Source organism: Tistrella sp. (assembly GCF_002684955.1).
Taxonomy (GTDB): Bacteria; Pseudomonadota; Alphaproteobacteria; order Tistrellales; family Tistrellaceae; genus Tistrella; species Tistrella mobilis.
The window spans coordinates 1-47,184 of sequence record NZ_NYWI01000016.1 but is presented as its reverse complement, the minus strand read 5'-3'; the positions used below and the strand labels follow the sequence as shown (position 1 = coordinate 47,184).

43 protein-coding genes, 1 tRNA gene and 2 pseudogenes are annotated in these 47,184 nt (G+C 67.3%); 21 read left to right on the top strand and 25 right to left on the bottom strand.

Annotation, left to right across the window (positions count from 1 at the left end; all coding sequences use genetic code 11):
* Positions 1–380: 380 nt before the first annotated feature.
* Positions 381–470, bottom strand: a tRNA-Ser gene (locus CMO28_RS04190).
* Positions 471–1,368: 898 nt separating this feature from the next.
* On the opposite strand from CMO28_RS04190, the gene CMO28_RS04185 reads away from it, so the two are divergent.
* The 9 genes from CMO28_RS04185 to CMO28_RS04145 all read left to right on the top strand — a co-directional run bounded on the left by CMO28_RS04185 (position 1,369) and on the right by CMO28_RS04145 (position 10,519).
* Complete coding sequence (locus CMO28_RS04185; RefSeq protein WP_082828754.1) at positions 1,369–2,520, top strand: lytic murein transglycosylase; 1,152 nt, start codon at positions 1,369–1,371, stop codon at positions 2,518–2,520.
* Between the two features lie 119 nt (positions 2,521–2,639).
* Positions 2,640–3,617: a septal ring lytic transglycosylase RlpA family protein gene (locus CMO28_RS04180; RefSeq protein ID WP_296710072.1), complete on the top strand. Its 978-nt coding sequence runs from the start codon at positions 2,640–2,642 to the stop codon at positions 3,615–3,617.
* Between the two features lie 73 nt (positions 3,618–3,690).
* Entirely contained in the window at positions 3,691–4,929 is a 1,239-nt protein-coding gene (locus CMO28_RS04175; RefSeq protein WP_296710065.1) for a D-alanyl-D-alanine carboxypeptidase family protein, read from the top strand.
* Positions 4,930–4,943: 14 nt separating this feature from the next.
* Positions 4,944–5,618, top strand: a complete 675-nt coding sequence (gene tmk, locus CMO28_RS04170) for a dTMP kinase (RefSeq protein ID WP_296710081.1) — start codon at positions 4,944–4,946, stop codon at positions 5,616–5,618.
* A complete protein-coding gene (locus CMO28_RS04165; protein ID WP_296710061.1) occupies positions 5,615–6,742 on the top strand; it encodes a DNA polymerase III subunit delta' in 1,128 nt (375 codons plus the stop codon). The genes tmk and CMO28_RS04165 overlap by 4 nt, the downstream gene beginning before the upstream one ends.
* A gap of 85 nt (positions 6,743–6,827) precedes the next feature.
* The gene (metG, locus tag CMO28_RS04160; RefSeq protein ID WP_296710055.1) at positions 6,828–8,378 is read left to right on the top strand and encodes a methionine--tRNA ligase; all 1,551 of its coding nucleotides are present in this window, start codon (positions 6,828–6,830) and stop codon (positions 8,376–8,378) included.
* Positions 8,379–8,433: 55 nt separating this feature from the next.
* Positions 8,434–9,240 carry a TatD family hydrolase gene (locus CMO28_RS04155; RefSeq protein ID WP_296710051.1) on the top strand — a complete coding sequence of 269 codons (807 nt, stop codon included), beginning with the start codon at positions 8,434–8,436 and terminating at the stop codon, positions 9,238–9,240.
* 8 nt (positions 9,241–9,248) lie between these two features.
* Positions 9,249–10,085 carry an MBL fold metallo-hydrolase gene (locus CMO28_RS04150; protein ID WP_296710048.1) on the top strand — a complete coding sequence of 279 codons (837 nt, stop codon included), beginning with the start codon at positions 9,249–9,251 and terminating at the stop codon, positions 10,083–10,085.
* Between the two features lie 8 nt (positions 10,086–10,093).
* A complete protein-coding gene (locus CMO28_RS04145; protein ID WP_296710042.1) occupies positions 10,094–10,519 on the top strand; it encodes a hypothetical protein in 426 nt (141 codons plus the stop codon).
* Positions 10,520–10,521: 2 nt separating this feature from the next.
* Here CMO28_RS04145 and CMO28_RS04140 read toward each other — a convergent pair whose 3' ends face one another.
* Together CMO28_RS04140 and CMO28_RS04135 are read right to left on the bottom strand one after the other, a co-directional pair.
* Positions 10,522–11,115 (bottom strand): TetR/AcrR family transcriptional regulator, encoded by a 594-nt coding sequence (locus CMO28_RS04140; RefSeq protein WP_296710036.1) that lies wholly within the window; start codon positions 11,113–11,115, stop codon positions 10,522–10,524.
* A gap of 61 nt (positions 11,116–11,176) precedes the next feature.
* Complete coding sequence (locus tag CMO28_RS04135; protein ID WP_296710033.1) at positions 11,177–12,364, bottom strand: MFS transporter; 1,188 nt, start codon at positions 12,362–12,364, stop codon at positions 11,177–11,179.
* A gap of 192 nt (positions 12,365–12,556) precedes the next feature.
* Between CMO28_RS04135 and CMO28_RS04130 the strand changes: the two genes are divergently transcribed.
* The 5 genes from CMO28_RS04130 (at position 12,557) to CMO28_RS04110 (ending at position 15,843) form a co-directional block, all read left to right on the top strand.
* Complete coding sequence (locus CMO28_RS04130; RefSeq protein ID WP_296710030.1) at positions 12,557–12,898, top strand: YkvA family protein; 342 nt, start codon at positions 12,557–12,559, stop codon at positions 12,896–12,898.
* Positions 12,899–12,969: 71 nt separating this feature from the next.
* Positions 12,970–13,530 carry a sigma-70 family RNA polymerase sigma factor gene (locus CMO28_RS04125; RefSeq protein ID WP_062767701.1) on the top strand — a complete coding sequence of 187 codons (561 nt, stop codon included), beginning with the start codon at positions 12,970–12,972 and terminating at the stop codon, positions 13,528–13,530.
* A complete protein-coding gene (locus tag CMO28_RS04120) occupies positions 13,514–14,284 on the top strand; it encodes an anti-sigma factor family protein (protein ID WP_014745204.1) in 771 nt (256 codons plus the stop codon). Before CMO28_RS04125 ends, CMO28_RS04120 begins: the two co-directional genes overlap by 17 nt.
* 91 nt (positions 14,285–14,375) lie before the next feature.
* Positions 14,376–15,092: a Bax inhibitor-1/YccA family protein gene (locus CMO28_RS04115; protein ID WP_014745205.1), complete on the top strand. Its 717-nt coding sequence runs from the start codon at positions 14,376–14,378 to the stop codon at positions 15,090–15,092.
* A 148-nt stretch (positions 15,093–15,240) separates the two neighbouring features.
* Positions 15,241–15,843, top strand: a complete 603-nt coding sequence (locus CMO28_RS04110) for a DUF2076 domain-containing protein (protein WP_296710022.1) — start codon at positions 15,241–15,243, stop codon at positions 15,841–15,843.
* A 282-nt stretch (positions 15,844–16,125) separates the two neighbouring features.
* Here CMO28_RS04110 and CMO28_RS04105 read toward each other — a convergent pair whose 3' ends face one another.
* On the bottom strand, positions 16,126–16,905 hold the full coding sequence (locus CMO28_RS04105) for a GNAT family N-acetyltransferase (RefSeq protein WP_296710019.1): 780 nt from the start codon (positions 16,903–16,905) through the stop codon (positions 16,126–16,128).
* 277 nt (positions 16,906–17,182) lie between these two features.
* On the opposite strand from CMO28_RS04105, the gene CMO28_RS04100 reads away from it, so the two are divergent.
* From CMO28_RS04100 to CMO28_RS04090, 3 genes are all read left to right on the top strand, one after another.
* The gene (locus tag CMO28_RS04100) at positions 17,183–18,205 is read left to right on the top strand and encodes an LLM class flavin-dependent oxidoreductase (protein WP_062767709.1); all 1,023 of its coding nucleotides are present in this window, start codon (positions 17,183–17,185) and stop codon (positions 18,203–18,205) included.
* 159 nt (positions 18,206–18,364) lie between these two features.
* Positions 18,365–19,288: a nucleoside triphosphate pyrophosphohydrolase gene (gene mazG, locus CMO28_RS04095; RefSeq protein ID WP_296710014.1), complete on the top strand. Its 924-nt coding sequence runs from the start codon at positions 18,365–18,367 to the stop codon at positions 19,286–19,288.
* Positions 19,288–20,043, top strand: a complete 756-nt coding sequence (locus tag CMO28_RS04090; protein ID WP_296710010.1) for an SDR family oxidoreductase — start codon at positions 19,288–19,290, stop codon at positions 20,041–20,043. Before mazG ends, CMO28_RS04090 begins: the two co-directional genes overlap by 1 nt.
* A 196-nt stretch (positions 20,044–20,239) precedes the next feature.
* Here CMO28_RS04090 and groL read toward each other — a convergent pair whose 3' ends face one another.
* From groL to dusB, 11 genes are all read right to left on the bottom strand, one after another.
* A complete protein-coding gene (gene groL, locus CMO28_RS04085; protein WP_014745213.1) occupies positions 20,240–21,886 on the bottom strand; it encodes a chaperonin GroEL in 1,647 nt (548 codons plus the stop codon).
* Between the two features lie 118 nt (positions 21,887–22,004).
* The gene (groES, locus tag CMO28_RS04080; RefSeq protein ID WP_014745214.1) at positions 22,005–22,295 is read right to left on the bottom strand and encodes a co-chaperone GroES; all 291 of its coding nucleotides are present in this window, start codon (positions 22,293–22,295) and stop codon (positions 22,005–22,007) included.
* 143 nt (positions 22,296–22,438) lie between these two features.
* Positions 22,439–23,806, bottom strand: a complete 1,368-nt coding sequence (gene hflX, locus CMO28_RS04075) for a GTPase HflX (protein ID WP_296710003.1) — start codon at positions 23,804–23,806, stop codon at positions 22,439–22,441.
* A gap of 184 nt (positions 23,807–23,990) precedes the next feature.
* On the bottom strand, positions 23,991–24,260 hold the full coding sequence (gene hfq / locus CMO28_RS04070) for an RNA chaperone Hfq (RefSeq protein ID WP_041604880.1): 270 nt from the start codon (positions 24,258–24,260) through the stop codon (positions 23,991–23,993).
* A gap of 174 nt (positions 24,261–24,434) precedes the next feature.
* Positions 24,435–25,151 carry an HAD family hydrolase gene (locus tag CMO28_RS04065; protein WP_296709996.1) on the bottom strand — a complete coding sequence of 239 codons (717 nt, stop codon included), beginning with the start codon at positions 25,149–25,151 and terminating at the stop codon, positions 24,435–24,437.
* A gap of 25 nt (positions 25,152–25,176) precedes the next feature.
* Positions 25,177–26,553 (bottom strand): Trk system potassium transporter TrkA, encoded by a 1,377-nt coding sequence (gene trkA / locus CMO28_RS04060; protein ID WP_014745218.1) that lies wholly within the window; start codon positions 26,551–26,553, stop codon positions 25,177–25,179.
* Between the two features lie 33 nt (positions 26,554–26,586).
* Positions 26,587–27,972, bottom strand: a complete 1,386-nt coding sequence (locus tag CMO28_RS04055) for a sigma-54-dependent transcriptional regulator (RefSeq protein WP_296709991.1) — start codon at positions 27,970–27,972, stop codon at positions 26,587–26,589.
* 4 nt (positions 27,973–27,976) lie between these two features.
* Positions 27,977–30,424 (bottom strand): sensor histidine kinase NtrY-like, encoded by a 2,448-nt coding sequence (locus CMO28_RS04050; RefSeq protein WP_296709988.1) that lies wholly within the window; start codon positions 30,422–30,424, stop codon positions 27,977–27,979.
* On the bottom strand, positions 30,421–31,905 hold the full coding sequence (gene ntrC / locus CMO28_RS04045; protein WP_014745221.1) for a nitrogen regulation protein NR(I): 1,485 nt from the start codon (positions 31,903–31,905) through the stop codon (positions 30,421–30,423). The genes CMO28_RS04050 and ntrC overlap by 4 nt, the downstream gene beginning before the upstream one ends.
* 16 nt (positions 31,906–31,921) lie before the next feature.
* The gene (locus tag CMO28_RS04040; protein WP_296709983.1) at positions 31,922–33,217 is read right to left on the bottom strand and encodes a two-component system sensor histidine kinase NtrB; all 1,296 of its coding nucleotides are present in this window, start codon (positions 33,215–33,217) and stop codon (positions 31,922–31,924) included.
* Positions 33,214–34,212, bottom strand: a complete 999-nt coding sequence (dusB, locus tag CMO28_RS04035; RefSeq protein ID WP_296709980.1) for a tRNA dihydrouridine synthase DusB — start codon at positions 34,210–34,212, stop codon at positions 33,214–33,216. Before dusB ends, CMO28_RS04040 begins: the two co-directional genes overlap by 4 nt.
* A gap of 187 nt (positions 34,213–34,399) precedes the next feature.
* On the opposite strand from dusB, the gene CMO28_RS04030 reads away from it, so the two are divergent.
* From CMO28_RS04030 to CMO28_RS04020, 3 genes are read left to right on the top strand one after another with little or no spacing between them, the layout of a single operon-like run.
* Positions 34,400–35,659 (top strand): bifunctional 2-C-methyl-D-erythritol 4-phosphate cytidylyltransferase/2-C-methyl-D-erythritol 2,4-cyclodiphosphate synthase, encoded by a 1,260-nt coding sequence (locus CMO28_RS04030; protein ID WP_296709978.1) that lies wholly within the window; start codon positions 34,400–34,402, stop codon positions 35,657–35,659.
* Positions 35,656–36,177, top strand: a complete 522-nt coding sequence (locus CMO28_RS04025; RefSeq protein WP_296709975.1) for a phosphatidylglycerophosphatase A — start codon at positions 35,656–35,658, stop codon at positions 36,175–36,177. The genes CMO28_RS04030 and CMO28_RS04025 overlap by 4 nt, the downstream gene beginning before the upstream one ends.
* Before the next feature lie 22 nt (positions 36,178–36,199).
* A complete protein-coding gene (locus CMO28_RS04020; RefSeq protein ID WP_296709972.1) occupies positions 36,200–36,691 on the top strand; it encodes a CinA family protein in 492 nt (163 codons plus the stop codon).
* A gap of 26 nt (positions 36,692–36,717) precedes the next feature.
* On the opposite strand, the gene CMO28_RS04015 is transcribed toward CMO28_RS04020, so the two are convergent.
* From CMO28_RS04015 to CMO28_RS03970, 10 genes and pseudogenes are all read right to left on the bottom strand, one after another.
* Positions 36,718–37,692, bottom strand: a complete 975-nt coding sequence (locus tag CMO28_RS04015) for a sigma-70 family RNA polymerase sigma factor (protein ID WP_296709969.1) — start codon at positions 37,690–37,692, stop codon at positions 36,718–36,720.
* On the bottom strand, positions 37,689–38,153 hold the full coding sequence (locus CMO28_RS04010; RefSeq protein WP_296709966.1) for a GyrI-like domain-containing protein: 465 nt from the start codon (positions 38,151–38,153) through the stop codon (positions 37,689–37,691). Before CMO28_RS04010 ends, CMO28_RS04015 begins: the two co-directional genes overlap by 4 nt.
* Positions 38,154–38,293: 140 nt before the next feature.
* The gene (locus CMO28_RS04005; protein ID WP_014745229.1) at positions 38,294–38,794 is read right to left on the bottom strand and encodes a type II toxin-antitoxin system RatA family toxin; all 501 of its coding nucleotides are present in this window, start codon (positions 38,792–38,794) and stop codon (positions 38,294–38,296) included.
* Positions 38,795–38,903: 109 nt separating this feature from the next.
* Entirely contained in the window at positions 38,904–39,860 is a 957-nt protein-coding gene (lipA, locus tag CMO28_RS04000) for a lipoyl synthase (RefSeq protein WP_062767731.1), read from the bottom strand.
* Between the two features lie 134 nt (positions 39,861–39,994).
* On the bottom strand, positions 39,995–41,374 hold the full coding sequence (lpdA, locus tag CMO28_RS03995; RefSeq protein ID WP_041605769.1) for a dihydrolipoyl dehydrogenase: 1,380 nt from the start codon (positions 41,372–41,374) through the stop codon (positions 39,995–39,997).
* Between the two features lie 225 nt (positions 41,375–41,599).
* Positions 41,600–41,800 (bottom strand): annotated as a pseudogene (locus CMO28_RS29885) (biotin/lipoyl-containing protein); the annotation flags it as partial.
* Positions 41,801–41,876: 76 nt separating this feature from the next.
* Positions 41,877–43,280 carry a pyruvate dehydrogenase complex dihydrolipoamide acetyltransferase gene (locus tag CMO28_RS03985; protein ID WP_296709954.1) on the bottom strand — a complete coding sequence of 468 codons (1,404 nt, stop codon included), beginning with the start codon at positions 43,278–43,280 and terminating at the stop codon, positions 41,877–41,879.
* A gap of 41 nt (positions 43,281–43,321) precedes the next feature.
* Positions 43,322–44,317, bottom strand: a pseudogene (locus CMO28_RS03980) (pyruvate dehydrogenase complex E1 component subunit beta); the annotation flags it as partial.
* 87 nt (positions 44,318–44,404) lie between these two features.
* Entirely contained in the window at positions 44,405–45,427 is a 1,023-nt protein-coding gene (gene pdhA, locus CMO28_RS03975) for a pyruvate dehydrogenase (acetyl-transferring) E1 component subunit alpha (RefSeq protein WP_062764896.1), read from the bottom strand.
* 153 nt (positions 45,428–45,580) lie between these two features.
* Positions 45,581–46,480 carry a LysR family transcriptional regulator gene (locus CMO28_RS03970; protein ID WP_296709944.1) on the bottom strand — a complete coding sequence of 300 codons (900 nt, stop codon included), beginning with the start codon at positions 46,478–46,480 and terminating at the stop codon, positions 45,581–45,583.
* 158 nt (positions 46,481–46,638) lie between these two features.
* On the opposite strand from CMO28_RS03970, the gene CMO28_RS03965 reads away from it, so the two are divergent.
* Positions 46,639–47,091: an HIT family protein gene (locus CMO28_RS03965; RefSeq protein ID WP_296709942.1), complete on the top strand. Its 453-nt coding sequence runs from the start codon at positions 46,639–46,641 to the stop codon at positions 47,089–47,091.
* The last annotated feature ends 93 nt before the right edge of the window (positions 47,092–47,184 follow it).

Below are 47,184 nucleotides of genomic sequence, written 5' to 3'. Positions count from 1 at the left end.
CGGATGGCTCTGGCATTTCTCCGCCTCGCCATGATCCGGATCATGATGCGGAGAATCGCAAGGAGCCGGAAACCATAGATAACTTCTCGGACGGACTCTAAGATGCGTGGCCGCTCACCCGAAAAAATCGGAGTCCGCGCAGACGCTACGAACCAATCCTGATGAGCAAAGGCGCAACAGTAAGGGCAGCTGAATGCGGGCAGGCCGAGAGACGGCGGGACATTGTTCATCGGCTGTTTCCTGATACGAAAATGCCGCTACGAACGTAATCGTCGCGATCCGTATCCTAATCAATGCTCATGATTTTTTGCAGGGGGCCGCTTCAATCGATGCGACCTCGCTATAACCTGATAGACGTAGAACCGATTGATCGGCGGTCATGGCGGATGGGGTGGGATTCGAACCCACGGTGGGCATGACCCCACGCCGGTTTTCAAGACCGGTGCCTTAAACCGCTCGGCCACCCATCCGGTTCGACATGGGTAGCAGAAGGCGAGGGGGGCGGCAAGACGTGCGAACGCAGGCCCCGGTGCGAAAACGCCGGGCCTGTGCGGTCCATGACGGGCTGGTGGGGCGGAGAGAGCGCCGGCGGCGTCGGGGCGGGGTGGACGGGAAAGTCCCCCGGGACCCGACGCCGCCGGGCCCGACAGTCGGACGGGGCGAGCCGCGCGCCTGCTCCTGAGGTACCCTGCCGCCTCTGCGGGGGTGTTGCGGCTCTCCTCCGGTGCGCGGTCCGTCGCGGTCCCGTCGGGATCATGGCACGCCGTGGGGTCTGCCAACCGCTGCCATGGTCCGTCTTACCGGCCTCTGGCGGGTCGGCGGCCGCACGGCGCGTCCCTCGGGCGGGTGCCGCCGTCGCCGCGGGCGGGGAGCAGCCGCACGCGCGTGTGCCGCTTGCAACTCCGACCGTTCATGCGGGCGGCCCGACGTCACATGGTGGAGGATCACTCCAGGCACATAACCGCACGCCCGCTTTTGCGTGCAGGACGCCTAATCAACCTCCGGCGGGGATGTCACGGGTCCGAGAGCGGGGACCGTCACCCTGTCGTGAACGGCTGCCGACCTCGCCCGGCCTTTATGCGGCGGCCCCGTCTCTGGGGCGTCCCGGCCTCGGGGTTTCGTCCTGCTTCCTGTAGGTTAGGGATGGGATCGGTTTTCACCGCCGGCAAGCCCGGCGGGTGATTTTTCGCCCGATTTTTTTCACGGCATTTTAACCATACCGGCAGTGTGGCCCGAAGCGGGGGGCCTGCGTAAATTCGAGCATGCGGGGCCCTGGCCGGGCTTGCCGCACGCGGAAGACGTGTGGCACAACCGGATGCGACAGGACGCCCCTGACCCTCCTCCCCAGAGAGCATTCCGGAGATCGGCATGATCCGCGACACCGGCCTTCCCACGACCGACCACCGCCCCGCGATCCGTCCGGAAAGGCGGGTGGCACGGCTGATGGCCGCGACCGGCCTGGCCATGGTGCTGGCCGCCTGCGGCGGCGGACGTGGCGCGGAAGAGGCGGTCGCCTCGGTCCAGCCCCAGGCAGTGGCACCGCAGCCGCCAGCCCAGCCCGCCGCCCCGGTGCCGGTCTCGCTGGCCCATGCCCGCACCGTCAGCCCGGCCGACCCGGCCTTCGATGCCTGGGTTCAGGGGGTGAAGAAGGAAGCGCGCGCCCAGGGGATTTCGGAAGGCATTCTTGATGCCGCCTTCCGCGACGTCACCCCGATTCCGCGGGTGGTGGAACTCGACCGCTCGCAGCCGGAATCGACCATCACCTTCGAGCAGTATATGACCCGGGTGGTGCCGCAGCGGCGCATCGATCAGGGCCGGCGCCTGCGTGCCGAGTTCCAGGCCGATCTGGCCGATGTCGAGGCACGGTTCGGCGTGCCGTCCGAGGTGGTGGTGGCGCTCTGGGGCGTCGAGACCGATTACGGCCGGGTGACCGGCACCTATCCGGTCATCGCCTCGCTGGCGACGCTCGCCTATGAAGGGCGGCGAGCCAAGTTCTTCCGGGGCGAGCTGCTGCACGCGCTCAAGATCCTGGACGAGGGCCATATCTCGCCCGCCGAGATGCGCGGATCCTGGGCCGGCGCGATGGGCCAGAGCCAGTTCATGCCGTCGAGCTTCGTGTCCTATGCCGTCGATGGCGACGGCGATGGCCGCAAGGACATCTGGAACACCCGCAAGGACGTCTTTGCCTCGGCCGCCAACTATCTGTCGCGGCGCGGCTGGAACCCGGATTTCGGCTGGGGCGGGCCGGTGGAACTGCCCAAGGGCTTCGATCGCAGCCGCATCGGCCTCGACGGCGAGAGCCGGACGGCAGCCGCCTGGGCGGCGGCCGGCGTCACGGGCAAGGACGGGGCTGCGCTGCCGGTCACCGGCAATGTGCCGGCGAAGATCGTGCTGCCCGGCGGCCGCAACGGTCCCGCCTATCTCGCGACCGAGAATTACGAGGTCATCCTGCGCTGGAACCGCTCGCAGTACTTCGCGACTGCGGTGGGCACCCTTGCCGACCGGATTGCCGGCCGCTAACATCCGGTCCCGACGGCGTTTGAAATCACGGCGCCGGCGCCGCCCCGACAAGGGGCAGCCGGGTTCCGTATCGCTGACACACCACCCATCTCCGCCCCTCTCCGGGAGACGACACGTCCATGGCTCCACCCGTCGACGGCCGCGCCGCCCGCGCTTCCCGCCGCACGCTGATGCTCACGGGCGTGGCCCTTGCCGCGCTGGCGCTGGCCGCCTGCGCGGGGCGGCCGACCCAGCCGACATCGTCCGCCCCGGCTGTGGGGCAGGGCACGACGCCGTCCTCAAGCTCGGCCGCCCGGCCCAACCAGAAGATCGGCAAGCCCTATCAGGTGATGGGCCGCTGGTATTATCCGGCCGACGAGCCGGATTATCGGGCAGAGGGCGTTGCCTCCTGGTACGGGCCGACCTTCCACGGCAAGTACACGGCCAATGGCGAGGTCTATGACCAGAACGCGCTGACCGCCGCCCATACCACTTTGCCGCTGCCGTCGATCGTGCGGGTCACCAATCTCGAAAACGGCCGGGTGCTGATCGTGCGCGTCAACGACCGCGGCCCCTTCGTGGGTGACCGGGTCATCGATCTGTCCAAACGCTCGGCTCAGCTGCTGGGGGTGATCCAGAAGGGTACGGCCAGGGTGCGGCTTGAAAACGTTACCGAGGAATACGGGCTCGACTACCTGCCCGAGGCGGATGGCGTGATGCTGGCATCGCTCGGCGCCGAGGCGACCGCAACCCCGCCCGCCACCTCACCGCGCGGGCCCGTGGTCGCCACCGCGAGCATCGTGGAAGAACAGGTCGAGGCCGTGCCGGCGGGAGAGGTCTTCGCGACCCCGGTACCCCCGCCCGCCGGTACCCGCACGGCGCCGGGATCGGACCGCACCTATGTCCAGGTCGGCGCCTTCCGCGAACCCGAGAACGCGCGCGCGCTGGAGAACCGGCTGCTCGACTACGGCCACACGGTGATCGCACCGGCCGATGTCGACGGCCAGCGCTTCTATCGGGTCCGGATCGGCCCGTTCAAGGCCTCACGCGACGCGGAAAAGGTGGTGGCGCGGCTGAGCCGCGACGGCTACGGTCGCGGCTCGATCGTCACGGACTGACGGCGACGGGCCTTTGTCGCCCGCCTTCGCCGGTCCATCTTCAAGTCCTGAGCAGACGAGCTATCGAAAGAGCATGACGGTGATCGCACAGAGCTTGCGCAACGGCACGACGTTCCCCCGCCGCCGGCGCGACATCCGCGGCGTCACGGCACGGATGAGCGCCGGTATCGCCCTGCTGGCGTCGGTGCTGGCTTCCGGGACGGCGCTTGCCGCCGCCCCCCATTTCGAAAGCGCCGCCAAGCAGGCCATCCTGCTCGACGACACCACCGGTGCCGTGCTCTACGCCAAGAACGCCGACGAGCGCATGGCGCCGTCGTCGATGAGCAAGCTGATGACCGCCTACATCCTGTTCGAGCGCATCAAGGAAGGCCGGGTGTCGATGGACGACGCCTTCCCGGTCAGCGAACGTGCCTGGCGGATGGGCGGCTCCAAGATGTTCGTGGAGGTGAACACCCGGGTGAAGGTTCAGGACCTGATCCAGGGCATCATCGTCCAGTCCGGCAACGACGCCTGCGTCGTGGTGGCCGAAGGCCTGGCCGGCAGCGAAGAGGCCTTCGCACGGCTGATGAACGAAAAGGCCCGCGAGCTGGGCATGACCGGCAGCCACTTCATGAATGCCTCGGGCTGGCCCGATCCCGAGCATTATATGACGGCCCGCGACCTTTCGACGCTCGCCCGGCGGATCATCGACGACTTCCCCGAGTTCTATAAATTCTATTCCGAGACCGAATACACTTATAACGGCATCAAACAGGGCAACCGCAACCCGCTGCTGTACAAGGATATCGGCGTCGACGGCATGAAGACCGGCCACACCGAAGCCGGCGGCTACGGTCTGACCGCGTCGATGAAGCAGGGCGACCGGCGGCTGATCATGGTCGTAAACGGTCTCGGCAACGTCAACGAGCGCTCCAACGAGGGCGAGCGGCTGCTGTCCTGGGGCATGCGCGAATTCGAGAACCGCAAGCTGTTCTCCGCCGGCGAGGTGGTGGAGAGCGCCGAGGTCTGGCTGGGCGATCAGGGCACCGTGCCGCTGGTACCGGCGCGGGATCTGGTCGTCACCCTGCCGGTGGCCGATCGCGACAATCTGGCCGCCAAGGTGGTCTATGAGGGTCCGATCCAGGCACCGATCGCCCAGGGTCAGGAGATCGCGAAGCTGGTGGTCGACGTGCCCGGCGTCGAGCCGCTTTCGGTGCCGCTGGTCGCCGGCCAGAATGTGGCCGAGGCCGGGCCGGTCGGCCGGATCCTGGCTGCGATCTCGCACTTCGTCTCGGGCGCTGCCGGCGGCGGCGAACCCCAGACGCAGCAGTGACGGGCCCCGCAGTGATGGCGCGCGGCCGCTTCATTACCCTGGAAGGCGGGGAGGGGGGTGGCAAGTCCACCCAGCTTCGCCGCCTGGCGCGGCATCTGCGCGGGCAGGGGATCGATGTGGTCGAGACCCGCGAACCGGGAGGTGCGGCCGGCGCCGAGGCGATCCGGCCGCTGCTGACCCAGGGAGATGTCGCCCGCTGGGACGTGCTGTCGGAAACCCTGCTGCTCGCCGCCGCCCGGCGCAATCATGTCGAGCAGACCATCCGCCCGGCACTCGATGCCGGGCGCTGGGTGATTTCCGACCGCTTCATCGACAGCACCCGCGCCTATCAGGGCGGCGCCCGCGGGCTCGACCCCGCCGTCATCGCGACGCTTGAAGGCTGGGTGCTGGACGGGCTGATGCCGGATCTGACCGTGATCCTGGATCTTCCGCCCGAAACCGGCCTGGCCCGCGCCGGGCGGCGGATCGAAACCGCGGCGCCTGCGGCGCCCGGCGCCGGCGAAGACCGGTTCGAGCGCATGGGGATCGATTTCCATCAGGCGCTGCGACAGGCCTTTCTGGCCATCGCCGCAGCAGAGCCCACAAGATGCGCGGTCGTGGATGCCACCGCCGATATCGACGCGGTCGAGATCGCCATCCGCGAGGTGGTGGCCAGCCGCCTGGCCCCCGGCCGGGACGTGGGCCCATGAGCGAGGTTGTCTCGGGCCATCCGCGGTTCACGCCCCAACTGGTGGGGCACGAGGCTGCGGAGCGGGGCTTTCTGGAGGCCTGGAACGGCGGCCGGCTCGCCCATGCGTGGATGATCACCGGGCCGCGCGGGCTGGGCAAGGCGACGCTTGCCTATCGGATCGCCCGCTTCGTGCTGGCGACCACCGAGGATGCCGCCCGGGCCGCGACCGACGGGGCCGGGCTGTTCGGCGGCTCCCCGCTCTTCGATCCCGCGACACCGCCTGCAAGTCTCGACATCTCTGCCGAGCATCCGGCTGCCCGGCGGATCGCAGCCGGCAGCCATCCCGACCTGCTGGTGCTGGAACGCGGGGTGGACGACCGGGGCCGCCCGCGCACCGAGATCACCGTGGGCGAGGCCCGGGAACTTCGCCCGTTTCTGGGCCAGACATCGGCCGCCGGCGGCTGGCGGGTGGTGATCATCGATGCCGCCGACGAGATGAACCGCAATGCCGCCAATTCGGTGCTGAAGCTGCTGGAAGAACCGCCGGCGCAGGCGCTGATCCTGATGGTTGCCCATGCGCCCGGCCGGCTGCTGCCCACCATCCGCTCCCGCGCCCGACGGCTGGCGCTGGCGCCGCTCGACGATGCGCGGATGGAGCGCTTTCTGACCACGCGTCTGCCGGAACTTGCGCCGTCACGGCGCGCGGTCGCCCGGGTCATGGCGGAAGGCGCACCCGGCCGCGCCCTGACGCTTGCGCAGGGGCAGGGGCCCGAGCTGCTGGCTGCCCTGATCGCCTGCCTCGACACCGGCTGGCCGGTGCCGGACTGGAAGGCCCTGATTGCGCTGGGGGAGGCGGTGGGCCGGCCCGATGCGCTGGAGGCCTATGAGACCCTGGTCGAGGCCTGGGGCTGGTGGATGGCCCGATGGCTGCGCGCCCATGCACGCACGGGCGGGATCGGCGAGGAGGTGATCCCCGGAGAAGCGCGCCTGGCTGCGCGTCTGGCCGGGGCGCGTCCCCTTGAACAATGGGTCGAGCTGTGGGATAGGTTGAGCGCGCGGCTCCGCCAGGCGCTCTCCGCAAATCTCGACCGCAAGCAGGTGCTGATCACCGTCGTTGCCGAGTTCGCGGCGGCGAGCGGTTGACGACGCCGTACACGATGCCGAGATGAGACCGACCCGGCCCCGCGACCCCGTGAGCGGCCGGCCCTCCCCTGTCCGGAGACGCCCGATGTCCGCGGCCGACGCCTTCTACGTCACGACGCCGATCTATTACGTCAACGACAAGCCCCATATCGGGCACGCCTACACGACGATCTCGTGCGACGTGCTGGCCCGGTTCATGCGTCTGGACGGCAAGCGGGTGATGTTCCTGACCGGCACGGACGAACACGGCCAGAAGGTCGCCAAATCGGCCGAGCTGAAGGGGGTCGACCCGCAGGCTTTTACCGACGAGGTGTCTGAGCGCTTTCGCGAACTGACCGGTCTGCTGAACGTCAGCAATGACGATTTCATCCGCACCACCGAGCCCCGTCACCGCGAAGCCTGTCAGGCGCTATGGAAGACCCTGGTCGACAAGGGTGAGATCTATCTCGGCTCCTATGCCGGCTGGTATTCGGTCCGCGACGAAGCTTTCTATCAGGAAAGCGAACTGGTCAACGGCAAGGCCCCGACCGGCGCCGAGGTGGAGTGGGTGGAGGAGCCCAGCTACTTCTTCCGGCTTTCGGCCTGGGGCGAGAAGCTGCTGGCGCATTACGAGCGCAACCCCGACGCCATTCAGCCGGTCGGCCGGCGCAACGAGGTGCTGAGCTTCATCCGCAGCGGGCTCAACGACCTGTCCGTGTCGCGGACCACCTTCTCGTGGGGCGTGCCTGTGCCGGGCGATCCGGCCCATGTGATGTATGTCTGGATCGATGCGCTCACCAACTATCTGACCGCGATCGGCTATCCCGACACCTCGGACGAGCGTTTCAAGACCTTCTGGCCGACCGTGCATCATACCGTCGGCAAGGACATCGTCCGCTTCCACGCCGTCTACTGGCCGGCCTTCCTGATGGCTGCCGGCCTGACCCCGCCGCGCCGGGTGTTTGCCCATGGCTGGTGGACGATCGAAGGCGAGAAGATGTCCAAGAGCCTGGGCAACACGGTCGATCCGCACGACCTGGTGTCGACCTATGGCCTGGACCAGACCCGCTATTTCCTGCTCCGCGAAGTGCCCTTCGGCAATGACGGCGACTTCTCGCGCCAGGCGATGATCGGGCGGATCAACAACGATCTCGCCAATGATTTCGGCAATCTGGTGCAGCGCGTGCTGTCGATGGTGACCAAGAACTGCGCGGGCAAGGTGCCGAGCCCCGGCGTCGATGCCGCCATGCTCGCCCAGGAGCCGTTGATCGCCGAGGCTCACAACCTGATCAGCCGCGTGCGCCCGTTGGTGACCGCCCAGGCCTACAACAAGGCGCTGGAAGAAATCTGGGCCACCGTCGGCGCCGCCAACCGCTATATCGATCGCGAGGCGCCGTGGACGCTGCGCAAGACCGATCCGGATGCGATGAACCGGGTGCTCTATATCCTGATGGAGACCATCCGCCATCTGGCGATCGTGGTGCAGCCCTTCCTGCCGACCTCGGCAGCGCGCATCCTGGACTTCCTGAAGGTCGATGCCGCCGATCGCAGCTTCACGGCACTGGGCACCAAGCACGCTCTGGTGCCCGGCCGCGAGATCGGGGCGCCGCAGCCGATCTTCCCGCGCATCGACACGACTGCGAAGACTGAAGGCTGACGCATCCGCGAAGAGACGCGCAGCCGACCGATCATCCGGAACGAAGACGGGTCACATGCTGGTCGACAGCCACTGCCATCTCGATTTCCCCGATTTTGCCGAGGAACTCGATGCCGTACTCGACGCGGCCCGCGCCTCGGGCGTGATCGCCTTCCAGACCATCTCCACCCGGCTTTCCACTTACGAGCGGGTGCGGGCGGTGGCGGAAGCCCATGACGATGTCTGGTGCTCCGTCGGCATTCATCCGCACGAGGCCGGCCCCGAGGGGCCGGTCGCGGCGGAGACGCTGATCGGCCTGGCCGCCCCCGATGCCAAGGTGATCGGCATCGGCGAGACCGGCCTCGACTACTATTACGGCAAGAGCCCGCGCGAGGACCAGATCCGGACCTTCGAGGCCCATTGCGAGGCGGCCCGCGCCACCGGGCTGCCGGTGATCATCCACACCCGCGATGCCGACGACGACACCATCGACGTGCTGACCCGGCAGATGGGGAAGGGGGCCTTTCCGGGCCTGATCCACTGCTTCACCGGAACCGACCGCCTGGCGGATGCGGCACTCGAGATGGGGATGTCCATCTCCATCTCGGGCATCATCACCTTCCGCAATGCCGAAGACCTGCGCCAGACCGTGAAGCGCGTGCCGCTGGACCGTCTGCTTGTCGAAACAGACGCCCCCTATCTGGCGCCGGTGCCGAAGCGCGGCAAGCGCAACGAGCCGGCCTTCGTCGCCCATACCGCCGCCTTCCTGGCCGGGCTGAAGGAGGTGACGGCGGACGAGTTGGGAACGGTCACCACCGACAATTTCTACCGCCTGTTCTCCAAGGCGATCCGTCCTGCCGCGACGGGGGCCACCGGAGCGTGATGTCGCCGATGCCCCCGCACCCTGACCCGCGCACACCGCCCGCCCCCGGGCGGATCCGCGTGGTGGTGCTGGGGTCGGGCACGTCTGCGGGCGTGCCGGTGGTGGGCTGTGGCTGTCCGGTCTGCCTGTCGTCCGATCCGCGCGACCGCCGCCGTCGTGCCTCGATCATGGTCGAGACCGCGACCACCCGGATCGTGGTCGATACCGGGCCGGATTTCCGCGACCAGATGCTGACAGCGCGGGTCGACCGGCTGGACGCGGTGCTCTACACCCATGCTCATGCCGACCATATCCACGGCATTGACGATCTGCGGCCTTTCGCCTTTCGGACCGACCGGCCGACGCCGGTCTATGGCGACGATTTCACCATCGATCGGCTGTTCGACGGCTTTCGCTACGTCTTCCCGAACCCGGCCAAACCAAACCCGCTCTATCCGCCGACGGCCGAGGCCATGCGGATCGCGCAGGATGCCGTGTTCACGGTCGGCGATATCCGCATCCAGGCCTTCCCGCAGACCCATGGCCGGATCGCCAGCCTCGGCTTCCGCTTCGGACCGATCGCCTATTCGACCGATGTGAATGCGCTCGACGATGCCGCCTTCGATGTGCTGGCCGGCACCCGCCTCTGGATCGTCGACTGCCTGCGCGAACGGCCGCACATGACCCATTCCTGGCTGAGCCAGACCCTGGGCTGGATCGACCGGGTGGCGCCCGAGCGGGCATTGCTCACCCATATGAACCACGAAATGGGCCATGCAGCACTGGCAGCGAAACTGCCCGAAGGCATCGAGCCCGCCTTCGACGGCCTGGCGGTCGAGCTGGCCTACGAGACCGAGGAAGGGTGAGCAGCATCATGGATCCCCTGATCATCAAGACCATCTTCCTCGGCACGCTGCGGGATCCGATCCTCTGGATCCTGTGTGCCGTGCTGGGCTGGCAGACTGACCGGCCGCTCCACAAGCTGCTCTGGATGCTTGTGGCGGGCGGACTGTTCTTCGGCCTGTTCCGAGGGCTGGTCTATCGTTACGGCTTCGACGAGGCCCTCACCGGCGACACGTTCGGGATGGTCATCGCCTCGGCAACCCTGCTCACCATCGCCGGCGGCATAGCCGTGTTCGGGCTGCGCTCCGCCTGGCTGGCGCGAGGGAAGGCACGGGAGACGGCCCCGCAGGATACGGGCCGAAAGGGCGGAAGCCGGAAGGGCGGAACGAGGCCGGTCCAGACCGATGCGTCGCGCAGGCGCCACAATGACGACCGGGCCCGCAAGCGGCGGAGCTGATCTCAGTCAGCGGTCAGCGCCGTGCGAAGCCCCGCCTCGATATAGGCATAGGCGCGCTCCCTGAAGCTCGCGCCGTCGGCACCAAGCCGCAGAAAGTCCGAGATCACGACCTCGGCAAGACCGTGAACCTGGGTCCAGACCATCAGGGCCAGAAAGCCGATCCGATCCGCCTCGCAAACTCCGGCCATCTGCGCCCGACGGCGCACTTCCGCAAGCAATGGGGCGAAGGCGGCTTCCGACGCGGCCGCAAGCGCTGCATTGGCGGGATCACGGGCCTCGCCCGAGCGGTGGATCAGCCGGAAGAGATTGGGATGCTCCACGGCGAAGCCGACATAGGCATCCAGCAGGTCGCGTAGCGATTGGGGTGCCACGGCCAGACAGCGCGCCCGGAGCAGGGCATAGCCCTCGATCATCACCGCGTGCTCGAACGCACGCCGGTCGGTGAAGTGGTGATAGGGGGCGGCCTCGGACACCCCGACCACCTTGGCAAGCGGCCTCAGCCCCAGGGTCGAGGCGTCGTGGTCCTTAAGATGAACGATCGCCGCCTCGACCAGCATTCTGGGGAGGTCGCCGTGATGATATCTGGCCTTGGCCATCGGCCCTTTCCGTGACGCTGACAGCACTGCGCGGCCATAGTGATCAGGGCCAGCCGATTGTTCAACGGCTTCCGCCCGCGTGTCTGGCCAGAAAGCAGAGGCAGGCGGCACCGGCGAGGCCGCTCATAAGGGCAGGAACGGCCAGTTCGGCCGGCCCACCGACCGCAGGCACCAGGCCGGCCCCCAAGGCGCCACCGGTGATCTGAACAAGGCCGATCAATCCCGATGCCAGACCGGCCCGGCTGGAAAAGGCCGTCATCACCGTGCTGCCGACCACCGGCAGCACCAGACCGAGCCCCAGATCGAAGATCGCCATGGCGGCAAGCATCGGTAGCGGCGCCACCGGAAGGGTGAGCATGGCGAGCGTACCGGCAACGGCGATGCCGGCGCCGACCCGCATCAGACTGCGCGGACGCATGCGGTCTGCCAGCCGCGCGGCAAGCACGGTCCCGATGACGAACCCACCCATGGTGAGCAGCGGAAACGTGCCGACCACAGAAGCGCCCAGCCCCAGGCCCTGCACGAAAATCGCAGGCGCTCCGACCAGAAAGGCGAACAGCGCCGCAAGAAGCAGTGCGCTGCCGGCAAGGGCAGTACCGACGCCCGGCTCGCGCAGCATTCCGGCATAGCTGCACGGCAGGGCAGTGATCGGCGTGGCGGCGGTGCCCAACGGCCGCGTTTCAGGCAACCGGCGCAGAAGCGGCAGCAGCAGGGCGGCATAGACGAAGGCGACCAGGAAGATCGCCCGCCAGCCGACGCCATCGGTCAGAAGTCCGCCGATCAGCGGCGCCGCCACCGGAGCGACCGAGAAGACCAGGGTGATCAGGGCCATGATCCGCATCAGCGCCGCCCCGTCATGACGGTCACGGGCGATTGCGCGGCCGACCACAAGTCCGGCACAGGCACCGACGGCCTGAAGAATGCGCGCCGGAATCAGCCAGATCGCCGAAGGTGCCGCCATCGCGATTACACAGCCGACAAGGTATGCCGCAAATCCCGGCACCAGCACCCGACGACGCCCGATGCGGTCGGAAAGCGGCCCCAGGATCGGGTTGGCGAGGGCGAAGGCGATCAGACCCGCGGTCACCGTCGCCTGAACGGTCCCAAGGCCGACCCCCAGATCATTCGCCACGGCCGGCAGGGCCGGCAGCCAGGCGGTGGCGGCAAACTCCCCAAGGCCGGCCATGCCGGCGAGAAGCAGGATCAGGCGCCGATCGGCTGCCGGCGCGGAACCGGACTGCATGGTCATGAGGTATATCCTCCAATCTTATCGTTGTTAAGATATGCACCTGAGACGGCCGGTCGCACAAGGGGAAAGCAGGGGCGGGGGCCGGGATCTTGGCAAGGCTCTCCGCCGTTCCCATGTGAAGAGCGCCGGGGTACGCCCCGCCGGGCGGCCGAATCCTTCGCCGCCCCTCTCGAATGGGAGACGCAGCCAGCCATGGCCCGACTGCGCCTGTTCCGCGTCGCTGCCCTGCTCGGGCGCGATGCCCTTGCCCTCGTCTCCAGCATCCGTGACCGCCGTCAGAGCTGGGCGGCCAGGGCTGCTGTGATCGGCGTGCTCGCCTATGTATTGAGCCCGCTCGACCTCATCCCCGATGTGCTGATGATCTTCGGCATTCTGGACGATATCGCCGTGGTGAGTTTCGGCTTGCGCTGGGCTGAACGGCGAACGCCGCCTGAGGTCCTGGACGACCATCGCGGCCGGGTGAACCGGCTGTTCGACCGCTGGTTCGGCCGGCCGTCGGAGCCGGCGCGGGAGCCCCGCTGGACCCGCAACTGACCGGGTCAAAAAAATTCCGAAAAAAATACGACGGCCGGGATGAAACCCGGCCGTCGCTGCGTCTACGGGATATGAGCACGACACGCAATGGCTTCGATGTGGTTGGGGAACTGGGGGCGCTTCGGCGTTATGCCCGGGTGCTGACCCGCGACGAGGCGGATGCCGAGGATCTCGTGCACGACGCGCTGGTCCGCGCCTATGAAAAGCGGGGCAGCTTTCGCAGCGGCGGCAATCTGAAGGGTTGGCTGCTGGCGATCGTGCACAACACCTTCGTCTCCGCCCGGCGCGCGCGGCTGGCGCGTCAGACCCGCGAGGAGCGCTCGGCCGAGCTGGAACCGCTGCATGCGGAACCGGCCCAGGACGGCGCCGTCCGGCTCGACGAGGTGCGGCGGGCATTCCTGCAGCTCCCCGACGAGCAGCGCGAAGCGCTGCATCTGGTGGCGATCGAAGGGTTGTCCTACCAGGAAGCGGCGGCAGCGCTCGACGTGCCGGTCGGAACATTGATGTCGCGGATCGGCCGCGCGCGGGCCGCCCTTCGGGCGCTCGACGAGGCCGGGCCCGCAGCGGCGCGGACCGCCGGTTCCCCGCCGAAGCTTCGAATCGTTGGAGGGTCGGATGACGGCACCGACTGAGCGCCTGCCCGACTTCGACCTGCATGCCTATGTCGACGGACAGCTCGACATTGCGCGGCGGATGGAGGTTGAGGATTACCTGTCCCGCCATCCCGAGGTGGCGGCGCAGGTGATGGCCGATCTGCGCACCCGCGATGCGCTCCGGATCGCCTTCGGTGGCGCCCAGGGCCGTCCGTCGCCGCGGCTGATCGATGCGGCGCGGCGTGTGGAACGCGGTCTGGCCTTTACCGGCGTGATGCGTCGGATGCAGCGGGCGGCAGCGGTGGTTGCCCTGCTGTCGATCGGCTGGGCGGCCCATGCCCAGTTCGGTGGCATCTCGACCAGCGAGGCGGCCCCCACGCCGCCGGGCTTCGTAGACGAGGCGCTGATGGCGCATCGGGTGGCGATGCTTCGTCACGGCATGGTGTCCGCGCCGACGGCGGCGGCCTTCGACGCCCAGGAAATCCGCCAGGCCACGCGCATTTCCCTGCCGGTTCTGCCGGAAGACTGGCGCGTGATCGATGTCCAGGTTTTTCCGTCCAATGACGGCCCGAGTGTCGAGATGACGATCGAGGACCGGAAACTCGGACGGATGTCGCTCTTCGCGGTCAGGGTCGACGAGTTCGACGTCTCCTGGCCGCAGGAAGTGAAGGCGGAAGACGAGGCGGCCGCCTTCTGGCAGATCGGCGATCAGGCCTATGTCCTGACCGCCTCTGTCGCGGACCCGCGCGATCTCGGCAAAGCCGCGGATCGCCTGGCCCGCAGCCTCTACTGAACGATCGAACGCAAACGCAACGGCAATGAGTTGACGAGGGCCCCCGGCGGCAATGCCGCCCGGAACGGGCCCCCAAAGGGGACCACACCAGATGAACCTGCCACCCTTCGCCCGCGAAGCGGCATATGCCCAGACGGGCGCCGCGTTTGACGAAGGCCTCCGGCGGCACATGCTCCGGGTCTACAACTACATGGCCCTGGGGCTCGTCCTCACCGGCATCGTCGCATTCGTGGTGGGCACCACGCCCGCGCTTTATGTGCCGATCTTCAGCACGCCGCTCAAATGGGTGGTGATGCTGGCGCCGCTCGCCTTCGTGCTCGTGTTCTCGTTCCGCATCCACAAGATGTCGGCTGCCGGAGCACAGACCGCCTTCTGGGCCTTCTGTGCGGTCATGGGCCTGTCGCTGTCGTCGATCTTCCTGGTCTTCACCGGCGCCAGCATCGCCCGGACCTTCTTCATCACGGCCGCCATGTTCGGCGCCACCAGCCTTTACGGCTACACCACCAAGCGGGACCTGTCGAAGTTCGGCTCGTTCCTGGTCATGGGCCTGATCGGCGTGATCATCGCCAGCCTGGTGAACATTTTCATCGGCTCGTCGATGCTCCAGTTCGTGGTCTCGGTGGCAGGCGTTCTGGTCTTCGTCGGCCTGACCGCCTGGGACACCCAGTCGATCAAAGAGCAGTACTCCGAGAACTGGGATCATGAATCGAGCCAGAAGCTGGCGGTGTTCGGCGCGTTCTCGCTCTACCTGAACTTCGTCAACCTCTTCCAGCTGCTGCTGAGCCTGACCGGTCAGCGCGAGGAGTGACGGCCGCCGGTGCCGGGGCAGGGGGCTTCAAGGCCTCCGCCCGGCGCCGGAGGGCAGGGGTGCCGCCAGCACCTCGCGTCCCGCGCGAAGTCCGCCAGGCTGCGACTATCATCACACGTCATCCGTCATCACGGGAACAGATCACGTCATGGACGCCCAGGACCGCAAAGCCATCGACGACCTCTTTGCCAAGCTCGGCCAGGTCGAACGCAGCGCCGGTGCGCGCGATGCCGAGGCAGAGCAGTTCATCCGTCAGCGCGTCGACGCGCAGCCCGGCTCGCCCTACTACATGGCGCAGACCATCGTCATCCAGGAGCATGCGCTGAACGCGGCGCAGGCCCGTATCCAGGAGCTGGAGCAGCAGCTCGCCAGCCGGCCCGCCTCGGGCGGTGGCTTCCTCTCCGGCCTGTTCGGCGGCGGCAGCCGCCAGACTCCGCAGCCGCAGCCCCGGCAGGCATATGCTCAGCAGGGCTATGGCCAGCAGCAGCCGGGATACGGTCAGCAGCCGGGCGGGGCCCCCTGGGGGGCGCAGCCTCAGCGTTCCGGCGGCGGGTTCCTGGCGGGTGCCGCCCAGACCGCCATGGGTGTCGCGGGCGGCGTGGTGCTCGGCAACATGATCGCCGGCATGCTCGCACCCGATGAAGCCATGGCGGCCGCAACCGAAGCCATGCCCGAAGAGCTTGATCCCGCGGCCGACATGATGGCCGACGAGGGTGGCGACTTCTTCGGCGGCGACGAGGAATTGTTCTGATTTTCCATCGGGCTGGCTGCCCATGTTCAGCCCGATGGTCCGACGTTCGGCGAAGTCGTCCTCGAGACCCCTGGCGCTTCGCTGACACCGGCCGGCACGGCCATTTCGACCCTGCCCACGTCTCGTGCCGGTCCGCTTCCGACCCGTCCGCCCTGACGGCCGGAAGCCTTGCCCAACCGGTCCGGTTGCCCCCGGATCGGTCGCCGATGCGGAAGTGACTTGGCCGGGAAACGGTTTGCCGTTTCCCGGCATTTTTTGTCGGCTAAGGCCCGTATCTTCGACTCAGGCCTCGTCGCGGGCAAAGATCATGATGCGGAACAGCTCGACGAAGCCGGCATGGGTATAGAGCGCCGTGCCGTCGACGGATGCCTCCAGACAGCAGGCGAGGGCACCCCGCATCTCTGCCAGCTGCAGGGCGTGAGCGACCAGCCGGCTGCCATAGCCGCGCCCCTGCCGGGCCGGCAGCGTGCCGACATCGTCGAGGCGCGCAATCCGGCCCGCCATGGACAGGGTCGCCGAGCAGACCGGCTCGTTCTCTACGAAGCCGGTCAGATGCACCAGACGATGTCCGGCATGCCTGGCTGCATGATGGCGATCGCTATACTGCCGCGAAATCTCGGGCCCGCCGCCGAAAGCTTCGGCCAAGGGGCGGCTCCAGACCTCAAGGTCGTCGATGGCCCGGACCACAAGGTCGACGCCGACGGCACCCGGCCGGGGCTGCCGCTTCGCCGGATCGATCGTCATCGCCGTCGTAATCCCGGACGGCGTCAGCCCGTAGCCGGCGGCCCAGGCTTCGTATGCCGACGCCCGGTCTTCAGGCAAAGCGAGCGAGAAGGGCAGGCCGGCGCCGGTCATGAAGGCAACCCCACGATCAGCCGCGGCGTCCGGCGCTTTGGCCGGCAGATGCAGGGACAGCAGGTTCAGGGCAGCCGTTTCCACGCCGGTGACATAGGCCCGGACACTTCGCCCGAAGCCTTCATGCTGGGCGCTGATGGCCGTGAAGAAATGATCCTCGGCGCGATACCAGTTGGGGGTCGCTGTCCCGTGTCGGAGGTCGGTCAATGTCGATCCCTTATGGCTTACCGACCCTCGGGTCTGGCTGGCAGTGTGGCGCGGCAGAATGCATCAAGACCGGGCACCGGTCACCAAACCATATGCCAGGCCATGACAGCGTCCCCTATAATCCAGATCTTATTTTCCATAATGTTGCTTATGCGATTCATTCGGATGCCTGAAGATGCCTGGAAGGGCGCGATCATGCAACGCGACAGGTGCAATCCCGACCGAATCGGTCTTATATAGACCGGACCACCCGAACCCGACCGGGAGCCCGCATTCCATGAGCCTTCTTGCCCAAACCCGGATCTCCGTACTGGACCTGTCGCCGATCAGGGCCGGCCATCCGATTGCCCAAAGCTATGCCGACAGCCTCGCTCTGGCGCGCCATGTCGACGAGCTGGGCTATACCCGCTACTGGCTGGCGGAGCATCACAACATTCCCGGCGTCGCCAGTTCGGCCACCGCCATCCTCATCGGCCATATTGCCGGAGGCACGCGCCGGATTCGCGTCGGATCCGGCGGCATCATGCTGCCCAATCACGCCCCCTTGATCGTCGCCGAACAGTTCGGAACGCTGGAGAGCCTGTATCCGGGCCGCATCGATCTGGGCCTTGGACGGGCGCCCGGAACCGACGGCTTGACCGCACGGGCGCTGCGCCGCGACCTGACCGGCCGCCCCGAAGACTTCCCTGCCCTGCTGATGGAGCTGCGCGGCTTCCTGGCCAAGCCGGAATCCTCGTCGCCACGCCGGGTGCGGGCGATTCCGGGCGAAGGCCTGGAGGTGCCGATCTGGCTGCTCGGCTCCAGTGATTTCAGCGCACGCCTTGCCGGCAAGCTGGGCCTGCCTTTCGCCTTCGCGGGCCAGTTTGCACCGCGCTACATGCTGGAGGCACTGGCAATCTATCGCCGGGCCTTTGAGCCGTCGGAGACGCTGCAGGCCCCCTATGCGATGATCGGCACCAACGTGATTGCCGCCGAGACCGACGAGGAGGCCGACTATCTCTCGACCTCGGCAAAGCAGCACGTACTGAACCTGATCCGCAACGACATGCAGCCGCTGGCACCGCCGGTGGACGACATGGACGCGCTCTGGTCGGTACACGAAGCCCGGGCCGTGGAAGACTTCCTTAGCGCCTCGATCATCGGTGGCCGCGAGACCGTCCGCAAGGGGCTGGAACGGTTGATCGGGCTGACCGGCGCCAATGAGGTGATGATCAATGCGGCGATCTACGACCAGGATCTGCGTCGTCGGTCGTTCTCGATCGTCTCAGAGCTGAAGACTGAAGCGGCACAGGCCGCCTGACCTGCCGGGAGCCTGACTCACTGGGCGGCCCTGCGCCGTGCGGAAATCCACCAGATGGACCTGCGGTGGTTCATCATGGACCCGGGGCGGCGGCGGCGGTATGAAAGGGGCCCCGACACGGCCGAAGCCGCCCCTCTCCATCCAGATGGAAGCCGCCCGATGACGGACGCCGCCCCTGCTCGCCCCGCCCTGCCCGACGACGCAACCGTGGACCGCCGCGACATCCGGGCCCTGCTGCGGGTGATGGCGCGGCTGCGCGACCCCGAGAGCGGCTGCCCCTGGGACGTTGCCCAGGATTTCTCGACCATCGCACCCTATACGATCGAGGAAGCCTACGAGGTTGCAGACGCCATCGATCGCGGCTCCATGGCCGATCTGGTCGACGAGTTGGGCGACCTGCTGCTCCAGGTGGTCTTTCATGCCCGCATGGCCGAAGAGGCCGGCGCCTTCGCCTTCCCCGATGTGGTGGAGGCGATCGTCACCAAGATGATCCGCCGGCATCCTCATGTCTTTGCAGAGGATGGCGGGGCCGACCAGGATGCCGTGCGCCGGCGCTGGGAGGATATCAAGGCGGAAGAACGCGCCGCCAAGGCCGCCCGCGCCGATGCCGCCCCGGCCACCGCCCCAAGCCTGCTGGATGATGTCGGCCAGGCGATGCCGGCGCTGATGCGCGCCGCAAAGCTCGGCAAGCGCGCCGCCCGGATCGGCTTCGACTGGCCGGATGCCCGGAGCGTGCTCGACAAGGTCGCCGAAGAGACGGCAGAGCTGCGTGAGGCGATGGACGCCGGCCATCACGATGCCGTGCGCGAAGAGGTGGGCGACCTGCTGTTCAGCGTTGCCCAGCTTGCCCGCAAGCTTCATCTCGATCCCGAAGATGCCCTGCGGCGGGCCGATGCCAAGTTCGAGCGGCGGTTTCGCGCCCTCGAAACCCGGCTCACAGCTGAAGAAGGCACAGCTGAAGAAGGCGATGGGCCGGTCGATGCCGACCGGCTGGAAGCGCTCTGGCAAGCGGTGAAGGCTTCCGAGGCCGAAGCCGCTCGCACACCTGAAGACCTCCCCGGACCAGACAAGGAGACGACGTGATGTCCGACCGCCTGACCGTCCTCATCACCGGCGCGACCGCCGGTTTCGGCGCCGCCATCGCCCGCGCCTATGCCGCCTCCGGCGACCGTCTGGTGCTGGTCGGGCGCCGTACCGAGCGTCTGGAGGCGCTGAAGGCCGAACTTGGGGGCGAGGTGCATGTGGTCACCCTCGACGTGCGCGACCGCAAGGCCGTGGAAGAGGCGATGGCCGCCCTGCCCGCCCCCTTCGACGCCGTCGACGTGCTGATCAACAATGCCGGCCTCGCCCTGGGCCTCAACCCGGCCCCCAGCGCCGATCTCGACGACTGGGACACCATGATCGACACCAACATCAAGGGTGTGACCTATATGACCCGCGCGATGCTGCCGGGCATGGTCGCCCGCGATCGCGGTCATATCATCAATCTGGGCTCGGTTGCCGGCACCTATCCCTATCCGGGCGGCAATGTCTATGGCGGCACCAAGGCTTTCGTGCACCAGTTCTCGCTGAATCTGCGGGCCGACCTGCTGGGGGCCAATGTCCGCGTCACCAGCATCGAGCCGGGCATGGCGGATACCGAGTTCAGCACGGTACGCTTCGGCGGCGACAAGGAACGGGCCGCGAAGGTCTATGAAGGCATGACGCCGATGAGCGCCGATGACATCGCCAACGTCATCCACTGGGTCAGCAAGACCCCCCGGCACCTCAACATCAACGTGCTGGAGCTGATGCCGGTCATGCAGGCCTTCAACGCCTTCGCGGTGAAGCGCGGCTGAAGCCGGACCCCGCCCATCATCAGAAAGCCCGCCCCGGTGCGACCGGGGCGGGCTTTTTCTTTCCGGAATTCCAGAAGATCCGTCGATAACTCTTTGTCAGAAAAAGAAGAAGGCCGCAGCCCCGTTTCCGGGACTGCGACCTCCATCGATACATAGACCGTCGATCCGAAGATCGGGTCGGCTGGTATCGGCTGGATCAGAAGTCCATGCCGCCCATGCCACCCATGCCGCCCATGCCACCGGCCGGAGCAGCGTCCTTCTTCTCGGGCTTCTCGGCGACCATGGCCTCGGTGGTGATCAGCAGGCCGACGACCGAGGCGGCATCCTGCAGCGCGCTGCGGACGACCTTCACCGGGTCGATGATGCCGGCCTTCACCAGGTCGGTGTACTCGCCCTTCTGCGCGTCGAAGCCCCAGTTGCTGTCGTCGCTCTCGGCCAGCTTGCCAGCCACGACGGCGCCGTCGACGCCGGCATTGTCGGCGATCTGACGGACCGGGCGGGTCAGGGCGCGACGGACGATATCGATGCCGGTGGTCTGGTCGGCATTGACGCCGGTCAGGCCCTCAAGCGCCTTGGTGGCGTAGAGCAGCGCAGTGCCGCCGCCCGGAACGATGCCCTCTTCGACTGCGGCGCGGGTCGCATGCAGCGCGTCGTCGACGCGATCCTTGCGCTCCTTCACCTCGGTCTCGGTGGCGCCGCCGACGCGGATCACCGCGACGCCGCCGGCCAGCTTCGCCAGACGCTCCTGCAGCTTCTCGCGGTCGTAGTCCGAGGTGGTCTCCTCGATCTGCGCCTTGATCTGCGCGACGCGGCCCTGGATCTCCTCCTTCTCGCCCGCACCGTCGACGATGGTGGTGTCGTCCTTGGTGATGCGAACGGTCTTGGCGGTGCCCAGCATGTCGACGGTGACCGTCTCCAGCTTGATGCCCAGGTCTTCAGAGATCACCTGGCCGCCGGTCAGGATCGCGATGTCCTGCAGCATGGCCTTGCGGCGATCGCCGAAGCCCGGCGCCTTCACGGCGGCGACGCGCAGGCCGCCACGCAGCTTGTTCACGACCAGGGTCGCCAGGGCCTCACCCTCGACGTCCTCGGCAATGATCAGCAGCGGACGGTTCTGCTGCACGACGGCCTCGAGGACCGGCAGCATCGGCTGAAGGCTGGAGAGCTTCTTCTCGTAGAGAAGGATCAGCGGGCTCTCGAGCTCGGCTTCCATCTTCTCGGCGTTGGTCACGAAATAGGGCGACACGTAGCCGCGGTCGAACTGCATGCCCTCGACGACATCCAGCTCGGTCAGCAGGCTCTTCGCCTCTTCGACCGTGATCACGCCTTCCTTGCCGACCTTCTGCATGGCCTCGGCGATCATCTCGCCGATCTCACGCTCGCCATTGGCCGAGATGGTGCCGACCTGGGCAATCTCGTCCGAGGTGTTGATCGGGTTGGCGCGCGACTTCAGGGTCTCGACGACCTTGGCAACGGCCTGGTCGATGCCGCGCTTCAGATCCATCGGGTTCATGCCGGCGGCGACGGCCTTCAGGCCCTCGTTGAAGATCGCCTGGGCGAGAACGGTGGCGGTGGTGGTGCCGTCACCGGCGTTGTCGGCGGTCTTCGAGGCAACCTCGCGGACCAGCTGCGCGCCCATGTTCTCGAACTTGTCCGACAGCTCGATTTCCTTGGCGACCGAGACGCCGTCCTTGGTGATGCGCGGCGCGCCGAAGGACTTCTCGATCACGACGTTGCGGCCCTTCGGACCCAGCGTCACCTTCACGGCATTGGCCAGGGCGTCGACACCGCGCTGAATCTTCACGCGCGCATCGTTACCAAACTTGATTTCCTTGGCAGCCATGGTTCTTCCTCAAAAGCTCTGATGTGGTCAGGGGATGGGACCCGCCTGGCGGCCATCCCGGTCCCTGGTCACGAAATTTGGTCCGGCGAAAGCGGAACCGGATGCGGGATGAAGGGGATCAGCCCTCGATCACGCCGAAGATGTCCTGCTCCTTCAGGATCAGAACGTCCTGGCCGTCGACCTTCACCTCGGTGCCCGACCACTTGCCGTAGAGGACGCGGTCGCCGACCTTCACGTCGAGCGCCACAACCTTGCCGTCCTCGCCGCGGACGCCATTGCCGACCGCAATGACTTCGCCCTGCTGCGGCTTCTCCTTGGCGGTGTCGGGGATGATGATGCCGCCGGCCGTCTTCTGCTCCTGCTCGATCGGGCGCACAACGACGCGATCATGCAGCGGACGAATCGCCATGAGTACTCTCCAGTCTGAGCGATTTCTGAGGATATGCCCGGCCCGTTCAGGCTCTCCCGGATGGGCCGGACCTGCACGGGCTGTTTAGCACTCCTCAGGTAAGAGTGCTAGCAAATCGTTCAAGGGCTCCGGGCCCAAAAAAATCACGTCAGCGACACAGGCGCCGAGAGATGCGGCCAGCGGGCCTGGAACCGGCTCAGATCCTGGGGTTTCAGGCGGACGGCGACATGGGCCACGGCCTCATCATCCGCACGTTCCGCGACTTCACCGTGCTCATAGAGCCAGGCCAGGGCCTGGCCATCGGCATGCGGCACGTCGAAATGGGCAAGCTCGTCCCCGATCGCGAGCCGAGCATCGATCGCGGCGAAGAGCCGGTCAAGCCCTTCGCCTGAGAGGGCCGAACCCGCAACCGCATCTTCGGCGCGCGCTGCCTCGTTCAGCACCCGCTCCCGCGCCTCGCCTTCCAGCATGTCGAGCTTGTTGCGGAATTCGAGCACGTCGTCGGCCAGGCGATGGCCCATGCCCAGCTCGCCCAGCACATGGAGCACGTCGCGCCGCTGGGCGCCGGTATCCGGGTCCGCGATGTCGCGGACATGGATGATCAGCGCCGCCTCGCGCACCTCTTCAAGCGTCGCCCGGAAGGCGGCGATGAGGCCGGTCGGCAGTTCAGAGACGAAGCCCACGGTGTCGGACAGGATCACCCGCCGGCCCGAGGGCAGGTCGAGCGCGCGCATGGTCGGGTCCAGCGTCGCGAACAGCATGTCCTTGGCCATCACCGAGGCGCCGGTGACCCGATTGAACAGCGTCGACTTGCCGGCATTGGTGTAGCCGACCAGGGCCACCACCGGATAGGGCACCTCTCGGCGCTTCTTGCGATGCAGTTCCCGGGTGCGGACGACCTCGGCCAGCTGAAGCTTCAGCTTGGCCATCTTGTCGTCGATGATCCGGCGGTCGGTCTCGATCTGGGTTTCGCCGGGGCCGGCCAGAAAGCCGCGTCCGCCGCGCTGGCGCTCCAGATGGGTCCAGCTGCGGACCAGACGGCTGCGCTGATAGCCGAGCCGGGCAAGCTCGACCTGCAACCGCCCTTCCCGGGTGCGGGCACGGTCGGCGAAAATCTCCAGAATCAGCCAGATCCGGTCGATGACCTTGACGTTCCAGGCCTTCTCCAGATTGCGCTGCTGAATGGGCGTCAGCGGCCGGTTCATCACCACCAGATCGACCGGTGCGGCTTCGAGCTTCGCCTTGATCTCGTCGACCTTGCCCGACCCCAGCAGGGTGGAAGGCCGCATGCGCGCAACCGGCACAACCAGCCCCTCGGCGACGTCGAGGCCGAGCGCGCCGGTCAGCGCCATCCCCTCGTCCAGCCGCGCACGCATGCTGCGCACCGCTTCGGGATCGTTCTCGACCGGGGCCGGCGCACCGCGCCGCTGCTCCTTGACGTCGGGCTGCAGAACCAGGGCCCGCGCCGGCAGATCGCCGTCGGGCCGGATGATGATCTTATCGTCGGACAAACCGCTCCTTCATGCGCCGGGCGCAAAGGACAGGAAAGGTTGCGACATCATGTCGCCGGCGGTCGCCACCCCGCCCCCAAAGGCGATGACAGGCCGCACGCGACCCCGCGGCGGCCTGGTCAGAAGCCCTGCCGGACAGGGGACCCGCGCGGGCAGAGCACGTGTTCCCCGTCCGTCTCGACCATCAATGGTCGCCGTGATCCTTGTCGCGATCGCCCTGAGCCTGGGCATCGAACAGCTGGACCGGCACCGTCGGCATGACGGTCGAGATGGCATGCTTGTACACGAGCTGACTGTGCCCGTCCCTCCGCAGCAGCACGGAGAAGTTGTCGAACCAGGTCACGACACCTTGAAGCTTGACGCCGTTGACCAGGAACACGGTCACCGGAGTCTTGTTCTTCCGGATGTAGTTCAGAAACACATCCTGGAGGTTCTGGTTCTTTTCAGACGCCATGAGAGGCACCCCTTCTTGTTATCATGCGGCGATGTTGGTCTGTCTCCCGGCCGCCGCGACCGCTTTTCGGGTCTTAGCCGGGATCTTTGTCGAGCCGGTTGCCGGGCGTCCCCCGCCCGGGTACCGCGTGCCATCACACGCCGGCCCGGAGCCGTACCATATCGGACCGCCCGATCAGGTAAGACCCATCGCCGAAGTTACAAGGTCGTGCAGGTGGCGGCAATCGACAACCCGGAGGTCTGCGCGTGTAAGCACCCCTTCATCAAGACTCGTGCCGTCGTGGACCAGAAGGATGCCGGTGCAGCCCGCGGCCCGGGCACAGTCCATGTCGACAAGGGCATCGCCGACGAACCAGACATTCGGACCGGCCTCGCGGCCGACGGTGGCCAGCGCCTTGATGACCGGCGCCGCATCGGGCTTGTCGCGGGCGGCATCGCCGGCCCCCAGCAGGGCGCCGAAGCGTTCCCCCCACCCCAGATGGGCGACCTCGGCCCGCAGGAACGGGCCCTGCTTGTTGCTGACCACACCGAGCGGGATCCCCTGCCCCGCCAGCAGGTCGAGCAGATCGGCAGCCCCCTCCATGGCGACCACGGTCTCGAGGTGCCGCGCGGCATAGGCTGCCTTGAAACGCAGCGCCGCCTCCTGCCAGCGATCCCCGAAAATCTCGGGGAAGGTGTCGCGCATCGAGCGGCGGATGCGCAGCCGCCCCTCTTCCGGCGTCAGCGCCGGCGGCTTGCCATAGGCGATCATGACGTCGTTATAGGCGGCGAGGATCGCCCCCCAGGCATCGACAAGGGTGTGGTCCCAGTCAAACAGCACGGCGTCGGGACGGCCGAGCCGCGCAAAGGCAGCCGCATCGTCAAGCCCGCGCTCGGGCATGGTCAGGGTCATGGCGAAGGCGGGGCTCCGGATCGGGTCAGAAGAATTCGAGGCGGACGGAGAACAGTTTTTCGACCTTGCGGATGCTGTCGGCCAGGGCGAAGAGCACGATCCGGTCCCGCGCCTTGATCACCGTGTCGCCATCGGGGGCGATGACCTTGCCCTCGCGCACCACGGCGCCGATGATCACCCCCTGCGGCAGGCCGGTTTCCCGGAGCGGCCGCCCGACAAGCGGCGAGGTCTCCAGCGCATCGGCCTCGATGATCTCGCCGCCGCCATCCTGAAGGCTGTAGACGGCGTGGATGCGGCCACGCCGGACATGCTGCAGGATCCGCGACACCGTCACGGCCCGCGGATTGATCACCACATCGACGCCCAGCGAACTGATCAGCGGCGGGTAGGTCGGATTGTTGACCAGCGCCATCGCCCGCTTACAGCCCATGCGCTTGGCCAGCAGGGCCGAGAGGATGTTGGATTCATCGTCATTGGTCACGGTGACGATCGTCTCGGCGCCGCCGGTATTGGCGTCTCCCAGCAGGTCCGGGTCGAGCCCGCTGCCCGAAAGCACCAGGCTGTGGGTCAACTGGTCCGCGATCCGTTCCGCCCGATGGCGATCGGCTTCGATCAGCTTGATGTTCAGCCGCGGCTGCAGCTTTTCGAGCTGCGAGACCAGGAACAGGCCGATATTGCCGCCACCGACAACGATGATCCGGCGCGCCTCGCGTTCCTCGAAGCCGAAGATCGCCATCGCCCGCGGCACGTGGTCCCGATCCGCGACGAAATAGATCTGGTCGCCGGCGATGATCTGATCGCGCGGGGTGGGCACGATCATCCGGTCCCCCCGGATGATGGACACGATCCGGAGCGTGAGATCCGGGAACAGTTCGGTCAGCTGAGAGAGGGGTGTGTTGACCACCGGACACGAGGCTTCCGCCTTCAGACTGACCAGATAGACCCGGTCACCGGCGAACGGAATGACGTCGGTCGCCCCCGGCACCTTCAGGCGCCGGCCGATTGCCCGTGCCACTTCCAGTTCAGGCGAGATGATCACGTCGATCGGCAGGTTCTCGCGGCTGAACAGATCGGCCCACATCGGCTGCAGATAGCCCTGATGGCGGACCCGCGCGATCTTGGTCGGGACGTTGAACAGCGCATGCGCCACCTGACAGGCGACCATGTTGACCTCGTCCGAGGCCGTAACCGCGATCAGCATGTCGGCATCGGCCGCCCCTGCCTGCTCCAGCACGTCGGGATGCGAGGCGTAGCCGATCAACCCCTTGATCTCGAGCGATTCGGAAAGCTTGCGGATCAGGTCTTCCGACTGGTCGATGACGGTGATGTCGTTCTCTTCACGCACGAGCGAGCGTGCGATGTTGTGCCCCACCTGGCCGGCGCCGCAGATGATGACCTTCATGTGGCCCTGCCCTTTCGACGATCTGCCAGTGGGTTACGAGGAAGTATTGATGCCGAGGCTCTTGAGCTTGCGATGCAGCGCCGAGCGCTCCATGCCCACAAAACTCGCCGTCCGCGATACGTTGCCGTTGAAGCGGGCGACCTGGGCCTTCAGGTAGTTGCGCTCGAACACCTCGCGGGCATCGCGCAGCGGCAGGCCCATGATTTCGCCATCCTCCGACGGGTTGACCAGGGCGGGCGCCCCCGCCCCCAGCTCCGGTGGCAGCATCTCGGCCCGGATCTCGGTCTGGGCATCGCCCGGCGCCATGATCAGCAGCCACTCGATGACGTTGCGCAGCTGGCGGACATTGCCGGGCCACTCCCCGGCCTGAAGCACGGCCAGCGCATCGGCGCCCAGGCTGCGGGGCGGCAAGCCCGACATCGCCGCAGCCCGCGCCATGAAATGCCGCGCCAGTTCGGGGATGTCGTCCCGCCGTTCTTTCAGGCTGGGCACCCTGAGCGGTACGACGTTCAGGCGGTAGAACAGATCCTCGCGGAAACGCCCCGACTGGATCTCGCTTGCAAGATCGCGGTTGGTGGCCGCCACCACCCGCACATCAACCTCGATCGGCCGCTCGCCGCCAAGCCGGGTGAAGCGCTGCTCGTGCAGGGCGCGCACCACCTTGCCCTGGGTCTCCATCGGCAGGGCCGAAACCTCGTCGAGAAACAGGGGGCCGGAATGGGCCTGTTCGAACAGGCCGAGCTTGCGCGGCGTGTCGGGGCCAAGCGCTCCCGGCTCCGCGCCGAACAGCTCCGCCTCCACGCGATCCGGCGTCATGATGGCGCAGTTCAGCACCACGAACGGCGCGTCGGCCCGGCGCGACTGGGTGTGGATCCGCCGCGCGGCCACCTCCTTGCCGGCACCGGCTGGGCCGGTCACCAGCACACGGCTGTTGGTCGGCGCCACCCGTTCGATCGTGTGCCGCAGCTGGCGCACCGCGGCCGAGGTGCCGATCAGTTCGGCATCGCCGCCGGCGCGCTTCTTCAGGTCGGCCACTTCTCGGCGCAGCCTGGCGTGCTCGATGGCATTGCGCACCACCAGCAGCAGGCGATCGGATTTGAACGGCTTCTCGATGAAATCATAGGCACCTTCGCGGATGGCGGTGACCGCCGTCTCGATGGTGCCATGACCGCTGAACATCACCACCGGCAGGCCGGGATGGTCGCGCACGATTTCGGACAGGATGCCCATGCCGTCGAGCCGGCTGCCATCGAGCCAGATATCGAGCAGCACCATATCGGGCAGCCGGGTCGCGACCTCGGCCAGCGCCTCGTCGCTGTTGCGCGCCGTCCGGGCGGTATAGCCCTCGTCGCGGAGCAGTTCAGCGACCAGGTGCCGGATGTCGTCTTCGTCATCGACGATCAGAATGTCCGATGGCATCGCGTCAGGGCCTTGTAGAACCAGAAGAGCTGTTGGGACCGTCCTGCCGTGGCGTGGAATGCCGGTTGTCTGACGCGGCCGCGCCGGGGACGGCACCCGGATCGGCCAGGGGCAGTTCCAGTGTCGCCACCGCCCCGATGATACGGCCGTCGGCCGATCGACGGTCGTCGATCGACAGGCGGCCGCCGTGATCTTCCATGATCTTGCGGACGATGGCGAGGCCCAAACCCGTTCCCTTCGCCTTGGTGGTGACGTAAGGCTCGGTCAGTCGCCCGCGGAACGCCTCGGGCAGGCCCTTGCCGGCGTCTTCGACGGTAATCAGCGCCCGCTTCTCCCCCGCCTCCAGAACGATCCGGATCACCCGGCGCTCTTCGGGCAGATCCTTGACCGGCACACCTTCGCCTTCGGCCACCGCGTCGACCGCCTGACCGGCATTGACCAGCAGATTGGTCAGGGCCTGCCCCAGCAGTCGCGCGTCTGCCCGCACCATCACCGGGCCATCCGGCCGTTCCAGATCGAACTTCAGTTCGGGGCGTCCCATGCGCTGGGTGATCGAGGCTTCACGCAGCAACGGCCCCAGATCGACATCGGCCATCACCGGCTGCGGCATGCGGGCGAAGGACGAGAACTCGTTGACCATCCGCCCGATATCGCCGACCTGGCGGATGATGGTCTCGGTGCAGGCGACGAAGGTGTCGGGATCGGAGGTGATTTCCTTCAGATATTTCCGCTTCAGCCGCTCGGCCGACAGCTGGATCGGGGTTAGCGGATTCTTGATCTCGTGAGCAATGCGACGTGCCACATCCGACCAGGCAGCCGTGCGCTGCGCCACCATCAATTCCGTGATGTCGTCGAAGGTGACCACCACGCCGACGGTTGCCGCCGCGCCGTCGCGGCCGCGCTGAACCACCAGATCGGCCGCCAGGCGCACCATCAGATTGCGATGATTGCCGCCGGCAACCGCCTCGATCTGGGCCTGAACCACCCGATCCGGCCGTTCGGCCAGTCGGGCCAGCAGCGGCTCCAGCGCCGGCAGAAGCTCGGTGACCGGCCGGTCCACCGCCTGATCGAAATCCACCCCCAGAAGGGCCAGAGCCGAACGATTGGCCAGATTGACCCGGTTTTCGGCATCGAGACCGATAACACCCGCCGAGACGCCCTCCAGCACCTTCTCGGTGAAGCGGCGGCGGGTGTCGATCTGGCGATTGGCCGCCAGCAATGCCTCGCGTTGCGCCGCCAGCTGCCGGGTCATGCGGTTGAAGGCCCGGGCCAGAATGCCGACCTCGTCATCCTCCCGTCCCTCCGGCACCTGGGCGGTCAGATCGCCGCCGCGCACCCGTTCCGCGGCGCCGACCAGCTGGCTGACCGGCCGGGCGATCGAGCGCGCGACCAGAAAGCCGATCCACACCGCAGCGAGCAGCAGAAGAAGTGCAATCAGCACGAACAGACCGGTGAAGCTGAGCTGTATACCCGACCGGCGGGTATCCGCCTCTTCGTACTGCGAGACCGCCCGGTTCACCTGCTCCATATGGTCGAGCACGGTACTGTCGACGAACCGGCCCACATACAGGAAAACATCCCCCAGGCTCGGCACCTGGACCAGCGCCCGTACCCGATCGTCCTGGCGGTCGGTCAGCAGCACCACCTCACCGCGCCGCGCCTCGTCGAGCAGCGGCTGCGGCACGGTGGCAAACTCCAGGCTGAAGCTGAGTTCCGTGCGGGCAAGAATGCGGCCATCGCCGCGGAAGACCATCGCCTCGGGCAGATTGCGAAGCGCCGCCTGGATCTCGATCAACCGCTGAAGGCGGCCATTGGCATCAAAGGTGGTCAGGGCCTCGCGGTCGATATCGCCCGCCATGGCGATGACATCCGCCCGGATGGTGCGCTGATGCTCCAGCAGATAGGCCTGGGCCACCTCGCGCGACTGGCTGAGCGCCGTGCGGACCCGCTCGTTGAACCAGGTCTGCACGCCGAAATCGAAGAAGAGTGCCGAGAACACCATCACGACGATTGCTGGCAGCGCCGCCACCAGCGCGAACAGCGTCACCAGCCTCAGTTGCAGCCGCGAGGCGGTCGACTGCCGGCGCCGTTGTAGCCATAGCCGGACCAGCCCATGCGCCAGCATGCCGACCAGCAGCAGCAGCAGAGCCAGATCAATGTTCAGCAGAATGAACACCGTGCCGGCATCTGCCCGGGCCTCGGTCCCCCAGTTGTTGCCGAAGAACGACAGCCCCGTCAGCGCCAGATAGGTCGCAACACCCGCGCCCAGCGCCGCAATCAGCAGGGCGATCGTGAAGATCCGGCCGGGACGGATGCGGGCCACGAGCACGGCCATGCGGCGGCCGAAATTGCCGGCAATGCGGCCGGCAACCCGCTGGTGCCGCATCTCGGGCGCCCGCGACGGCTGCGGCCGTTCCTCCTGCACGCCCTCCCCGGCGGATCCGGTGGTCATCTGCCGGCCACGCTGCCGCCGATGCGGGTAGGCTCGCCCCCACGGGTGACCTCGATCGACAGATCGCGGATCTTCTTACGCAGGGTGTTGCGGTTCAACCCCAGCACCTGGGCCGCCTTGATCTGATTGCCCCGGGTGGCGACCAGGGTACGCTCGATCAGCGGCCGCTCGACCTCGCGCAGAATCCGATCATAGAGACCCGCCGGCGGCAGGCCGTCATCATGGGCATCAAAATATTCGGCGAGGTGGAAATCGATCGCCTCACCCAGGCTGCCGCCGCGGCGCCGGTCGTCATCCGCCGGCATCGGCTCGGCGAACTCACCCTCGATATCGGGGCGATAGATCACGTCCTCGGCCGACAGTGCCGCCAGGCGACGCATCAGATTTTCAAGCTCGCGGACATTGCCCGGCCAGTGATAGGCGGTCAGCACCTCGATCGCATCGGCCGACAGGGTCTTGAGCGGCAGGCCCTGATCGCAGGCGAGCTTCAGGAAATGCCGGGCCAGATCCGCGATGTCTTCCCGCCGCTCGCGCAGCGGCGGCAGGCGCACCGGCACCACGTTCAGGCGATAGAACAGATCCTCGCGAAACAGGCCCTGCTGGATCAGTTGGCGAAGGTCGCGATGGGTGGCCGCGATGATGCGGACATCGGCCCGGATCGGCGTGCGCCCGCCGACGGTGGTGAATTCGCCTTCCTGAAGCACGCGCAGCAGCCGTGTCTGGGCATCCAGCGGCATGTCGCCGATCTCGTCCAGAAACAGCGTGCCGCCCTGGGCCTGCTCGAACCGGCCGGTCTTGCGCTGGGCAGCACCGGTGAAGGCCCCCTTTTCGTGGCCGAACATCTCGGATTCGATCAGGTCGCGCGGGATGGCCGCCATGTTGATCGCCACGAACGGCCCGCCGCGACGCTTGCCGTAATCATGCAGCGCCCGCGCCACCAGCTCCTTGCCGGTGCCGCTTTCGCCGGTGATCATCACCGTCAGATCGGTGCCCATGATCCGGGCCATGACCCGGTAGACTTCCTGCATCGACGGCGAACGGCCGACCAGCGGCATCTCTTCTTCGGCCTGCGGCTGGCCGCGCTGATCCAGTGCCGGCGGCGGTGCATCGCCCCGCCGGGTGTTGAGCGCCCGCTGCACGATGCGGAGAAGTTCGTTCAGATCGAACGGCTTGGGGAGATATTCGAAAGCCCCGCGTTCAGTCGCCTTGACCGCGGTCAACAGCGTCTTCTGTGCGGTCATCACGATGACCGGCAGGTTGGGGCGCAGGCGCTTGATCCGGGGCAACAGGTCGAGCGCGTTCTCATCGGGCATCACCACATCGGTGATCACCAGATCGCCGTCGCCGTCCTCGACCATCCGCCACAGCGAGGCGGCGGTGCCGGTGGTGCGCACCGTATGCCCGGCCCGGCTGAGTGCCTGATGCAGAACGGTACAGATGCTGCGGTCGTCATCGGCGACCAGGATGGTTGCGGGCTCCATCGCGTCCGTCGTTCCTTCAGGCCTTGGGGTTGTACATGGGCAGCATCACCTTGAACACGGTGCGCCGGGGGCGACTGTCGACCTCGATCACCCCGCCATGATCGTTGACCGCCTTGGCGACCAGCGACAGGCCGAGGCCGGTACCCGAGGGTTTGGTGGTCACGAAAGGGTCGAACAGATTGGCCCGGATATCCTCGGGCACGCCCTGGCCGTTATCCTGGACCGTCACCACCAGCGGCAGGTCCAGCCGGTCACGGCTGCCCGGCACCTGGACACGCAGACCATGCTGGAAGGCGGTGGTGAGCGTGATTTCTCCGCCCTCTTCCGGAACGGCTTCGGCGGCGTTCTTCACCAGGTTCAGGAAGATCTGCACCAGCATGTCGTGATGGCCGTAGACCGGCGGCAGCGAGGGGTCGTACTGCTCGATGAACCGGACATGGGAAGCAAAGCCGTTCTGGGCCAGGCGGCGGACATGTTCCAGCACCACATGGATGTTCACCGGCTCCCGCTCGATCGGTCGGCCGTCGGAAAACTGCTCCATCCGGCCGATCAGGTTCACGATCCGGTCGGCCTCCTTGCAGATCAGCTGGGTGAGCATGCGGTCGCCCTCGGCGACATTGTACTCCAGCAGCTGTGCGGCACCGCGGATGCCCGAAAGCGGGTTCTTGATCTCGTGGGCCAGCGCCATGGCCATGCCGGTGATCGATCGGGCGGCGCCCCGATGGGTCAGTTGCCGGTCGATCTTATGGGCCATCGACCGCTCGATCAGCGACAGCAGCACCGCGGGGGCACCCTGATCAGGCAGCGGGGCCACCTGCGCATCCACCAGCCGGCTGCCGGTCCGCGGCCCGTCGATCACGATGTCGTATTCGTTCAGGCTGGATCCGCCATGCAGGAAGCACTTGCGGATGATGTCCATCAACGGGCTGTCATAGCGGATGAACTCGGTCAGCGCCGAGCCGATCAGCACCGAGATGCCGGTGCCGAAAAACTGCTCCGCGGCCGGATTGCCATAGAGGATCCGGTCGTCATTGGCCACCACCAGAACCGGGTGCGGCAGGGCGTCGAGAATCGCATCGCCCGGGACGGACGATTTGGAGGGCCGGCGTTTCCGGCCGAAGCTGGTCAGAGCCATGGTCTGGGCCAGACCTTTCCACATGCGCTGGCGGGGGCTGCCGACGGGGTCCTGGCCCCCGTCCGCGGGCGTGGAGGGGCCGTCGTCCGCGGTCCCGTCCACATCACGGACGGGATCCTCGGGATCGGGGGCATCGTGGTTAAGAAGATCGGGGTGCCGGAGGATGGGATCACTCATGCGGCCACTCCGAAATCTGCCGGAAGATCGCCCAGCGCAAGGCGATCGAGCACGGCACGTACGTCGTCCGGCTGCTCGGCACGGACAAGATGGTCGCGTATCGCCCGGCCAGCGCCGGCAACGGTCGCATAGGCGTCGAGATGCTTGCGCACCACCCGGCGGCCATGGGCCTCGCCATAGTGGTCGAGTGCCAGATCGTAATGCGCCCGGGCAAGCGCCCAGATGGCGGCCATGTCCGGCATGGCGACGCTACGCCCCGCCAGACCTGCCATCACCAGCGCCGGCAGCCAGGGCCGCCCCATGGTGGCGCGTCCGATCATCACCCCGTCCGCACCGGTCCGGTCCAGAAGCCGCCGCGCATCGGCAGGGCTTGCAACGTCGCCATTGGCGATCAGGGGCACGCGAACCCGCCGCCGCACTGCCGCGATGCCCGCCGGATCGGCCGCGCCTTTGTAGAGCTGGGCGCGCGTTCGGCCGTGCACGGTGATCATCGCGACGCCGATCTGTTCAAGCCGTGCAGCCAGATCGGGCGCCGAGAGTTCACCTTCGGCCCAGCCCAGCCGCATCTTGACCGTGACGGGCACCGAGCCGGCCGCATGGATCACGGCCCGAACGATGGCCTCGGCACGGTCGGGTTCGCGCATCAATGCGGCGCCGCAGGCGCCACTGGTCACCTTCTTTGCCGGACAGCCCATGTTGATATCGATCCAGGCCGCCCCCGCCTCGACAGCCTTCTCCGCCGCCTCGGCCATCACCTCGGGGTCGCGCCCCGCCAGCTGGACCGCGACCGGCCCCGGCTCACCCGCCAGGTCGATCATCGACAGGGTGCGGCGGCACCCCTCGACCAGGGTGCCGCCGGCGATCATCTCGGACACCGTCGCCGACACGCCGAAGCGCCGCACCATCGTCCGAAACGGACGGTCGGTCACACCGGCCATGGGTGCCAGCAGCACCGGAGGTGCAGCTCTGTCGGGTGAGAAAAGCCGATCGATCATCGGGTTCCTGATCATGGGCTGGGCAATTGCCCGAGCTGAGTGCATAAAGTTTAGGCGAAGTGTATTGAGCCGGCCCGCGCGGTGCAAGCGTCGGCCGCGCTTGCAACCATCGGCCGACCCCGGTATCGAAGAACACTGCGGTGTTTCGAAGCCCCACCCCGCCCTGCCCGACCAGGAGATGCGCCAGATGACCCCGACCCGGCCGCAGCCATCCGACGATCCCGTCGGCGACGCTCCGCCGCCTGGCCGCGCGGCGGCACTCATCGTCGCGGCCGGACGCGGCCGGCGGTTCGGCGGCGGTGTTCCCAAGCAGTATCAGGCCCTTGGGGGTCGTGCCCTGCTCGCCCATGCCGCTGCAGCCTTTCTTGCCCACCCGCGGATCGATCTGGTCCAGGTCGTCATCGGCCCGGATGACCGGGACCTGCACGACCGGGCGTTGGCAGGGCTGGAGGTGGCGCCGCCGGTCATCGGCGGCGCGGAGCGACAGGATTCGGTGCGCCTCGGCCTGGAAGCACTGGCGGCGCGTGGTGACATCGATTTCGTGCTGGTTCACGACGCCGCCCGCCCCTTCCTGCCGGCCGGGATGATCGACAGGGTCCTGAATGCTCTGGGTGACGCGCCGGCAGCCCTGCCGGCCCTCGCCGTCACCGACACGCTGAAGCGGGGCGAGGCGATGACGGTCGCCGGGACCGTGTCGCGCGACGGCCTCTGGCGGGCGCAAACCCCTCAAGGGGCACGGCTCGACCTGCTGCTTGCGGCTCATCGCGCCGCGGCCGGATACACGCTGCCCTACGCGCTGACCGATGATGCGGCCGTGATGGAGGCGGCCGGCCATGCCGTCCGGCTGGTCGACGGCGACGAAGCCGCCTTCAAGATCACCACGACCGCGGATATGGACAGGGCCCGGCAGTTGCTGGCGCGGCGCGGTCAGACGGCCCCCCTGCTCCCGGCCACCGGCAGCGGCTTCGATGTCCACGCTTTCGCCCCCGGCGACCATGTCTGGCTCTGCGGTGTCCCTGTGCCGCATGATCAGGGGCTGTCCGGGCATTCCGATGCGGATGTCGCCCTGCATGCGTTGACCGATGCGGTGCTGGGCGCCATCGCCGCCGATGATATCGGCCGGCATTTTCCGCCGACGGATGCCCGCTGGCGCGGTGCTTCGTCCGACCGGTTCCTGATCCACGCCCTGGCCCTGATGGGCGCGATGGGCGGCCGGCTGGTGCATTGTGACGTGACCATCATCGGCGAGCGACCGAAGGTCGGTCCTCATCGCGAGGCGATGCGCCGCCGCCTTGCCGAATTGACCGGACTGCCGCCCGCACGGATCGGGGTCAAGGCCACCACCACCGAGCAGCTGGGCTTCACGGGCCGCCGCGAGGGACTGGCGGCCATGGCGACCGCCACGGTGCTGCTCCCCGATCTCTCCGCTCCGGAGCCGGTGGTTTGAGCCCCCGCCGCCATCGCGAGCATCTGCCGGCCCATCATCCGGCAGAGCTGATCGCGACCGTGCTCGGCAGCGGCAACGCCCCGCGCGCACCCGGCACCGTCGGCACCGTCGCCGCCCTGGCCATCGGCATCCCGGTCGCCTGGGCGGGCGGTGCCCCGGCGCTGCTGATCGGTGCCCTGCTTGCGGTCATCGCCGGCTGGTGGGCCATCCGCCTGGTCACCGCTCATGACGGGGTCCACGACCCCGGACGCGTGGTCATCGACGAACTGGCCGGCCTCTGGATTACGCTGGCAGCACTGGCCCCTCTCGGGCGGCTCGGCGACTGGCACTGGTGGCTTGCGGCCTTCATCGCTTTCCGTGCCTTCGACATCGCCAAACCCTTTCCGGTAGGATGGGCCGACCGCCATGTCCGCGGCGCGCTGGGCGTGATCCTCGACGACCTGATCGCCGGGGTCTACGCCATTCTGTTGCTCGTCGCTTTGGCCTCCGGCCTCGACTTGGCCGGCATTGCCCTTTGATCGCACGCCGGAGCACCTGCCTATGCTCACTGACAGCCTGATCGAGACCGCAGAGCTTGTTCTGTCCCGGGCACGGGGCCGCGGCCTGAAGATCGCCACGGTCGAAAGCTGCACCGGCGGGTTGGTTGCCGGCACGCTCACCGCCGTCGCCGGCTCTTCGGATGTGGTCGATCGCGGCTTCGTGACCTATTCCAACGAGGCCAAGACCGAGATGGTCGGCGTTCCGGCAGCCTTGATCGAGGCTGAAGGCGCGGTGAGCCGGCCGGTCGCCGAAGCGATGGCGACCGGCGGCATTGCCCGGTCGCGCGCCGATCTTGCCGTGTCGATCACCGGCATTGCCGGCCCCGGCGGCGCCACGCCCACCAAGCCCGTGGGATTGGTCTATCTCGCCTGCGCGCGGCGCGGCGGCACCGTCACCCATCGCCGGCATGCCTTCCCGGGCGACCGTCAGGCCGTGCGGGCGCAGAGCGTCGCGGTGGCGCTCGACATGCTGCTCGACGCCCTGGCGGACTGACCCCCGGCCGGACCCCGGACGGGTGGTCAGCCGCGCCCGTCCAGCAGACGGCGGACGGCGCCGAGTTTGTCGGGATTGCGCATCGTAAGAATGGCGCCCACCCGCCCCTGCCCGTCGGGGACGAGCGCGCTGACGCTCATGCTGCCGTCGGGAAAATCCTGAATGAAGCCGGGTGCGCCGTTGACCAGGGCGAGGCGCACGCTCTGCGCCGGGTGCTTGCGGGTGATCGAGATCAGGAACCGCACCACCTTGTCGATGCCGCGGATGGGGTTGAGCGCCGCCGCCGCCTTGCCCCCGCCATCGCTCTCCAGCACGATCTCAGGGGCGAGCAGGCGCCGGAGCATGACCTCGTCGCCGCTTGCCACCGCTTTCAGAACCGCTTCAGCAAGCGCACGCGCCGCCTCGGGATCGGCGCTGCCGCTGCCGGGGCTGCGGTCGAGCAGCGGATCTGCCGCCGCCGGCAGCTCCGCCCGGGCGGCCGCCAGGCGGCGCCGGGCGCGCGACAGCCGCTGACGCAATGCCACGGGGGTGATGCCGAGCGCATCGGCCGCCTCGTTGGCCTCCATCTCCGCCACCTCGACCAGAAGCAGGGCGGCGCGTTCCGATGGCGGCACCCGCTCCATCAGCCGGAGCAACGCCAGCGACAGGGTCTCGGTCGTCTCAGTGAGGCCCGCCTCGGGCGCCACGATGTCGGACACCAGCGGCTCCGGCAGCCAGGGGCCGGGATAGCCGGTCCGGGCACGCCGGCGGCTGCGCAGGCGGTCAAGTGCAAGCCGGGTCGCCACCGACAGCAGAAAAGCCCGCGGTTCACGCGGCCGGCCGGCCTCGGCGCCGGCTTCCGCCCGCTGCCAGCGCAGCCAGGCATCCTGTATCACATCATCGGCGTCGGCCGAACTGCCGGTCAGCCGGTAGGCCTGCGCCCAGGCCGCCGGTGCATGGGCGAGAAAGGCATCGGTCCGGGCTGCGGAGGTTCCCGGCATGGCGCTTGTGGTCAGGCTCATGCGCGCAGCTCCACATGAATGTCCGCCCGGTCCGGCTCGGCATCCGGCCATCTGTCGAAATCGGCCCGAAAGGCACGGTCCGGCAGGGTTTGCCAGATCCTGGCCCAGCCTGCGGCCAGCGCCGCCGGCTGCCGGCCGGCGGTCCGCAGCACCAGAAAATCGGCCGTGGCCAGATCGACCCGGATCAGCCCGTCCGGCACCGGCAGACCGGGCACCAGAACCCGGCCGATGGTCAGCCGGAAAGGGGCGCTGTGGTCGCCCTGATACCGATCATAGACGGCATAGGTCGCAGCATCGGCGCAGGGCTGCCCCTCCAGCGGCCGCTCCGCAAACCAGCGCCCCCACAGGGCGCCGATCGCGTCCGGATCGTCATTCGAGACGATGGCAGCAAGGCCGGTCACGGCAAAACCGCCGGAGCGGCAGCGGCTGAAACCCGGAGGCGGCGTGGCGATGTCGGTCATCGGATCGTCCTTCGACAGGGAGACGCTGCCGGAAAGACGTCCACCCCGGACATCCTGTGACATCCCGGATCGCGATGTCACATCGAAAAATCGAGAAGTCGGTGACGAAGGAAGGGAAGCGGGGGGAGGAAGGGCCGGGATCACGGCTCGGCGGGCCGTGGCGCCTGACCGCGATGCAGAGGCTCGCGGCCATAAAGATCGGCGGCCCGGGCCTCGAAAGCCTTGACCATGCGCCGGGTAGCCTCGCCGAACAGCGCGCCCATCACATTGTCGAGCAGGCGCGAGCGGAACTTGAAATCGACTTCGAAATCGACCAGGCAGCCTTCGGGGTGCGGCTCGAAACACCAGCGATTGCGCAGATGTTCGAACGGCCCGGTCACGTCGGTCACCAGCACCTCATGCGGGCGCAGGAGTTCGACCTTCGAGGTGAAACGCTCGCGGATCATCTTGAAGCCGATCACCAGATCGGCCTCCATGCGCTCGCGCTTGTGCCCCTCGGCATCGGTGAAGCTCTCACGCGTGCGGATGCGTGAGGCGATGCACCAGGGGAGGAATTCCGGATAGCGGTCGACGGCGGCAACGAGGTCGAAAAGCTGGTCGGGCGCGTAGGGCAGTACGCGCTTTTCGCTGAAGGACGGCATCGTCGAACGCTAACTCCCGTTGGCGAGAATCGTCGGGCAGACGGCAGCCGGGCAGCTCCCCCCGCGCGATACGGGGGCTGCTGCCACGGTGCCGTGGCGGACCGTCTCTCTATACGGTCTGAGCGGTACCCGCTGCAAGCTGCGCCTCGCGTGCGGCCTTCAGCTGTGCGAAGTCCTTGTCGGCATGATGCGACGAGCGGGTCAGCGGGCTGGACGACACCAGCAGGAAACCCTTGGCCCGCCCCATGGTCGCATAGGACTGGAACTCCTCGGGCGTGACGAAGCGGTCGACCGGCAGATGTTTGGGCGTCGGCTGCAGATACTGGCCGATGGTCATGAAGTCGACATCCGCGGCGCGCAGATCGTTCATCACCTGATGAACCTCGCCCTTGGTCTCACCCAGGCCGACCATGATGCCCGACTTGGTGAAGATCGAGGGGTCGACATCCTTCACCATCGACAGGATCTTGAGCGAGTGGAAATAGCGCGCCCCCGGCCGGACATCGGCATAGAGCCGCGGCACGGTTTCCAGATTGTGGTTGAACACGTCCGGCCGCGCCTCGGCCACCGCCTCGAGCGCGCCCTTCTTGCGCTGGAAATCGGGGGTAAGCACCTCGATGGTGGTCTCGGGCGACATCTCGCGGATACGGCGGATCACCTGAACGAACTGGCCGGCGCCGCCATCGTCGAGATCGTCGCGATCAACCGAGGTCACCACCACATGCGCCAGCCCCATCTCGGCCACCGCTTCCGCCAGATGTGCGGGCTCGTCCGGATCGACCGCGCGGGGCATGCCGGTCGCGACATTGCAGAACCGGCAGGCGCGGGTGCAGATATCGCCCAGGATCATCACGGTGGCGTGCTTCTGGGTCCAGCACTCGCCGATATTCGGGCAGGCAGCCTCTTCGCAGACGGTGAAGAGGTTGAGGCGCCGCATGCGCTGGCGCATTTCCGCCACCTGTGGCGAGGTCGGCGCCTTGACGCGAATCCAGTCGGGCTTGCGCTGACGCTGGGCTGGCGTGGTGCTGGCTGGCGCCGTCTCGACGGGATGGATGATCACGGCCACGTGCGATGTCCCCCGGCCTGGATGGGTTGAGGCCCGGCCCCGACCGGTGATCGGGAGCCGGGCCTTTGGTCGAGCATACCACAGTCGACCGCGCCACAGGCGTGCCTGTCGCAGGGCGCTGAGGGTATTTCGGGTTAGAAATGGATGGCCCGTCCGAAGGCGTCAAGCACGGACTCGTGCATCATCTCGGACAGGGTCGGATGCGGGAAGATGGTGTGCATCAGGTCGAGCTCGGTGCCTTCCATGGTCTTGGCGACCGTGTAGCCCTGGATCAACTCGGTCACCTCGGCACCGATCATATGGGCACCCAGCAGCTCGCCGGTCTTCGCATCGAACACCGTCTTGACCAGCCCCTCGGGTTCCCCCAGCGCCAGGGCCTTGCCATTGCCCCGATAGGGGAAGCGGCCGACCTTGACGTCGTAGCCGGCCTCTTTCGCCTTGGCCTCCGTCATGCCGACCGATGCCACCTGCGGGGTGGCATAGGTGCAGCCCGGAATGTTCTCGCGGGTCATCGGGTGGACATGTTCGACACCGGCGAAGGCCTCGACGCAGATCACGCCTTCATGCGAGGCCTTGTGAGCCAGCCAGGGTGCGCCGGCCACGTCGCCGATCGCATAGATGCCCGGCTCGTCGGTTTCGAGATACGGACCGACCTGGATCTGGCCCTTCTCGACCTTCACCTTCGTCGTCTCCAGCCCCAGATCCTCGGTGTTGCCGACGATGCCGATCGCCACGATAACGCGGTCGACCTTCAGGCTCTGCGTCTTGCCCTTGCCGTCTTCGAGCGTTGCGGTCACCCCGTCCCTGCCCTTGTCGAGCGCCTTGACCTGGGTGCCGGTGAGGATCTTCATCCCCTGCTTTTCGAAGGCCTTGCGGGCGAGGCCCGAAATCTCGGCATCCTCGACCGGCAGGATGCGGTCGAGCAGTTCGACCACGGTCACCTCGACGCCGAGCGCGCGATAGAAGCTCGCGAATTCGATGCCGATCGCGCCGGAGCCGACCACCAGCAGCGACTTGGGCAGGCTCTCGGGCACCATGGCTTCGCGATAGGTCCAGACCCGCTCGCCATCCGGCTCCAGCCCCTTGACCACGCGGGCACGGGCACCGGTCGCCAGAATGATGTGATCGGCAGTGACGCTGCGCTTGCCCTTCGCGCCCTCGATCACAACCTTGCCCGGGCCGTTCAGACGGCCGCGGCCGTCGGCAACCTCGACCTTGTTCTTCTTCAGCAGATGCGCCACGCCCTGCGACAGGGTCTTGGCCACGTCGCGGCTGCGCTTGACGATCGCGGACAGATCGAAGCTCGGCTTCTCGACCGTGATGCCGAATTCCCGGGCATGGTTGACCAGGGTCCACACCTCGGCCGCCCGCAGCAGCGCCTTGGTCGGGATGCAGCCCCAGTTCAGGCAAATGCCACCCAGGTGCTTTTCCTCGACCACCAGCGTGCGCAGGCCCAGCTGGCCGGCGCGGATCGCCGCGACATAGCCGCCGGGGCCGCCGCCGATCACAATCACGTCATAGTCGTCGCCGCTCTTCGGCCCCGAGGCCGTCTTCGGCGCCGGCTTCTTCGCTTCGGCCTTGGGCGCCTCGGCCTTCTTCGGAGCCTCGGGCTTCTTCGGGGATTCGGGCTTCTTCGCGGCCTCGGCAGCCTTGGGGGCTTCCTTCGGCGCCTCGGCACCGCCGGCAGCGGCCTTTGCCGCCTCGGCCGGATCCTCGCCTTCATCGGCGAGGACCGCAATCAGGGCATTGACCGCGACGTTCTCGGTGCCTTCCGGTACCACGATCTTCGCCAGCACGCCCTCGTCCGCCGCCTCGACCTCCATGGTGGCCTTGTCAGTCTCGATCTCGGCGATCACCTGACCGCTTTCGATCGTGTCACCTTCCTTGACCAGCCAGCGGGCCAGGGTGCCTTCGGTCATGGTCGGCGACAGCGCCGGCATCAGAACCTTGATCGGCATGGGATGGGTCTCCCGTCCGTCTCGTGTGTGTCTCGAAGGATGAACCGCGGGATGCCGCTCAGAGCAGCATCGACAGCGGGTCCTCGATCAGCTTCTTGAAGGCGGCCAGGAACTGGGCGCCGACGGCGCCGTCCACCACCCGGTGGTCGCAGGAGAGTGTAACCGTCATCACCGTCGCGATCGCCAGCGCACCATCCTTCACCACCGGCCGCTGCTCGGCGGCACCGGCGGCCAGGATCGCCGACTGCGGCGGGTTGATGATCGCCGAGAACTCCCTGATCCCGTACATGCCGAGGTTCGAGACCGAGAAGGTCCCGCCCTGATACTCCTCGGGCTTCAGCTTGCCGTCGCGGGCACGGGTGGCGAGGTCGCGCATCTCCGACGAAATCGCGGCCAGACCCTTGGTATCGGCCTTGCGGATGATCGGGGTGATCAGCCCGCCGTCGATCGCAACGGCCACCGAAACATCGACATCCTTGAAGCGCAGCACCGCCTCGTCGGTCCAGGCGGCATTGGCCGCCGGCACCTTGCGCAGCGACAGGGCGCTGGCCCGCACCACGAAATCATTGACGCTGATCTTCACGCCGTCGCCGGCACGCTCGTTCAGCTCCTTGCGCACCGCCAGCAGCCGGTCGATGACGCAGTCCACCGTCAGGTAGAAATGCGGCACGGTCTGCTTGGCGTCGAGCAGGCGGCGGGCGATGGTCTTGCGCATGCCGTTATTGGCCTCGGCCTCGTACGGCATGCCCAGCTTGTCGACCAGATCGCGGGTCTGGGCGGAAGCCGCGGCCGAGATCGCCGCCACGCTGTAACCGCCACCGGTCTGCTGGGCCGACGCCGGGGTCGCCTTGGGCGCCTCGGCGGCCGGAGCTGCGTCGCTGCGGCCCGGGGCTTTCGATGCCTCGGCAGGCTTCACACCCGACGCGATCGCCGCCTCGACATCGGCCTTCACGATCCGGCCATGCGGACCGGTGCCCTCGAGGCCCGAAAGATCCAGACCGACTTCGGATGCGATGCGGCGGGCGAGCGGGCTTGCCTTGATCCGGCCGCCCTCGCCATCGGCCGCCGGCTTCACCGACGTCTTGGGAGCGGGTGCTGCTGCTGCTTCCGCCTCCGCCTCGCCCGCATCGTCACCTTCGGCCTCGACCTCTTCGGCCTTGGCGGCGGGCGCAGTCGCGCCAGCACCGGCGGCAGCTTCCGCCACCGCCGCATCGTCGTCACCCTCTTCTTTGAGCACGGCGATCGGCGTGTTCACGGCCACATTCTCGGTGCCTTCCGGCACCAGGATCTCGGCCAGCACGCCTTCGTCGACCGCTTCCACCTCCATGGTGGCCTTGTCGGTCTCGATTTCGGCGATCACCTGCCCGCTTTCGATCTTGTCGCCTGCCGACACCAGCCACTTGGCAAGCGTGCCTTCGGTCATGGTCGGCGACAGGGCCGGCATCAGGATGGTCTGAGCCATGTTCGGTCCTCGGATTCTCGATGGGGTCCGGCGATGCCGGCTCAGAATTCGTAGCCGACGGCGCGCTTGGCGGCCTCGACGATGTCGTCGGGCTGGGGCAGGGCCAGCTTCTCGAGATTGGCGGCATAGGGCAGCGGCACATCCTTGCCGCAGACCCGGATCACCGGCGCATCCAGATGATCGAAGGCATGCTCCATCATCAGCGCGGCCTGCTCGGCGCCCATGCCGGCCGTCGGCCAGCCTTCCTCGACCGTCACCAGGCGATTGGTCTTCTTCACCGAAGCGACGATGGTGTCGACGTCGAGCGGGCGGATGGTGCGCAGGTCGACGACCTCGGCCTCAATCCCCTCTTCCGCCAGCTTGTCCGCGGCTTCCAGCGCCTTGCCGACATTGATCGACCAGGCGGTGATGGTCACGTCCCGCCCCTCGCGCACGATCGCGGCCTTGCCGATCTCGACCACATGGTCGTCGTCGTCCGGCACCTCGAAGCTCTGACCGTAGAGGATCTCGTTCTCAAGGAAGATGACCGGGTTCGGATTGCGGATGGCGGCCTTCAGCAGGCCCTTGGCATCCGCCGCCGACCAGGGCGCAATGACGATCAGCCCGGGGACATGGGCATACCAGCTGGCATAGTCCTGGCTGTGCTGGGCCGCCACGCGCGCCGCCGCACCGTTGGGGCCGCGGAACACGATCGGGCAGCGCATCTGGCCGCCGGACATGTAATTGGTCTTGGCGGCAGAGTTGATGATCTGATCGATCGCCTGCATGGCGAAATTGAAGGTCATGAATTCGACGATAGGCTTCAGGCCGCGCATGGCGGCGCCGACGGCAAGGCCGGTAAAGCCGTGTTCGGTGATCGGGGTGTCGACCACCCGCTTTGCCCCGAATTCGTCGAGCAGACCCTGGGTGACCTTGTAGGCGCCCTGGTATTCGGCGACCTCTTCGCCCATCACGAAGACGTCGCCGTCCCGGCGCATCTCTTCGGCCATGGCGTCGCGCAGCGCCTCGCGTACCGTGATCTTCGGCATGTATGGACCCGTTTCTCTCTGAAATCCGTCACCGGAGCGGCGCCGACGCGCCCTGCCCCGGTCTCCTGTGAAAACCTTGAGCCGGCAGAGCCTCGATCAGCTCTCGACCAGCACGTCCGTCCACAGCTCCGACGGATCGGGCTCGGGGTTCTCCTGGGCGAAATCGGCGGCGTCGACGACGATGTCCTTGATCTCCCGGTCGATGCCCTTGAGCTTCGCCTCGTCCCATTCGCCGCTGTCGATCAGCAGCTTCTTGACCAGCTCGATCGGGTCGCGCTCGGCCTTCATGCGGTTCAGTTCGTCCTTGGACCGGTACTTGGCCGGATCGGACATCGAATGGCCGCGGAAGCGATAGGTCTTCATCTCCAGCAGGATCGGACCCTTGCCGCTGCGGGCATGCTCGACGGCGAATTCGGCCGCACCGCGCACGGTCCGCACGTCCATGCCGTCGACCGCAAAACCCGGAATGCCGAAGCTCTCGCCGCGGCGGTAAAGTTCGGTCACGGCGCTGGCGCGCGCCACCGAGGTGCCCATGCCGTAGAGATTGTTCTCGATGACATAGACCACCGGCAGGTGCCAGAGGCTGGCCATGTTGAAGCTCTCGTACACCTGGCCCTGATTGACTGCGCCGTCGCCCAGATAGGTGACGGCGACCTTGCCGTCTTCCTTGTACTTATGGGCGAAGCCGAGGCCGGTGCCGATCGGCACCTGGGCCGCCACGATGCCATGGCCGCCGAAAAAGCCCTTCTCGACCGAGAACATATGCATCGAGCCGCCCTTGCCGCGCGAATATCCGTCGCGGCGGCCGGTGAGTTCGGCCATCACGCCACGGGCTTCCATGCCGCAGGCGAGCATATGGCCGTGGTCGCGGTAGCTGGTGACGACGCTGTCGCCGTCGACCAGGCTGCCCTGCATGCCGATCACGACGGCTTCCTGGCCGATATAGAGGTGGCAGAAGCCGCCGATCAGGCCCATGCCGTACATCTGGCCGGCCTTCTCCTCGAAGCGCCGGATCAGCAGCATTTCGCGATAATAGCGGACCAGCTGTTCGATGGTGCTGTTCTCGGGCGCGAGCGCGTTGCTCTGCTGGCCGGAAGCCTTGCGGCGTGTGGTCGCCATGCTGTTCTCCCCGAAGGTGGCGCTGCGACGGCATTGAAGCCGGCTGCGTCCATGTGGCGTTGAACCTAGACGCCACACGGCTCGAACACAAGCGCAGGCCGCTGCAAAACAGCTTGTTTTGCGCCGCAAAAATGACGATTAACTTCTTCTCGGTTAATTATGATGCCGCAGCGGCGCCACCTCTCCCGCATCTGCGAAATCACCATTTGCGGCTTTCAGAATGCCGGTCAGCATCGCGGCAAGCTCCGGATCAATGGAGGGCCCCAGATGCAACCCTACGGTGCGAGCCAGTCCCAGATCCTCGATCGGGACGAAAGCAGTGTCGCGGCCGACCAGGCTGCGGGGGGCAATCGTCACGCCGAGCCCGGCCCGGACCGCCGCGAGCGCCCGCTGGTCCTGATCGGTGCGCAGAACCAGTCTCAGCCTGACCCCCCGGATCTCCAGGATCTCGTGCGCTTCGCGCCCCCGCTCGCAATGCGCCCGCAAGATGAAGTTCACCCCGTCCAGATCGGCCAGTCGCACGCTGCCCCGTCGGGCGAAAGGATGATCGCAGGAACACACCAGTGCCAGAGGGTCGCCCTCCAGCGGGATCCAGGCATCCGCGCCGACCTGATCTGAGATGGTAAGGGCCGCATCGATCCGCCCGTGAGCGAGCCAGTCCATCAGCGTGCGCTCCGCCCCTTCGCGCAAGGTCATCTCCATCCGGGGCTCGGCAATGGAGAAGCGTCGGGTGAAATCCAGCACCAGGGGCATGGCGATGGTCGGCAGCACGCCGACCGCGATCGTGCTGCGCTCCAGGCCCCGCCGGAACTCCATCCGGGCCACGTCGCACTCTCGGAGGATCGACACCGCCCGGCGATGGAAGCGTACGCCGAGCTGCGTGAGGCGCATCGCACCTCGCCGCCGATCGAAGATCGCGCCTCCGAGATCGGCTTCAAGCGCCGACAATCCGGCCGAGAGCGCCGGCTGCGAGACGTTCAGCCTGCGGGCTGCCTCGGTCACCGACCCGGCATCCGCGACCGCCACGACATAGCGAAGCTGCTGAATCTTCATCAGCCCCTCCATCCAAAAAATTTATCCTGACCATCCAAATTATCCATTTTATCTTATCATATTCCCTTCTTATCATTATGAACAGAGAGGCTGCGCAACCAGGACGACATGCCGCTTCCGTCCATACCCGCGCCGCTACGTCCGGGAGGAGCCCGCCGATGAGCAAATGCCCGTTCTGCATGATCGCCACCCACGAGCTGCCGTCCGAAATCATCCACGAGGATGAACACGTGGTCGCCTTCATGGACGTGAACCCCATTGCCGATGGTCATGTCCTGGTGATCCCCCGCCGCCATGCGGAAAATCTGCATGCGATCGATCCGGAGGATCTCCAGCGGGTCGTGGTGACGGCGAAGCGGATCGCGGCAGTGGTCCAGTCGGAACTCCGCCCGGATGGCATCAACCTCTTCCAGGCGAATGGCCGCGGCGCCGGGCAGACGGTCTTTCACCTTCACATGCACGTGCTGCCGCGCAGCATCGACGACGGCATGCCGATGAGCTGGGATCACAAGCCCGGTGACCGCGCACGCATCGCCGAGGTCGCCGGCATTCTGCGCGGCGCCCTGGCCCGCAGCGAGACCGGGATCGACATGGCAGAGCCGGTCGCATGAGATACCGTCACGCTGAGCAAGCGCTTTTTTCAGTCGGCGAGCTTTGGCACGAAGGGTTTTCGAGCCTTGGCGACGGCGTAGACGGCGACGAGG

Excerpts from the sequence above, each read along its gene's own strand:
- CMO28_RS04185 (WP_082828754.1), top strand. The coding sequence starts at position 1,369 with ATGATCCGCGACACCGGCCTTCCCACGACCGACCACCGCCCCGCGATC.
- CMO28_RS04180 (WP_296710072.1), top strand. The coding sequence starts at position 2,640 with ATGGCTCCACCCGTCGACGGCCGCGCCGCCCGCGCTTCCCGCCGCACG.
- CMO28_RS04175 (WP_296710065.1), top strand. The coding sequence starts at position 3,691 with ATGACGGTGATCGCACAGAGCTTGCGCAACGGCACGACGTTCCCCCGC.
- tmk (WP_296710081.1), top strand. The coding sequence starts at position 4,944 with ATGGCGCGCGGCCGCTTCATTACCCTGGAAGGCGGGGAGGGGGGTGGC.
- CMO28_RS04165 (WP_296710061.1), top strand. The coding sequence starts at position 5,615 with ATGAGCGAGGTTGTCTCGGGCCATCCGCGGTTCACGCCCCAACTGGTG.
- metG (WP_296710055.1), top strand. The coding sequence starts at position 6,828 with ATGTCCGCGGCCGACGCCTTCTACGTCACGACGCCGATCTATTACGTC.
- CMO28_RS04155 (WP_296710051.1), top strand. The coding sequence starts at position 8,434 with ATGCTGGTCGACAGCCACTGCCATCTCGATTTCCCCGATTTTGCCGAG.
- CMO28_RS04150 (WP_296710048.1), top strand. The coding sequence starts at position 9,249 with ATGCCCCCGCACCCTGACCCGCGCACACCGCCCGCCCCCGGGCGGATC.
- CMO28_RS04145 (WP_296710042.1), top strand. The coding sequence starts at position 10,094 with ATGGATCCCCTGATCATCAAGACCATCTTCCTCGGCACGCTGCGGGAT.
- CMO28_RS04140 (WP_296710036.1), bottom strand. The coding sequence starts at position 11,115 with ATGGCCAAGGCCAGATATCATCACGGCGACCTCCCCAGAATGCTGGTC.
- CMO28_RS04135 (WP_296710033.1), bottom strand. The coding sequence starts at position 12,364 with ATGACCATGCAGTCCGGTTCCGCGCCGGCAGCCGATCGGCGCCTGATC.
- CMO28_RS04130 (WP_296710030.1), top strand. The coding sequence starts at position 12,557 with ATGGCCCGACTGCGCCTGTTCCGCGTCGCTGCCCTGCTCGGGCGCGAT.
- CMO28_RS04125 (WP_062767701.1), top strand. The coding sequence starts at position 12,970 with ATGAGCACGACACGCAATGGCTTCGATGTGGTTGGGGAACTGGGGGCG.
- CMO28_RS04120 (WP_014745204.1), top strand. The coding sequence starts at position 13,514 with ATGACGGCACCGACTGAGCGCCTGCCCGACTTCGACCTGCATGCCTAT.
- CMO28_RS04115 (WP_014745205.1), top strand. The coding sequence starts at position 14,376 with ATGAACCTGCCACCCTTCGCCCGCGAAGCGGCATATGCCCAGACGGGC.
- CMO28_RS04110 (WP_296710022.1), top strand. The coding sequence starts at position 15,241 with ATGGACGCCCAGGACCGCAAAGCCATCGACGACCTCTTTGCCAAGCTC.
- CMO28_RS04100 (WP_062767709.1), top strand. The coding sequence starts at position 17,183 with ATGAGCCTTCTTGCCCAAACCCGGATCTCCGTACTGGACCTGTCGCCG.
- mazG (WP_296710014.1), top strand. The coding sequence starts at position 18,365 with ATGACGGACGCCGCCCCTGCTCGCCCCGCCCTGCCCGACGACGCAACC.
- CMO28_RS04090 (WP_296710010.1), top strand. The coding sequence starts at position 19,288 with ATGTCCGACCGCCTGACCGTCCTCATCACCGGCGCGACCGCCGGTTTC.
- groL (WP_014745213.1), bottom strand. The coding sequence starts at position 21,886 with ATGGCTGCCAAGGAAATCAAGTTTGGTAACGATGCGCGCGTGAAGATT.
- groES (WP_014745214.1), bottom strand. The coding sequence starts at position 22,295 with ATGGCGATTCGTCCGCTGCATGATCGCGTCGTTGTGCGCCCGATCGAG.
- hfq (WP_041604880.1), bottom strand. The coding sequence starts at position 24,260 with ATGGCGTCTGAAAAGAACCAGAACCTCCAGGATGTGTTTCTGAACTAC.
- CMO28_RS04065 (WP_296709996.1), bottom strand. The coding sequence starts at position 25,151 with ATGACCCTGACCATGCCCGAGCGCGGGCTTGACGATGCGGCTGCCTTT.
- trkA (WP_014745218.1), bottom strand. The coding sequence starts at position 26,553 with ATGAAGGTCATCATCTGCGGCGCCGGCCAGGTGGGGCACAACATCGCA.
- CMO28_RS04055 (WP_296709991.1), bottom strand. The coding sequence starts at position 27,972 with ATGCCATCGGACATTCTGATCGTCGATGACGAAGACGACATCCGGCAC.
- CMO28_RS04050 (WP_296709988.1), bottom strand. The coding sequence starts at position 30,424 with ATGACCACCGGATCCGCCGGGGAGGGCGTGCAGGAGGAACGGCCGCAG.
- ntrC (WP_014745221.1), bottom strand. The coding sequence starts at position 31,905 with ATGGAGCCCGCAACCATCCTGGTCGCCGATGACGACCGCAGCATCTGT.
- CMO28_RS04040 (WP_296709983.1), bottom strand. The coding sequence starts at position 33,217 with ATGAGTGATCCCATCCTCCGGCACCCCGATCTTCTTAACCACGATGCC.
- dusB (WP_296709980.1), bottom strand. The coding sequence starts at position 34,212 with ATGATCGATCGGCTTTTCTCACCCGACAGAGCTGCACCTCCGGTGCTG.
- CMO28_RS04030 (WP_296709978.1), top strand. The coding sequence starts at position 34,400 with ATGACCCCGACCCGGCCGCAGCCATCCGACGATCCCGTCGGCGACGCT.
- CMO28_RS04020 (WP_296709972.1), top strand. The coding sequence starts at position 36,200 with ATGCTCACTGACAGCCTGATCGAGACCGCAGAGCTTGTTCTGTCCCGG.
- CMO28_RS04015 (WP_296709969.1), bottom strand. The coding sequence starts at position 37,692 with ATGAGCCTGACCACAAGCGCCATGCCGGGAACCTCCGCAGCCCGGACC.
- CMO28_RS04010 (WP_296709966.1), bottom strand. The coding sequence starts at position 38,153 with ATGACCGACATCGCCACGCCGCCTCCGGGTTTCAGCCGCTGCCGCTCC.
- CMO28_RS04005 (WP_014745229.1), bottom strand. The coding sequence starts at position 38,794 with ATGCCGTCCTTCAGCGAAAAGCGCGTACTGCCCTACGCGCCCGACCAG.
- CMO28_RS03985 (WP_296709954.1), bottom strand. The coding sequence starts at position 43,280 with ATGGCTCAGACCATCCTGATGCCGGCCCTGTCGCCGACCATGACCGAA.
- pdhA (WP_062764896.1), bottom strand. The coding sequence starts at position 45,427 with ATGGCGACCACACGCCGCAAGGCTTCCGGCCAGCAGAGCAACGCGCTC.
- CMO28_RS03970 (WP_296709944.1), bottom strand. The coding sequence starts at position 46,480 with ATGAAGATTCAGCAGCTTCGCTATGTCGTGGCGGTCGCGGATGCCGGG.
- CMO28_RS03965 (WP_296709942.1), top strand. The coding sequence starts at position 46,639 with ATGAGCAAATGCCCGTTCTGCATGATCGCCACCCACGAGCTGCCGTCC.